A 56,108-nucleotide genomic window follows, 5' to 3' on the forward strand; every position below is an offset into this window, starting at 1 on the left:
ACATCCTGTCCGAATGCGGGGCGCGGGACATCCATGTCCCGCTGCGGAGCAATCCCCAGCCCGTCGAACGACGCTCCAGCAATTCGTTGCACGGTCTTCGGCGGCCCTCACCCCAACCCCTCTCCCGCAAGCGGGAGAGGGGCTAAAGAAACCCGTCATTCCCGCGAAGGCGGGAACCCAGGGACGTCGCTCGACGCGGCCACAAAAAAGGCCGCCCTGAGGCGGCCTTTCGGAATGCGTGTTGTCGCGCGGCTCAGATGCCGTCGAGGCGGCGCGCCTGCATGAACTTGCCGCTCCAGTAGCCGGTGTCCATGCTCGACACCTGGACGTCCTTGCCGCGGCTGGGTGCGTGCACGAAGCGGCCTTCGCCGACGTAGATGCCGACATGGTCGACGCGGCCGCGACGGCCGAAGAACACCAGGTCGCCGGCGCTGAGCTTGGCGCGGTCGGTGACCAGTTCGCCGCTCTTGGCCATTTCGCGCGAGACGCGCGGCAGGTCGATGCCCAAGGCGTTGCGGAACACGTAGCCGACCAGGCCACTGCAATCAAAGCCCTTGTTGGGATCGGTGCCGCCCCAGCGGTACGGGGTGCCGAGCAGGGCCATCGCGCGCTGCAGTACGGTGGCGATCTTGCCCTGTTGTGCCGGCGGCACGGACGCGGCGGCGTCTACGGCACCCGGGGCGAACAGGCGGTTGAGGTCGGTAGCCAGCAGCAGGGCGCGATCGGACAGGCCCATCGCTTCGGGCAGCATGGTGCTGGTGGCGGCGGCCGGCGCGTCGGCCGAATCGGCGGCCAGCGACGACGACGGCATCTGCTGGGCGAACGCCGGCGCGGCCAGTACGGCCAGCATGGCGGCGAGGAAGAATTGCACGCGCGCCCGGAAGGGGCGGCGGTAGGTTACGGCGGCTTGGCCGGGGCGGGGCGGGTTGAGCGTCACGCGGTCATCACGAAGTCGTCGACCCCGGGGATCATGCCTGCCAAACCCGTGGATTGGGTTTATTTTTCGTTAAAAAGTCATTAAGACGGCTGTGGATGGTCACAAATCATGCCACCGCTAAGTCCACGTCCCCGTTCAGGAAAGTTACTGAACTGCCTGGTTCAGCACACGCTTGGCGCCGCTGTAGTGGTCACGCCAGTAGCTGCCGTCCAGGGTGTCCAGGCGGACGGTTCCGCCGGTGCTGGGCGCATGCACGAAGCGGCCTTCGCCTACATATATGCCGACGTGGCTGACGTTGCCGCCCTGGCCAAAGAACACCAGGTCGCCGGCGGCGAGGCGGTCGGGGACGATCCGCGGGCCCTGGAAGCTGGCCAGGTCGCGCGAGGTGCGCGGCAGGCGCAGGTCGAGCATGTCGCGGTAGACATAATTGACCAGTCCGCTGCAGTCGAAGCCGCCTTCGGGCGTGTTGCCGCCGTACCGGTAGGGGGTGCCGACCAGGCTGATCGCCCGCATCAGCACCGCATTGGCGGCGACCGGGTCCTGGGGTTGCACCGCAGGCCACGAACGGGCCGGCGGTCGCGACTGGCGCACGGTCTGGTGGCCGCCACCGCAGGCGGCGAGGGCCAGGCACAGCAGCACGAGGGAAATGGTGCGCGCTCCGCGCAGTGGCGCGGGGGCGGTGTTGCCGGGATAATGCGGCGCTTTCGTCACGGCCATTAGCTTGGCCGTTCATGTTGCCGACGGTCAAGCCGTCGCTGCCCCCTGCTGCCGTGTCGGCGGCACATCATGCCGAGCTCCCTGCAATGAATATCGAGAAAGATCGCGTCGTCCTTTTCCACTACTCCGTTTCCGAGCAGGGCCAGGAGACGCTTGAAAGTTCGGAGGGCCGCGAGCCGCTGGCGATCCTGATCGGCCACGGCAACATCATCCCGGGCCTGGAGAAGGCGATGGAAGGCCATGTCGCCGGCGACAAGTTCGAAGTCGACGTCGCCGCGGTAGATGCCTATGGCGAGCGCCGCGAGGGTCTGACCCAGCGCGTGCCGAAGAAGCATTTCCAGGGTGCGCGCCTGGAGCCGGGCATGCAGGCGGTGCTGCCGACCAACTTCGGTCCGCGCGCTGTCACGATCCAGAAGGTCGGCATGAGCGTGGTCGACGTCGATCTCAACCATCCGATGGCCGGCAAGGATCTGCATTTCGCGATCGAAGTAGTGGAGGTGCGCGAGGCTTCGGCGGAAGAGGTCGAGCACGGTCATGTCCACGGTGAAGGTGGTCATCAGCACTGATCTGCTGAGTTCCCTTCAGCGAGAACCAACGGCCCGCGCAAGCGGGCCGTTTTCGTTTGCCCGTCGTCCCGGCGTACGCCGGGACCCAGGCCCGCACCACATCAGTTCCCGTCACCGTCGTCCCGGCGAACGCCGGGACCCAGGCCCGTACCCCAGCAGACACGTCACCGTCATCCCGGCGAACGCCGGGATCCATTTCGACTTTGCCCTTGCCCACCATGCGCATGCTTTAATCGGCGCTTCTCCTGGGGAGGGGTGCGTCGATGGCGGCAACTGGCTTGCACTGGGCGCGGGTAGTCGCGCTGGCTCTGGCAATGGGCGCAGTCGCGATCGCGAATGCCGCTCCGCCACAAGGCGCCTTGCCTGCCACTACAGCCACGGCCGCCGATGCAGTCGCGCCGCCACCGCCGCGCGCGGTCGATGCCGCCGACCTGTCGGCCTATGTCGATGGCGTCATCGAGGGCTACATGCGCCGCCTCGGCATCGCCGGCGTCACCGTTGCCGTGGTCGACCAGCAGGGGCCGCTGTTGCTGCGTGGCTACGGCATGGCCGCGCAGTCGCCGCATCGCGATGTCGATCCCGCGCGCACGCTGTTCCGCGTCGGGTCGGTATCCAAGACCTTCACCTACCTGGAAGCGCTCAAGCTCATCGACACCGGCAAGCTGTCGCTGGATGCGCCGGTCAACGATTACCTGCCGGCCGACCTGCGCCTGCCCGATGACGGCTATCCGCCGGTGCTGGTGCGCCACCTGCTCACCCACAGCGCCGGCTACGAGGACACCGCGCTCGGTCACCTGTTCGCCAGCGCGCCGGAGCGTTCGCTGAGCCTGCACGACTACCTGCTCAATCACCGCCCGGCGCGGGTGCGGGCGCCGGGCACGCACGCGGTCTACTCGAACTATTCGCTGGCGCTGCTCGGGGCCGTGCTGGCGCGCGTCAACGACGTGCCGTTCGAGACACTGGCCGAGCGCGACCTGTTCGAGCCGATGGGCATGCCGCTGACCACCTTCCGCGAGCCGCTCGGACAGGGCGACGCGCGCAGTGCCGATGCGCGCTTCCAGGGGCTGTGGTCACAGGGTTTCAAACGCGAAGGCGGCGGCTATACCAGCGAGCCGTTCGAGTACATCGCGCAGATCGCGCCGGCCGGCAGCGTCTCCAGCAACGCCGCCGACATGGCGCGCTATCTGACGATGCTGGTCAATCGCGGCCAACTCGACGGCCGTCAGATCGTCCCGGCCGCGGCCTTCGCGCGCCTGGAAGGCGAACCGCTGTTCCGCAACGCACCCGATGCCACCGGCTTCGCCTATGGCTTCTTCCGCAAGCGCTACGGCCAGGTGCAGAGCCTGGAGCACGGCGGGGCGACGTTGTATTTCCACTCCAACCTGGTGGCGGTGCCGGAACTGGGCTTCGGCGTGTTCGTCTCGACCAATACCGACAACGGCGCGCGACTCGCCGCGGAACTGCCGCAGTTGCTGCTGCAGCGCTACTTCCCGCGTGCCCGCGACGCCGAACTTCCGGCGCCGCCGAAGGACTTCGCCACGCGCGGCCTGGTCTACGCCGGCAAGTACCTGGGCGAACGCCGCCCGTTCCTGGGCTTCGAGAAGCTGCTGCTGGCCAGTGCCGCCACCGTCGCGGTCACGGATGACGGTTACCTGACCCTGACCAGCGGTGGCGAAAGCTCGCGCTGGGTCGAAGAGAAGCCGCATGTGTTCCGCGCCCTGCAGGGGCCGGGGCGCCTGGCCTTCCTCGTTGGCCAGGACGGTGCGATCACCGGTTTCGTCAGCCCCGGTGGGCACGACGTCTACGACCGCGCCGGCACGCTGGAGGATTCGCAACTGCTGATCGCACTGATCGTGCTGGCGGCGCTGACCGCGCTGGCGGTCATCACCGGCGCCTGGATGCGGCGCTGGAAGCGCCGCAACGGCGAGGCGATGGCGGCGATGCGCAGCGCGCAATGGCTGTACATCACCGCGGCGGCATGGCTGGTGCTGGCGGTGTTGCTGGCCGTCGCTGCCGTCGGCATCGTCCAGGGGGGCAATGCGTTGATGTTCAGCTACCCGGGCTTGCCGCTGCGGCTGGCGCTGTGGTGGGCGCTGCCGGTCATGCTGCTGACGGCGGTGTGCATCGTGCACCTGTGGCCGGCCTGGCGGGCACGCACCTGGGGCTTCTGGCGGAAGCTGCGGCACACCAGCGCCGTCGCGATCTTCGCCTTCGCCGCGGTGCTGATGTGGTCCTGGAACATGGTCGGCTGGAAACTCTGAGGAGATTGTCCGTGCTGCGTCTGCCCGCCGAGGCGGCTGCGCTGGCGCCAGTCGATGCGCGCCAACGTCTTCACACGCTCGATGTCCTGCGCGGGTTCGCGCTGTTCGGCATCGCGCTGATGAACGTCGAGTACTTCGGCCGGCCGCTGGCCGATGTCGGCACCGGCGTCGATCCGGCGCAGCGCGGAGTCGACTACGCCCTGTCGTGGCTGATCTACGTGTTCGTGCAGGGCAAGTTCTGGATCCTGTTCTCGCTGCTGTTCGGCATGGGCTTCGCGCTGATGGCCACGCGCGCGCAGGCGGCCGGCGGCGGTTTCTCGAAACTGTACGTGCGCCGCAGCCTTGGCCTGCTGGTCATCGGCCTGGTGCATGCGCTGGCGATCTGGGCCGGCGACATCCTCGTCACCTACGCCATCGGCGCGCTGCTGTTGTTGCTGTTCCGCGATGCATCGCCACAGAAGCAGGGGCGCCTGGGAGCGCTGCTGTACGGTGCGCCGGTGCTGGGCCTGCTGTTGATGTCAGCGGTCATGCTGGCCATGCAAGCAGCCGGGTCGAGCGCGGGTGACCACGTCGATGCCGCGCGGGACGCCGCCGAACAGGCCGCGCGTGCGGCGGAGATCGCGGCCTATTCCACCGGCTCGTGGTGGCAGGCGACCGTGGTCCGCGCGCGTTACCTGCTGGCCCACATCCCGGAAATGCTGGTGTTCGAGTGTTTCGCCCTCGGCATCTTCCTGATCGGTGCGTGGCTACTTCGCAGCGGCGCGATCGCCGACCCGGCCGCGCACGCGGTGCTGTACCGCCGCCTGCGTCGCTTCGCCCTTCCGGCCGGACTGGCGCTGGCCTTGCTGAGCGCGACGGTGACGGTGCACCTGGACTGGAAGGAAGACAGCGCGCGCGCGATGCTGGCGATGGCGGTGATGCTGGTCGCCAGTCCGCTGCTGAGCCTGGGTTACCTGGCGCTGGTCGTCGGCGCGCTGCAGACGGCCGTGGGTGCTCGCGTGCTCGGCCTGCTCGCACCCGCCGGCCGGATGGCACTCAGCAACTATCTGCTGCAGTCGCTGGTCGGTACCTGGCTGTTCCATGGCCATGGGCTGGGCCTGTGGGGCAGCGTGCCCCGGCGCTGGCAGGTCGCCGGCGTGGTGGTGGGATTCGCGCTGCAGGTGCTGCTCAGCCGGGCCTGGCTGGCGTACTTCCGTTACGGCCCGGCAGAGTGGCTCTGGCGGGCATGGACGTACGGGCGGTTTCCGCCAATGCGGGCGCGCTGAGCAACGCGCAGGGGCTGCAAACACAACGCGTTCAGAACACAACAATCGAGAAGACCTTCGTCTGATGGCCGAGCCCACCCGAACGACTAAACTTGCCTCCATGGAACAACGCGAAGATGTCCTGATCGTTGGCGCCGGCGTGATCGGCCTGGCCTGCGCCCTGGCCCTGCTGGAAACCGGTCGAAGCGTGCGCGTGATCGACGCCGGTCGCATCGGCGGCGGCAGCTCGCACGGCAATTGCGGCACGATCACGCCCAGTCATGCGCCGCCGCTGGCTGCGCCCGGTGTAGTGCTCAAGGCACTGCGCTGGATGTTGACCCCGGATGCGCCGCTGTACGTCCCGCCGCGCTTCGACCCGCGCCTGTGGTCATGGCTGTTGCGCTTCGCCCTGCGCTGCAACGAGCGCGACTGGCGCGCCAGCGCGGTGGCCAAGTCGGCGATCCTCAACGACTCGCGCGCGCGACTGGCGCAGTGGGTCGAGCAGTATTCGCTGGCGTGCGAGTTCGCCCCGTCCGGCGAGGACTACATCTTCCGCACCCAGGACTATTTCGAGCACACGCTCGAAGAGGTCGGTTTGCTGCGCGAACTGGGCGTCGCCGTCGATATCGTCGACGGCCGTGCCTACGAGGCGATCGAGCCGGCGCTCAAGCCCGGCCTGGCCGGCGCGATCCGCTTCAACGGCGATGCGGTGCTGCGTCCGGACCGCTACGTCGCCGAGCTGGCGCGCGTGGTCCGCGCGCGTGGCGGCAGCATCGTCGAGAACTGCGCATTCGTCGGCGCCGTGGCCGAGCAGGGCGGCGTGCGCGTGACCACCGGGCAGGGCCGGCTGCTGGCAGGCGAGGTGGTCATGGCGCTGGGCGCCTGGTCGGCGAAGCTGGCCGATGCCATCGGCGCGCCGGCACTGAAGCGGACCATGCAACCGGGCAAGGGCTACTCGATCACCTATTCATCGCCCGCTCTGGTGCCCAAACGCCCGCTCGTGCTGCGCGAACGCCAGGTCTGCGTGACGGCGTGGGGCAGCGGATACCGCCTGGGCAGCACCATGGAATTCAGCGGCTTTGACGACAGCCTCAATCCGCGCCGCCTGGCGGCGCTGGAGCGTGGCGCCGGCGAGTACCTGCACGAACCCGTCGGCGCGCAGAAGCAGGAACAGTGGTTCGGCTGGCGCCCGATGAGCTGCGACGACGTACCGATCATCGGCCCGGTGCCGGGGCGTGATCACATCTGGTTGGCGACCGGTCACGGCATGATGGGCGTCAGCATGAGCGCGGCGACCGGCCAACTGGTCGCCGACCTGATCGCCGGGCGTGATCCGGCGATCGATCCTGCGCCCTTCCGCATCGAGCGATTCGAATGAACACCCGGCCGGCCACCAGCGAATTCGACCTCATCGTGATCGGGGGCGGATCCGGTGGCCTGGCAGGCGCCTTCCGCGCCGCCGAACACGGCGCGCGCGTGGCGCTGCTCGAACCGCACCTGCTCGGCGGCACCTGCGTCAATGTCGGCTGCGTGCCGAAGAAGGCGATGTGGCTGGCCGCGGAGATGGCATCGAAGCTCAAGCTCGCGCCGACGCTGGGTTTTCCGGTGCAACCGGCAGCGCTGAACTGGCCCGAGTTCATCGTCCACCGCGAGCGCTACATCGAAGGCATCCACGCCAGCTACCGTCGCCGCCTGGACGCGGCCGGCATCGTGCTGGCGCCGATGCGCGCGCACCTGGTCGATGCGCGCACGGTCGAATGCGAGAACGGGACGCGGCTGCGGGCCCGCCACCTGCTGATCGCCACCGGCGGACGGCCGGAGCGACCGGAGATTCCCGGCGCCGATCTGGGGGTCGTGTCCGACGACTTCTTCCAGTGGCGCGCCGCGCCCGGGCGCGTGGCGATTGTCGGCGGCGGTTACATCGCAGTGGAACTGGCCGGGGTGCTGCAGGCGCTGTGCAGCCGGGTCGAGATGTACGTGCGCGGTTCGCACCTGCTCAGAGGGTTCGATCACGACGTGGTCGAGCAACTCACGGAGGACTATCGCCAGTCCGGCGTGCGCCTGCGCTTCGACCAGCGCCTGGTCGCGGTCGAGGCAGACAGCGGCGGCGTGCGCCTGCGCGGCGCCGATGGCAGCGCCAGCGATCGCTTCGATGCAGTGCTGTTCGCCACCGGGCGCCGTCCCAACAGCGAGCGCATGGGTCTGGAGGCCGTGGGTGTGGCCACCGATGCGGAAGGCTATATCGCAGTCAACGAGCGCCATGAAACGAGTGTCGAAGGCGTGTATGCCGTGGGCGACATCACCGCCAACGCGCAGCTGACACCGGTCGCGATTGCCGCCGCGCGTCGCCTGATGGACCGCGTCTACGGGGGCAGCCAGGCCGTGCTCGACCAGCGCGATATCCCGACCGTGGTGTTCTCGCATCCGCCGTTCGGCCAGGTCGGGTTGACCGAGGCCGATGCGCGCGCCGAGCACGGCAGCGAGGCCGTGCATGTCTATCGCGCCGCGTTCCGGCCGATGCTGTACGCGCTGGCCGACGTGCCGCAGCGCAGCCTGTTCAAGCTGGTCTGCGTGGGCGAGGAGCGCCGCGTGATCGGGATCCATCTGATGGGCGAGGCCGCCGACGAGATCCTGCAGGGCTTCGCCGTCGCCCTCAAGCGTGGCATCACCCTGCAGGACCTGCGCGAGACCGTGGCCATCCACCCGACCAGCGCCGAGGAAGTGGTGCTGATGCGCTGACTGTCGTCCCGAGCGAAGCGAGGGACCTGCTTTGCGCTGTTGAGTGCAGAAGCAGAAGCGGAAGCAGGTTCCTCACTGCGTTCGGAACGACAATTTCCCCGTTCGCAACGACAATGGGAAACGACAACGGGATACCGAGAATGAGCGCCGACATCTACACCCTGCATCGCGGCACCGCCCCGCTGCTGGTCAGCCTCCCGCACGATGGCAGCCATATTCCGCAGCCGCTGGCCGAGCGCATGACCGAGCGCGCACGCGTGGCACCGGACACCGACTGGCACGTGTCGATCCTCTACGATTTCGCCCGCGAACTGGGCGCGTCGGTGATCGTACCGCGGCATTCGCGCTACGTCGTCGACCTCAACCGTCCCCCCGACGACACCTCGCTGTACCCCGGCCAGAACACCACGGGCCTGTGCCCCGCAGTGCAGTTCACCGGCGAGCCGGTGTACCTGGAAGGCCAGGCGCCGTCGCCCGCGGAAATCGCACAGCGCGTGGACACCTACTGGCGCCCGTACCATGAGGCACTGCGCAGCGAGCTCGACCGCATCCACGGCGAGCACGGCCGCGTGGTGCTGTGGGAAGGGCACTCGATCCGTGGCAGCGACCTGCCGTTCCTGTTCGAAGGACGACTGCCCGACCTCAACCTGGGCACCTCCGCCGGCGCCAGCTGTTCGCCGGCGCTGCAGCACCGGCTCGAGTCGGTGCTGGCCGCGCAAGACGAATACGACTTCATCGTCAACGGGCGCTTCAAGGGCGGTTACATCACTCGCCACTATGGCGAGCCGGCGCGCGGCATCGACGCGGTGCAGATGGAGATCAGCCAGCGCAACTACATGGACGAGGACAGCTTTGCCTTTGATGCCGGCAAGGCCGCGCATCTGCGCAAGCTGCTGACGGCCCTGCTGCAGGCAACGCTGAAGCCATGAAGGCGGCGGCGTGACCGGCGCCGTCATGGTGCTGGCGCCGGCGCAGGCGCGCGCGCTGCATCTGGCCGCGCAGGGCCTGGGCGCGCGCCCGCGCGCACGGGCACGCAAGAGCGACCTGCTCGCGGCGATCGCGCGCATGCAGCTGCTGCAGATCGACACCATCCACGTCGTCGCACGCAGCCCGTACCTGGTGCTGTTCTCGCGCGTCGGCGCCTATCGCGCCGATTGGCTCGACGAACTGCTGGCGCAGCGCGCCATCTTCGAGACCTGGGCGCACGAGGCCTGTTTCGCGCCGGTCGGCGACTACACCCTGCTGCGCAGCGCGATCGAGCATCGCGAACATCACTGGGCGATCCGCAGCGCCCGCCGCCGCCACGCCGAGCACGGCGCCGACATCGCGCAGCTGCTCGCGCACGTGCGCGAGCGCGGTGCGGTCAAGGCGGCCGACTTCGAGCGCGAGGCCGGCAGCGGCAACGGCGGCGGCTGGTGGCAGTGGAAGAACGAAAAGCTGTGGCTGGAAGCTGCCTTCGCCCTCGGTGAGCTGATGGTGAGCCGGCGCGAGAACTTCCACCGCGTCTACGACCTCGCCGAGCGCGTCATCGGCCAGGTGCAGCCCGACTGGAACAGCGCCGCGGTGCCCACCGGGCTGGCGCGGCGCGAGCTGCTGCTCAAGTCAGTGCGTGCGCTCGGCATCACCCAGGCGCGCTGGATCGCCGACTACTACCGCCTGCGACCGCGCCTGCGCGACGCCGACCTGGACGATCTGGTGGAGGAGGGCGCGCTGCTGCGCGTCGAGGTGCGCGGTTGGGCGGCGCCGGGCTACGTCCATCCGGAACTGGCGCCGCAACTGGCACGGGCTGCAGCCGGCCGCCTGCGCCCCACCCATGCCACGCTGCTGTCGCCGTTCGACCCGGTGGTCTGGGATCGCGAACGCGCCAGCGAGTTCTTCGGCTTCGACTACACGCTGGAGTGCTACACGCCCGAGCCCAAGCGTCGCTACGGCTACTTCGTGCTGCCGATCCTGGTCGGCAACCGCCTCGTCGGCCGACTGGACGCCAAGGCGCATCGGCGCGAGGGCGTGTTCGAGGTCAAGGCGCTGTACCTGGAGGACGGCATCGTCGCCGACGATGCGCTGGCGCAATCCGTGGCCCGCGCGATCGACGACTGTGCGCGCTGGCACGCGACGCCGCGGGTCACGCTGGGGCGCTGTCGCCCCGCCCCGTTCGCGCGGATGCTGAGGGCGCAGCTCGCCGCGATGCGCTGAAGCGCACCGCGCCGCGCCGAGTCCCGCGCTATTTCGCAGTGGCGGCCGAAGCCGTGCCCGCACCCGGACCGATGTTCTGGTTGAGGAAGGCCTCGATGCGCCGGTATACCTCGGCGCGGTTTTCCGGCTTGTAGAAGCCATGGCCTTCGCCCTTGACCACCATCGTGTCGACCTTGACGCCGGCCTTGCGGAAGCCGGCGACCATCGCGTCGAACTGTTCCATGGGCACGCGCCGGTCGACGGCGCCCTGGAACAGCATGACCGGCACCTTGATCTTGTCGGCATGGCGCGACGGCGAGTTGGCCGCCAGTTCCACCGGATCGGTGCCCAGTGCCTGGTCGAGATAGTCGCGGCCCTGTTCGCTGCTGCGCACGTCGCCGACCTTCTTCATCAGCGCCAGGTCATAGACGCCGATCGAGCCGATCGCGCAGCGGTACAGGTCCGGATAGCGGATCGGATTCATCAGCGCGGCGTAACCGCCGAAGCTGGCGCCGTAGGTGCAGATGCGGTCAGGCTCGGCGAGCTTGCTGTCGATGGCCCAACGCACGCCGTCGGCGATGTCGTCCATCATCGTGCCGCCCCATTGGCGGTAACCGGCGTACTCGAAGGTGTCACCACGGCCACCGGAGCCGCGGAAGTTCACCTGCAGCACGGCATAACCACGGCTGGCGAGGAACTGCACGTCGCTGTCGTAGCTCCACGTGTCATAGGGCCCATGCGGACCGCCGTGCGGCATCACCACCATTGCCTGCGGGCCCTTGCCGCCCGAAGGTGGCGTGTAGAAGCCATGCAGGGTCATGCCGTCGCGCGTCTTGAAGCTGACGGGCGTCACTGACGCCATGCGCTCGGGCTTGATCCACGGCTCGACCTCGTTGACCAGCTGGATCTTGCCGGCCTTGCGATCGAAGACGTAGTAGCCGCCCGGATTGCGGTCGCTGTAGGTCCTGAACAGGACCTTGTCGTTGTCGTGGCTGAAGTCGTACATCGACACCAGCTCGCCCGGGAACGCTTTCATCAGACCGGCGTGCAGGCGCGCCCACTCCGACGACGGATCCAGGTACTGGATCGTCGGCGCCGCAGCGTTGTAGTAGACGCCGAAGGGCGCGCCGCGGTGCCCGGCGTACAGCAGGCCGGCAATGTCGATGTCATCGCGGCCGGCCACGCGCGTGCGGGTTCCGCTGGCCAGGCTGACCCGGTAGAGCTGGGCCGGTTCGCCCTTGTCGGAGATCAGCGCGTAGGCGGTGTCGTCGTCATCGGCCACGTAGGACAGGGACATCGAGCGCCCGGCCAGGCTCGCCGGCACGGCAGTCCATTCCTTGTCGGTCGGTCGCGGTCGATAGAACAGGTCCGGCTTCTGCATGCCGGGCCGGGTCACGATGCGCAGGCGGGCACGCGACCTGCTGTCGAACTGGAAGCTTGCCGCTTCCTCCGAAAACTCCACCTGACGGCGTTCGCCGGTGACGGTGTCGACGCGGAAAATAGTGGTTGGCTGGTACTCGTCGTCATGGCGCGTGCGCCAGGCAGTGAAGTCGACCATGGCGATGCCGGGTTCGCTTTCCACCAGGTCGGCGATCTCGGCCCAGCCCTGGTCCTTGCGCCGTCCACCGACGACGCCGTCGTCGGGGATGTAGGCGAACAGGATTTCCTGGTTCTTGCCATCGATGTCGGTGGCGACCAGCTCGCCCTGGCTGATCGGCCGCGCCCGTAGCGGTTCCATGTTCGCGCGCGACACGACCACACGGGTCGGGCTGGTCCAGATGATGTTGTTGACGTGCTGGCGCTTGCCGAAGCGAAGGGCCTGGGTCTTGCCGCTGCCGTCGAGCGGAACGATCAACAGCTGGGTTTCATTGCCGTCGTCGACCGGCACGGACATCGCGACGTTGCGCCCGTCGGGTGACAACGCCACTTCCTGGACTTCGACGTGGCGCGCGAAGTCCTCCACCGGAACCACTTGCGCCGCTGCCACGACAGGCAGCATCCATACGAAACCGGCGATTAGCCGGCGACTGACTCGGTGCATCCGTTGGCCTCCCCAAGGCCTGGCGATTGCCCAAGCATATCGCCTGCGACGCACCTGTAGGAGCGAGCTTGCTCGCGATATTGCGTCACCTCTGCGGGCACGCCTGGTCGCGAGCAAGCTCGCTCCTACAGCGAGCAGGCCAGCGGGTCAGACCTCCAGCGTCGCCAGGTCGCCCTTGGTTTCCAGCCATTGCTTGCGGTCGCCGGCGCGCTTCTTGGCCAGCAGCATGTCCATCAGCGAGTGGGTTTCGGTGTTGTCGTCGACGGTCAGCTGAACCAGGCGGCGGGTGTCTGGATGGATGGTCGACTCGCGCAACTGCGAGGGATTCATCTCGCCCAGGCCCTTGAAGCGGGTGGTGTTGACCTGGCCGCTGAAGCCCTTCTTGCGGTCGCCCTTCTCGCGCTCGATCTTCTCCAGCAGGATCCGCTTTTCTTCCTCGTCCAGCGCATAGAACACCTGCTTGCCCACGTCGACGCGGAACAGCGGCGGCATCGCCACGAACACATGCCCGGCCGAGACCAGCGACGGGAAATGCTTGAGGAACAGCGCCGTCAGCAGGGTGGCGATGTGCAGGCCGTCGGAGTCGGCGTCGGCGAGGATGATGACCTTGCCGTAGCGCAGGCCCGACAGGTCGTCCTTGCCCGGGTCGCAGCCAATCGCAACGGCCAGGTCGTGCACTTCCTGCGAGGCCAGCACGCTGCCGGAGGCGACTTCCCAGGTGTTGAGGATCTTGCCGCGCAGCGGCAGGATCGCCTGGAAGTCCTTGTCGCGGGCCTGGCGCGCGCTGCCGCCGGCCGAGTCGCCTTCCACCAGGAACAGCTCGGTACGCGACAGGTCCTGGCTGCTGCAGTCGGCCAGCTTGCCGGGCAGGGCGGGGCCCTGGGTGACCTTCTTGCGGACGACCTGCTTCTCGGTCTTCAGGCGCGCGCTGGCGCGTTCGATCGCCAGTTGCGCGATCCGCTCGCCCATCTCGGTGTGCTGGTTGAGCCACAGCGAGAACGCGTCGTGCGCGGCGCCCTCGACGAAGCCGGCGGCCTGGCGCGACGACAGCCGCTCCTTGGTCTGGCCGCTGAACTGCGGGTCGGTCAGCTTGATGCTGAGCACGAAGGCGACGCGATCCCAGACGTCTTCCGGCGCCAGCTTGACGCCGCGCGGCAGCAGGTTGCGGAAGTCGCAGAACTCGCGCAGTGCATCGGTGAAGCCGGTGCGCAGACCGTTGACGTGGGTGCCGTGCTGCGCGGTCGGGATCAGGTTGACGTAGCTCTCCTGCACCAGCTCGCCTTCCGGGACCCACGCCACCGCCCAGTCGGCGGTCTCGGTGTCCTTGCTGAGCTTGCCGACGAACAGGTCCGGAGGCAGCAATTCGCGGTCGCTGAGTTCGCCGCGCAGGTAATCGCGCAGGCCGTCCTCGTAGTACCACTCGTTGCGCTCGTCGCTGGCTTCATCAAACAGGCGGACCGTCAGGCCCGGGCACAGCACGGCCTTGGCGCGCAGCAGGTGGCGCAGCGAGCGCAGGTTGAACTTGGCCGTGTCGAAATACTTCGGGTCGGGCCAGAAGTGCACGCGCGTGCCGGTGTTCTTCTTGCCGACGGTGCCGATCACTTCCAGCGGCGTGGCGCGATCGCCGTCCTTGAAGGTCATGCGGTATTCGTTGCCGTCGCGCTTGATGCGCACGTCGACCAGGGTCGACAGGGCATTGACCACGCTCACGCCGACGCCGTGCAGGCCGCCGGAGAAGGTGTAGTTCTTGTTGCTGAACTTGCCGCCGGCGTGCAGGCGCGTGAGGATCAGTTCCACGCCCGGGATCTTCTCCTCGGGGTGGATGTCCACCGGCATGCCGCGGCCGTCGTCGCCGACCGAGCAGCTGCCGTCGCTGTGCAGGGTGACCTCGATGAAGCGGGCGTGGCCGGCCAGGGCCTCGTCGACCGCGTTGTCGATGACTTCCTGCGCCAGATGGTTCGGGCGCGTGGTGTCGGTGTACATGCCGGGGCGGCGCTTGACCGGATCCAGCCCGGACAGGACTTCGATATCAGCTGCGTTGTAACGGGAACTCATTCGGGGCTACGACAGCGGGGGCAGGAGCGGGGATGGTCTGCGCGTAGCGCCGGAAATTCAACCGCGCTGTCCGGCGCACGGGGTGCGCCCTTGAAGCGTCAGGGTTCCGGCCGCATCTTTGCGAGGCACGGCGACCCTGCCGGGGCAACTTCGCGCAGGCCGTTCAGTCCCGGCTACGGAAGCCGCCGCTAGGGTCGCCCGGTCGTCAACCGCGCGTCCCGTGACGCGTTATGCAATATGGATGGCGCTGTCGCTACTGTTCCCCAGGAGGTCTTACGCATGAATACCCGCAAGCTACTGCTCCCGAGCCTGATCGCCGCGATGCTGGCGTCGCCGCTGGCATTCGCGCAGCAGCAGGACGCCCAGGCCGACGCCAAGGCCAAGGAACAGGCCGCGCAGGCCCAGAAGGCCGACGCAGCGCAGTCCGGCAAGGCCGACAAGGCCGGCAAGAGCCAGAGCGACGCCAACAAGGGCAAGAACGACAAGTCCAAGTCCCGCCCCGAGGTCGAACCCGAGGAAGAGGACGACCGCTGAGTCTTCTGGCTCAACAGGTTTGACCCGCGACGCCCCGGCTTGCCGGGGCGTCGCTGTTTCTGGGCGCGCGCGGCGCATCTGAACGGCCCTGCGGAGCCCGGACGGCTCGCCGGAAACCGGCGCAGCCTGTAGACTATGGCTTTCCAGCGGTAGCAAAACCATGACTCCCCTGATTTTCGTCACCGGCGGCGTGGTGTCCTCGCTTGGCAAGGGCATTGCGGCAGCCTCGCTGGCGGCCATCCTCGAAGCACGCGGCCTGCGCGTGACGATGATGAAGCTAGACCCCTACATCAACGTCGATCCGGGCACGATGAGCCCGTTCCAGCACGGTGAGGTGTACGTCACCGACGACGGCGCCGAGACCGACCTGGACCTGGGCCACTACGAGCGCTACCTGCGCAACCGGCTCAGCCGCAAGAACTCGATCACCACCGGTCGCATCTACGACAACGTGATCCGCAAGGAGCGCCGCGGCGACTACCTGGGCGGCACCGTGCAGGTGATCCCGCACATCACCGACGAGATCAAGCGCTGCATCATCGAGGCCACCGAGGGCTTCGACGTGGCCCTGGTCGAGGTCGGCGGCACGGTCGGCGACATCGAGTCGCTGCCGTTCCTTGAAGCCATCCGCCAGATCCGAAGCGAGCGCGGCTCGGAAGGCGCGTTGTTCATGCACCTGACCCTGGTGCCGTACATCGCCGCCGCCGGCGAGCTCAAGACCAAGCCGACCCAGCATTCGGTCAAGGAACTGCGTTCGATCGGCATCCAGCCCGACGTGCTGCTGTGCCGCAGCGAGCAGCCGCTGCCCGACAGCGAGCGCCGCAAGATCGCGCTGTTCACCAACGTCCCCGAGCGCGCCGTCATTTCGGCCGTCGACCTGGACAACATCTACAAGATGCCGCGCCGCTTCCACGAGGAAGGCCTGGACGCGATCGTGCTCGACCGCCTGCGCATCAAGGCCGGCCCGGCCGACCTGAGCGAATGGGACGAAGTCGTCGATGCCAGCGAGCATCCGGTCGACGAGGTCCGCATCGCCGTGGTCGGCAAGTACATCGATCACCAGGATGCGTACAAGTCGCTGGCCGAGGCGCTCAAGCACGGCGGCCTGCGCCAGCGCACCAAGGTCAAGCTGAAGTGGCTGGAATCGAGCGAGATCGAGGAGCAGGGCGTCGCCTCGCTCAAGGACGTCGACGGCATCCTCGTGCCGGGCGGCTTCGGCGACCGCGGCTTCGAAGGCAAGGTGCTCACCGCCAAGTTCGCGCGCGAGGCCGGCGTGCCGTACTTCGGCATCTGCTACGGCATGCAGGCGGCGGTGGTCGACGTCGCCCGCCACCTGGGCGGCCTGGACGGCGCCAACAGCACCGAGAACGACAAGGCCAGCCCGCATCCGGTGATCGGCCTGATCACCGAGTGGCGCACCGCCACCGGCGAGATCGAGCGCCGCAGCGAGGACAGCGACCTGGGCGGCACCATGCGCCTGGGCCTGCAGGAGCAGCGCCTGAAGCCGGCGACGCTGGCGCGCGAGGTCTACGGCAAGGACGTGGTCGCCGAGCGTCATCGCCACCGCTACGAGTTCAACAACCGCTACCGCACCCAGCTCGAGGACGCCGGCCTGGTGATCTCGGCCAAGTCGATGGACGACCTGCTGGTGGAGATGATCGAGCTGCCGCGCGACAAGCACCCGTGGTTCCTGGCCTGCCAGGCGCACCCGGAGTTCCTGTCGACACCGCGCGACGGGCATCCGTTGTTCATCGGGTTCGTGCGCGCTGCGCGCGAGCACAAGGCGCAGGCCGGCGGCAGGCTGCTGAAGGAAGCCACCGCGTGACGGCTGCGGCCGCACCCAACCCGTCGTCCCGGCGAAAGCCGGGACCCACCTTGACGTTGTCTCCGTTCGTCATTCCCGCGAAGGCGGGAACCCAGTGCCTTCGCCGTAGTGATTCCAAGGCAACCGCAAAATGGGTCCCGGCTTCCGCCGGGATGACGGCAACCAGGAGTGATGCATGAAGCTTTGCGGATTCGAAGCCGGTCTCGACCAGCCTTTCTTCCTGATCGCCGGCCCGTGCGTGATCGAGTCGATGCAACTGCAGCTCGACGTTGCCGGCAAGCTCAAGGAAATCACCTCCGAGCTGGGCATCAACTTCATCTTCAAGTCGAGCTTCGACAAGGCCAACCGCACCTCCGGCACCAGCTTCCGCGGCCCCGGCCTGGAAGAGGGCCTGAAGGTGCTGGCCGAAGTGAAGAAGCAGATCGGCGTGCCCGTGCTGACCGACGTGCACGAGTACACGCCGATGAACGAGGTCGCCAGCGTCGTCGACGTGCTGCAGACCCCGGCGTTCCTGTGCCGCCAGACCGACTTCATCCAGAACGTCGCCCGCACCGGCCTGCCGGTGAACATCAAGAAGGGCCAGTTCCTCTCGCCGTGGGAGATGAAGCACGTCACCAACAAGGCCAAGGCCACCGGCAACGAGCTGATCATGGCCTGCGAGCGCGGCGCCAGCTTCGGCTACAACAACCTGGTCTCGGACATGCGCTCGCTGAGCGTGATGCGCGACACCGGCTGCCCGGTGGTGTTCGACGCGACCCATTCGGTGCAGCTGCCCGGCGGCGCCGACGGCAAGAGCGGCGGCCAGCGCGAGTTCGTGCCGGTGCTGGCGCGCGCGGCGATGGCGGTCGGCATTGCCGGCATCTTCATGGAGACCCATCCGGTGCCGGACGAGGCCCTGTCCGACGGCCCCAACGCCTGGCCGCTGCCGAAGATGCGCGCGCTGCTGGAGACGCTCAAGCAGCTCGACGAGATCACCAAGCGCAACGGTTTCCTGGAATCCGACGCCTGATCATGCCGGGCGCAGCCGTCCCCTGTGACGTCCCCTGCGACCCCGGCCTGGCGCCGCGACCGCGCGGCGCCGCCCCAACTCGGCTATCGTCCCCGGCTGGCGCCATTCCGGCCCCCCATTCCCATTGACCACACCTTCGACGACATGACCACGACCATCGCCAAAGTCCACGCCCGCGAGATCCTCGACAGCCGCGGCAATCCCACGCTCGAAGCCGAGGTCACCCTGGCCGACGGCAGCTTCGGTCGCGCGATGGTGCCGTCCGGCGCCTCCACTGGCACCAAGGAAGCGGTCGAGCTGCGCGACGGCGACAAGACCCGCTACCTGGGCAAGGGCGTGCGCAAGGCGGTCGAGAACGTCAACGGCGCCATTGCCACCGCGCTGGCCGGTTTCGACGGCGCCGACCAGGCTGGCCTCGACCGCCGCCTGATCGACCTCGACGGCACCGAGAACAAGGGCCGCCTGGGCGCCAACGCGCTGCTCGGCGTGTCGCTGGCCAACGCCCATGCCATGGCCGCCTCGAAGAAGCTGCCGCTGTGGAAGTACCTGGCCGGTGGCCGCGAGGCCGTGCTGCCGGTGCCGATGATGAACATCATCAACGGCGGCGCGCATGCCGACAACAACGTCGACCTGCAGGAGTTCATGATCCTGCCGGTGGGCGTGGACAACTTCGCCGAAGCGCTGCGCGCCGGCACCGAGGTGTTCCATGCGCTCAAGTCGGTGCTCAAGGGCCGCGGCCTGAGCACGGCGGTGGGCGACGAGGGCGGTTTCGCTCCGGATCTTCGCAGCAATGAGGAAGCGCTGGAAACCATCCTCGAAGCGATCGGCAAGGCCGGCTACAAGGCCGGCGAAGACATCCTGCTCGGCCTCGACGTCGCCTCCAGCGAGTTCTTCGAGAACGGCAAGTACAACCTCACCGGCGAAGGCAAGCGCCTGACCAGCGAGCAGTTCGTCGACTTCCTCGCCAACTGGGCCGCGCAGTACCCGATTATCACCATCGAAGACGGCATGGCCGAAAACGACTGGGCCGGCTGGAAGCTGCTGACCGAGCGCATCGGCAACAAGGTGCAACTGGTCGGCGACGACCTGTTCGTGACCAACCCGAAGATTTTCCAGGAAGGCATCGACAAGGGCGTGGCCAACGCCATCCTGATCAAGGTCAACCAGATCGGCACGCTGACCGAGACCCTCGAAGCGATCGCGATGGCCGACGCCAACCGCTACGCCTCGATCGTCTCGCACCGCTCGGGCGAAACCGAGGACACCACCATCGCCGACATCTCGGTGGCCACCACCGCGACCCAGATCAAGACCGGCTCGCTGTGCCGCAGCGACCGCGTCGCCAAGTACAACCAGCTGCTGCGCATCGAAGAGCAACTGGGTGCCGCGGCGAAGTACGCCGGCCGCGACGCCTTCATCTCGCTCAAGCGCTGAGTCCGGAGACCGGGCGCATGCGCTGGTTGCGACTGCTGCTGGTGGCATTGGCCGGATTGCTGGTGTTTTTCCAGTACCGGCTGTGGGTGGGCGAGGGCGGCAGCCGTTCGGTCGCCCGCCTGCAGCAGCAGGTGCAGCAGCAGGCACACGAGAACCAGGGCATGCAGCAGCGCAACGACGCCCTCGCCGCCGAAGTCGAGGACCTCAAGTCCGGCGAGGCGGCGGTCGAGGAGCGCGCACGCAGCGAGCTGGGCATGATCAAGCCGGGCGAAACCTTCTACCGCGTGGTCGAGCCGGAAGGCGCGGCGCCGGCGCCGGAAGAAGGCGCCGAGCCGAAGAACGAGTGACGCACCCCACCGTCACCGTCACCGTCATCCCGGCGAACGCCGGGAACCAGTGGAGGAGCCTCAGGCTGTCGTGGGCGGCAAGGTTGAAGGCCTGGGTCCCGGCGTTCGCCGGGACGACGATCGGGTGGGAGTGTCGATGAGGACCGTGACGAAGTGATCTGGGCCGTGATTCCCGCAGCAGGCCGTGGCTCGCGCTTTGGCGGCGAGGTGCCCAAGCAGTACCTCGAGATCGAAGGCCGGCCGCTGATCGCGCATGCGCTCGACGCGTTGCTTGGCCATTCGCAGATTGCCGGTGCGATGGTTGCGCTGTCGCAGGACGACGTCCTGTGGCCCGGCTGGAGCGAAATGCACGGCAAGCCGGTACTGCGCTGTGTCGGCGGTGGCGAGCGCGCCGATTCGGTGCTGGCGGCGTTGCGCGCGCTTCCGTCCGACGTGGACGACGATTCGCTGGTGCTGGTGCACGATGCCGCGCGGCCAAACCTGTGCCGCGACGACCTCGATCATCTGATCGCCATCGCCGGTTCCCGTGCCGACGGTGCGATCCTGGCAGCGCCGGTTCGCGACACGCTCAAGCGCGCCGACGGCGCTGTCCAGATCGCCGCGACCGAGCCGCGAGAGCGCTTGTGGCGTGCGTTCACGCCGCAGGCGTTCCGGCGCGGCGCGCTGACACATGCGCTGGAGCAGGCGAGGGTGGCCGGCATCGTCGTCACCGACGAAGCGATGGCAATGGAGCGCCTCGGCGCCCATCCGGCGCTGGTCGAAGGACGCGAGGACAACCTCAAGGTGACCACGCCGGCGGACCTGGCGTTGGCGCGGTATCTGATTTCCCATCGAGGTTGAGGGCGCGGTTGCCCTCACCCCAACCCGCACCCCGGCCCGAGCGCATAGCGCTCGGGCGTTCGGGGCCACGCGAGCCAATGGCTCGCAAGCAGTGTCCCCTCACCCCGCAAGCGGGAGAGGGGCTTAACGGCAGAACAGCATCCATGAACATCCGCATCGGCCAGGGTTTCGACGTCCACGCTTTCGGCGACGGCGACCACGTCATGCTCGGCGGCGTGCGTGTGCCGCACGAGCGCGGCATCGTCGCCCACTCCGACGGCGACGTGGTCATCCACGCGCTGTGCGACGCGATGCTCGGTGCACTGGCGCTGGGCGACATCGGTCAGCACTTCCCGCCGAGCGATCCGCAGTGGAAAGGCGCCGACAGTCGCGCCTTCCTGCGGCATTGCCAGGCCCTCATCGGCGAGCGCGGCTGGCAACTGGGCAATGCCGACATCACCGTGATCTGCGAACGCCCCAAGGTCGGTCCGCATGCATCGGCGATGCGGCAGCTGCTGGCAGGCGATCTTGGCCTGGCGGAGGACGCGGTCAGCATCAAGGCAACGACCACCGAGAAGCTCGGCTTCACCGGCCGCGGCGAAGGCATCGCGGCGATGGCGGTCTGCCTGCTGGTGCGCGCGTGAGCGCGCAGGAGCCGACGCTGCCGCGTGCGCACGGCCCGTCCGTGCTCAGCGCCAACATGCGCACCACGCTCGAGGACTTCCTGGTCGAGGAGCTCCCGGGCTTCGAGCCCAGCGGCAGCGGCGAGCACCTGCTGCTGACCATCGAAAAGCGCGGCATGAACACCGCCTTCGCCGCCCGCCGCATCGCCGAATGGGCGGGCGTGGGCGAGGTCGCGATCGGCTATGCCGGCCTCAAGGACCGCAGCGCCGTGACCCGGCAGCGTTTCAGCGTCCATCTGCCCAAGCGCGTGGCGCCGGACCTGGCGACCCTGGAAACCGGCGACGACAACGAGCACCTGCGCGTGCTCGAGCACACCTGGCATGCGCGCAAGCTGCCGCGCGGCGCGCTGGCCGGCAACCGCTTCGTGCTGGTCCTGCGCGAAGTGGCCGGCGAGCGCGAGGCGATCGAATCGCGCCTGCAGGCGATTGCCGCGCGTGGTGTGCCCAACTACTTCGGCGAGCAGCGCTTCGGTCGCGATGGCGACAACGTCGCCAATGCCATGGCGATGTTCGGCGGCCGACGCGTGCGCCGCGAACAACGCACGCTGTTGCTGTCGGCGGCGCGCTCGGAGCTGTTCAATCGCGTCCTGGCGGCGCGGGTCGAAGCAGGCAGCTGGGACCGGGCGCTGGACGGCGAGGTATGGATGCTCGATGGCAGCCGCAGCGTGTTCGGCCCTGAGGCCTTCAGCGACGAACTTGCACAGCGTCTGGCCGCGTTCGATATCCATCCCAGCGGACCGTTGTGGGGGCGTGGTGAGCTGCGCAGCCAGGACGCGGCTGCCGAACTGGAACAGCGGGCGTTGTCTGGCGACGATGCGCTGGCGTTGCGCGCCGGGCTCGAGGCCGAAGGTCTCAAGCAGGAGCGCAGGGCGCTGCGCCTGAAACCGGACGACCTGTCGTGGCAGTGGCTCGACGGCGATGCACTGCAGTTGGCTTTCAAGCTGCCACCGGGCACCTATGCCACCGTGGTGCTGGCCGAACTGGGCGACGTGCGAGCACTCGGCCGCAGCGGCTGAACGGGCTTTTCCGACCGTTCGTCGGAAAGCATCTGCTGGCACTGGTGTGGCTGTTGCGCCGGCGTATAAGCCGAAATCGTACAGGGCGTGAAGTCCTGTGCCGTCGTACTCGTCGGGTACGGCGCCTCACGTCATGGAGATGTCGTCATGAACGCATCGCTACGCATGGTCGTGTTGGTATCGGTCTGTGGCCTGGCTGCCTGCGCCGGCATGGAAAGCAAGAGCACCTATGTGCCCGAGCAGAAAGCACCGTCGATCATGGACGACGACGAGGCCTACATCGCCTATGTCGAGCGCGTTGCCCGCCGCCGTGGTCTCGATGTGGTCTGGGTGAACATGCCGCGCAAGACGGCCGAGCAGGTCACGCAGGAAAGCGGACAGTAAAACCACTGCAGCGTCCCGGCTGCCGGGCTCAGGACGAGCGCAGGCGACGGGGCGCCAGCAGCACCAGCACCGCTCCGGTGCCTCCCTGCGCGGGCGGCGCGGAGTGGAATGCCAGGACGTCCGCGCGCTGGCGCAGCATGCGGTCGACCAGGTTCTTCAGCACCGGCATGCCGCTGCTTGCGATCGTGGCGGCGCCGTGCAACCCCTTGCCGTGGACCACGCGCACGCAGCCCACGCCGTGCAGGCGAGCGTCGTGCAGGAATGCGCGCAGCAGCAGTTCGGCCTCGCGCGTGTCCGCGCCATGCAGGTCGAGCTCCTCCTGTACCGAGATCTCGCCGCGCTTGAGCTTGAGCAGCAGCCGCGGCGAGACTTCGTCGCGGCGATAGGACAGGGCGTCGCCGGCATCGAGCAGGCTTTCGTCCAGGGCATGGCGGAACTGCTCGCGAGCCTGGGCTTCATCGCGCTCGGCCATGCGGGCCCGTGGCCGCGGTTTGGGCGTCGCCGGTGGCGGCGCGGTGTCGCGCAGCCGCCTGACCGGACCGATCGCGGCGCGGAACAGCTCGGCGTCGTCGTCTGCGGGGTCGTCAGCCATGGCGACAGTCTAGGACAACCCACGTAGGAGCGAGCTTGCTCGCGATGGCCCGGCCGGTCGCGAGCAAGCTCGCTCCTACGCTGGGCGGCCGGGGGCGAGGGTCTGCAATCCCCATCGGCTATCATGGGTGCCGAAGGGTCCGGCAAGCGCATGCAGCAAGCGCCCGAACCCGTCACAAGCCCACGTTCCAAGGTTCGATCAAGGGAGTTCATGCGAGTTCTGGTCAGCAACGACGACGGCGTCGACGCCCCCGGTATCCGCGTCCTCGCCGAAGGCCTGCGCGCCGCCGGCCATGAGGTGCTGGTGGTCGCCCCTGATCGGGACCGCTCCGGCGCCAGCAATTCGCTCACCCTGGATGCGCCCGTGCGCGTCCAGCGGCTCGACGAGACGACGTGGCGCGTCTACGGCACGCCCACCGACTGCGTGCATGTGGCCATCACCGGCATGCTCGAGGTCGAGCCGGACCTCGTCGTGTCGGGCATCAACAACACCGCCAACCTTGGCGACGACGTGATCTATTCCGGCACGGTCGCCGCGGCCATGGAAGGGCGCTTCCTCGGCCTGCCGGCAGTGGCGATGTCACTGCAGACGGTCGACCACACCGGTCGCCATTACGAAACCGCCGCGCGCGCGGCAGTGGAGATCATCGCGCGCCTGCGCGTGGATCCGCTGCCGGCCGACACCATCCTCAACGTCAACGTTCCCGACCTGCCCTGGGACGAGGTCCGTGGCTTCGAAGTCACCCGCCTGGGCAACCGCCATCGCGCCGAGGCGTGCATCCCGCAGCGCGATCCGCGCGGTCGCGAGTGGTGGTGGATCGGGGCTGCCGGCCAGGAACAGGATGCCGGCCCCGGCACCGACTTCCATGCGCTGCGCACCGGCAACATCTCGATCACGCCGATCCATGTCGACCTGACCCGCTACCAGGCGCTGGACCAGGTCGCCAGCTGGGTCGATGGTCTGGCGGTGTCGCTCGACCGTGGCACCGTTCGCCCAGACACGTTCCCCAGGAACCGGGAGCACAGCGCATGACGTTGCGCATGCGCCTGCAGCCCGAGGCGATCGGTTCGGGCATGACCTCGCAGCGGGTCCGCGACCGCCTGGTCGAGCGCCTGCGCGAGAACGGCATCCGCGACGAACGCGTGCTCAACGCGATCCGCACCGTGCCGCGCCATCTGTTCGTCGACGAGGCGCTGGCCACGCGTGCCTACGAGGACACGGCACTGCCGATCGGCCACGGCCAGACCATCTCGCAGCCGTGGGTGGTGGCGAAGATGACCGAGGCTGTGCTCGAGGCCGAGCCGAAGAAAGTGCTGGAGATCGGCACCGGCTCGGGCTACCAGGCGGCCGTGCTGGCCGCGCTGGGCCTGGAAGTACACACGGTGGAGCGCATCGGCGAGCTGCTGCGCACCGCGCGCAAGCGTTTCCGCCAGCTCGGCATGAACATCCGCAGCAAGCACGACGACGGTCGCATCGGCTGGCCCGAGAACGGCCCGTTCGATTCGATCATCGTCACAGCGGCTGCGCCGGCACTGGTCGAATCCTTGACGGCGCAGCTGGCCCCGGGTGGCACGCTGATCGCGCCGGTCGGCGGCGCGTCGTCGCAATCGCTGTTGAAGTTGCACAAGGACGCCGAAGGCGTCGTCACCCAACACACGCTGGCTCCGGTCGTATTCGTGCCGCTGCTGTCAGGGATGATCGATTGAACACCGCAGGGACCGACACCGCAGTGACATTCTGGAAGGACTGGCGTTGAAGATATTTGGACCGCTGTACGAGCGCACCATCGCCTGGGCGCGCCATCGCCACGCGCCCGCCCTGCTGACCGGCCTGAGTTTTGCCGAGGCGGTGGTGTTCCCGGTGCCGCCGGAAGTGATGCTGGCGCCGATGTGCCTGGCCCAGCGGCGACGTGCGTTCTGGTTCGCCACGCTGAGCCTGGCCGGCTCGATGGTCGGCGCACTGCTGGGCTACGCGCTGGGACACTTCGCCTACGAACTGGTCAAACCGCTGCTGACGTCGCTGGGCTGGATCGACCGCATCGACGCGCAGGTCACGCAGTTGCGCGAGATCGCCGCGAACTCGCCGTGGAAGGCGTTCTGGCTGCTGGTTCTGGCCGGGTTCACGCCGATTCCGTTGAAGATATTCACCTGGGCGTCGGGCATCGTCGGTATACCGGTCTTGCCGTTCATGGCCAGCATGTTCGTTGGCCGCGGCAAGCGCGTGTATCTGATTGCGCTGGCAATCCGCCTGGGCGGCGAGCGCGCGGAAGCGGCGCTGCGCCGTTACATCGAGCCGATCGGCTGGGCTGCCTCGGTCCTGCTGCTGGCGGCACTGGCATGGCTGGTCTGGAAGGCACAGTTCGCAGGATGAGCGCACGCACGACACGAGCACGAATGTCCGCCGCATCGCGCCAGCTCCTGGTGGCGGCGCTGGTCGTGGCCGCGCTGGCCGGATGCGCCAGCACGAAGGTGATCCGCACACCCGGCAGCGGCGCGACCACGGTCAAGCCGTCGGTTCCCAAATACGGCAAGACCGTGGTGGTGCAACGCGGCGACACCATGTACCGCGTGGCCTCCAGCAATGGCATCCGCGCGGTCGACCTGGCGGCATGGAACGGCATTCCGGCGCCTTACACGATCTACCCGGGCCAGCGCTTGCGCCTGTATCCGCCGCAGGCCGGCTCCGGCAGCGCGACCGGCACGGCAGGCGGCACTGTCGCGACCCGGCCGGTGCCTGCAACCAAGCCGCCTGCGACCACGCCGCGTCCGCCGACTGCCACCGCACCGCCGCCCAGCGCGCCACCGGCGGCGCCGGTTGCCAGTGGCTTCAACTGGCGCTGGCCGGCCGATGGCCAGCTGATCGGACGCTACGTCGCCGGCGAGCCGACCAAGCAGGGCATCGACATCGCCGGCAGCAGCGGTGCGCCGGTGCGTGCGGCTGCCGACGGCGTGGTGGTGTACTCGGGTTCGGGCCTGGTCGGTTACGGCGAGCTGATCATCATCAAGCACAACGAGCAGTGGCTGTCGGCCTATGGCCACAACCGCAATCGTCTGGTCAACGAGGGTCAGCTGGTGAAGGCTGGTCAGCAGATCGCGGAGATGGGCCGCAGTGGTGCGCCGCGCGAGATGCTTCACTTCGAGGTGCGCTACAACGGCAAGCCGGTCGACCCGCTGCTGTATCTGCCGAAGAAGTAACGTCGTCCCGGCGAAGGTCGCGCATCCGCTCCCACCGTCGTCCCGGCGAACGCCGGGACCCATTTTGACTTTGCCGTTGCTCCTGATCGTACGGGGCAACATCTACAGCTTCCGCCACTAAAGCGGCGGCTTGCTTCTGCGCAATGCCAAATCCCCCTTCACCGTCATTCCCGCGAAGGCGGGAACCCAGTGACTTCGAGCGACGACAAGCGCAAAAGCGTCATCCCCGCGAAGGCGGGGATCCATGGACGTTGATCTCACTTGGGCCAGGAGCAACAGCAAATGGATCCGGCGTTCGCCGGGATGACGGTGATGGGGTGGGTGCGTTGCGGGCCTGGGTCCCGGCGTTCGCCGGGACGACGTGATGGGTGGGTGCGCTGCGGACTGGATCCGCGTTCGTGTAAAGACTGGACACATGGTTTACAGGTGTGCCAAGACATGGTTTACACCTGCGGCGGTTGACCCTCAGGGCGTCCGTTCGAACACGAATGCCGCGACCACGCGCCGGCCTTCGCCGGCCAGCACGTTGAACGTGCGCGCAGCGGCGGCATTGGTCATGGTTTCCAGGCCGACGCCGCGGCCGAGGCAGGCGGCCAGAACCGCGGCGGTCGGGAATACCTGGGTCGCGCCGCTGCCGAACAGGATCACTTCCGGATCCAGCGCCAGCACCGGTTCCAGGTCCTGTGGCGTGATCGCCTTGGCCTCACGCACCGGCCAGTCTTCGATCAGCTGGTCGGGAGAGAGAACGAAACTGGCGTACAGGCGCCGATCGTTGACCAGCGCCGAGGTGCCGTCGGCGGCACGCAGGTAGAACGACTGGTCGGGGTGTTCGAGGTTGAGCTGCATCGGCTGCTCGTCGACTCAGAGGCTCGGCGGCCGTGTGTCAGGCCCGCGGCAGCACGATCTGGCGACGGTCCTGGCTGGGCTTGTACAGGATCGCGGTATGGCCGATGCGCTGCACCAGGGCCGCCTCGGTGCGCAGGGCGATGTCGTCGATCATGGCGTCGCGGGCGTCGCGATCCTCGGCGGCGACCTTGATCTTGATCAGCTCGTGATGCTCCAGGGCCAGGGCGACCTCGGCGATCAGCGACTCGGTCACGCCCTTGCCGCCAACCTGCAGCATGGCCTTCAGATCATGGGCCTGGCCGCGCAGGAAACGGGTCTGGGCGGCGGTCAGGACGGTCTGCATTGGGGCACGGGGAGCTTGGGGGTGGGTTGCGCAGGGTATCATGACCGCCCCCCACGGGCCCCACGGCCCACTCACGCCCCCGCTTCTTACACGGCAGCCCCCCACGCCCGATGGCGACTCGCAGCAAATCCAGCCAGCGCTGGCTCAAGGAACACTTTTCCGACCCCTTCGTGAAGAAGGCCAAGGCGGAAGGGCTGCGTTCGCGCGCCGCTTACAAGCTCGAAGAGCTGGTCGAGCGTGACCGGCTGCTGAAGCCCGGAATGGTCGTGGTCGACCTCGGCGCTGCTCCGGGCGGGTGGTCGCAGTGGCTGCGCGGCGAGCTCGACCGCCTCGATCCGGCCCGGCCGGGCCGGGTGATCGCCCTGGACATCCTCGAGATGCCCTCGCTGGCCGGGGTCGAGTTCCTTCATGGCGATTTCAGGGAGGATGAGGTCCTGGCGCGGCTGGTGGCCTCGCTGGACGGCCAGCGCGTGGACCTTGTCCTGTCGGATATGGCCCCCAATAAGAGCGGTGTGGATGCGGTCGACATGCCGCGGGCAATGTACCTGTCCGAACTGGCGATGGACTTCGCCGACCAGCACCTGCGTACCGGCGGCAACTTCCTGATCAAGCTGTTCCAGGGAGTGGGCTTCGACGAGTACGTCAAGGAGCTGCGGCGACGCTACGACAAGGTCGTGATCCGCAAGCCGGAGGCGTCGCGCAAGCGCTCGCCCGAGGTGTACGCGCTGGCACAGGGCAAGCGCGCGGTTATGAAGTAAGGTGCGACAACCCCGAGATGTACAGGCGCTCCGGCGCCGCCCCCGCTGTAACCACGCCATGAGGGCGACAGGTAGGAATTGATGAACGACTTGGCCAAGAATCTGCTGCTCTGGGTAATCGTCGCCGTCGTATTGATGGTGGTGTTCCAGGCGTTCGGACCGCGCGCGGCAGGGGCCGAAACCCTGGCCTACGACCAGTTCGTCCAGCAGGTGCAGCAGGACCGGGTGAAGGAGGTCAAGATCGGCGACGATCGGACGACCATCAACGGTGAGCGCAAGGACGGCAGCAAGTTCGTCACCTACAGCCCCGGCGACGAATACCTCATCAACGACCTGATCTCGCACAAGGTCGCCATCGACCAGGCGCCGCCGCAGAGCGGGCCGTCGCTGCTGTACATCATCATCAACGTCCTGCCCTGGCTGCTGTTCATCGGCATCTGGGTGTATTTCATGCGGCAGATGCAGCAGGGCGGCAGCAAGGGCGCGATGAGCTTCGGCCGTTCGCGCGCCAAGCTGCAGGGCGAGGACCAGGTCAAGGTGACCCTGGCCGACGTCGCCGGCTGCGATGAAGCCAAGGAAGAAGTCGGCGAACTCGTCGAGTTCCTGCGTGACCCGTCCAAGTTCCAGAAGCTCGGCGGCAAGATTCCGCGTGGCGTGCTGATGGTCGGCCCGCCGGGCACCGGCAAGACCCTGCTCGCCCGCGCCATCGCCGGCGAAGCGAAGGTGCCGTTCTTCAGCATTTCCGGTTCCGACTTCGTCGAGATGTTCGTCGGCGTCGGCGCCAGCCGCGTGCGCGACATGTTCGAGCAGGCCAAGAAGCATGCGCCCTGCATCATTTTCATCGACGAGATCGACGCGGTCGGCCGCCATCGCGGCGCCGGTCTTGGCGGCGGTCATGACGAGCGCGAGCAGACCCTGAACCAGTTGCTGGTCGAGATGGACGGCTTCGAGGGTGGCGAGGGCGTGATCGTGATCGCCGCGACCAACCGTCCCGACGTGCTCGACCCGGCGCTGCTGCGCCCGGGCCGTTTCGACCGCCAGGTCGTGGTCGGCCTGCCGGACGTGAAGGGCCGCGAGCAGATCCTGCGCGTGCACATGCGCAAGCTGCCGCTGCACGACGACGTCGAGCCGATGACCATCGCCCGCGGCACCCCGGGTTTCTCCGGCGCCGACCTGGCCAACCTCTGCAACGAGGCGGCCCTGTTCGCGGCGCGCGAGAACGCCAAGGACGTGCGCATGGAGCACTTCGACAAGGCGCGCGACAAGATCCTGATGGGCGCCGAGCGCCGCTCGATGGCGATGAGCGAGGACGAGAAGAAGCTGACCGCCTACCACGAGGCCGGCCACGCCATCGTCGGTCGCATGGTTCCCGAGCACGATCCGGTCTACAAGGTCACGATCATCCCGCGCGGTCGCGCGCTGGGCGTGACCATGTACCTGCCCGAGGGCGACAAGTACAGCTACAACCGCACCGCCATCGAGTCGCAGCTGTGCTCGCTGTACGGCGGTCGCGTCGCCGAGGAGCTGATCTTCGGTGTCGACAAGGTCACCACCGGCGCTTCCAACGACATCGAGCGTGCGACCAAGATGGCGCGCAACATGGTCACCAAGTGGGGCCTGTCCGAACTGGGTCCGATCACCTTCGGCGAGGAAGAGGACGAGGTGTTCCTGGGCCGGTCGGTGACGCAGCACAAGAATGTCTCCAACGAGACTGCGCGCAAGATCGACGAGGTCGTGCGCGACATTCTCGACAGGGCCTACGGTCGCACCACGGAAATCCTCAAGGGCAACCTCGACAAGCTGCACGCGATGGCCGATGCGTTGCTGCTGTACGAGACCATCGATGCGCACCAGATCGACGACATCATGGCCGGCCGCGTGCCGGGCCCGCCGGCGGACTGGTCGAAGTCGGGCAAGACCTCGAAGGACGACGGCGAGCGTCCGGGTGCGATCGGCGGGCCTGCGGCGCAGACCTGATCGGATCGGATGACGATGCAATGAGAGGGCCGGGGTGATTCCCGGCCCTTTTCTTTGCTGACGGTTTCCATCTGCGGAACGGCGCCGTCCGCCGGGCCGGGGATTGCTCCGCCCCTTCGTCGGACATCCTGTCCGAAGGCCGGGCGTGGGCCATCCATGGCCCACTGCTGCGCAATCCCCGGCCCGGCGGACGACGCTTCGGCATTTCGTTGCATGGTCTTCGGCGGCCCTCACCCCAACCCCTCTCCCGTAAACGGGAGAGGGGCTAAGGAAGACCGTCATCCCCGCGAAGGCGGGGACCCAGCGTCGTTGCTCTGATGCTCGTCATTCCCGCGAAGGCGGGAACCCATGGACGTTGCTTGAAACCCCGGAGGTTCCGCCAGCACCGCCACCGGGCTACCCTGCGCACGCACATCCCAGGAAGCCCGCGCATGTTCGACACCACCCTCACCCTCGACTGCAACGGCCGTCCGCTGGTGCTCGATCGCCCGCGCGTGATGGGCATCGTCAACGTCACCCCGGACTCGTTCTCCGATGGCGGCGCACACGACACGCTGGATGCGGCGGTCGCACACGGCTTGCGGCTGGCGGAAGAGGGCGCCGACCTCCTCGACATCGGCGGCGAATCAACCCGTCCCGGTTCCGATGGCGTCTCGCTGGAGGAAGAACTGCGTCGCACGATTCCGGTAATCGAGCGACTGGTCCGCGAAACGACGTTGCCGATCAGCATCGACACCTCCAAGCCCGAGGTGATGCGCGCGGCCGTGCAGGCCGGTGCCGGCATGATCAACGACGTCTACGCGCTGCGCCGCGAAGGCGCGCTCGACGCTGCAGCGAGCCTGCGCGTACCGGTGGTGCTGATGCACATGCAGGGCGAGCCGCGTTCGATGCAGCAGTCGCCGCAGTACGACGACGTCGTCGCGCAAGTGCATCGCTTCCTCGCCGAGCGCATATTCGCAGCCGAGATGGCCGGCATCCCGAAGAAGAACATCGTCGTCGATCCGGGTTTCGGATTCGGCAAGGACACGCAGCACAACCTGGCGTTGCTCGCGCAACTCGAGCGCTTCGCCGAACTCGGCGTGCCGGTCCTCGCCGGGTTCTCGCGCAAGAAGACCATCGGCGAGATCACCGGACGTGCGCAGCCGGGCGAGCGCGTGCACGGTTCGGTGGCTGCGCACCTCATCGCCGCGCAGCGTGGTGCCAAGCTGGTGCGCGTGCACGATGTCGCCGCGACCGTGGATGCACTGAAAGTGTGGAGCGCGCTGTCGGCGCAGAAGCTGCCGAGGGCGAAAGCCACGCCATCGATGCCGAAGTGGCCTGACGACGAGTAGCCGCGCGACGCGCACAAGTCAACGTTTTTCGCTGGTCAATTCTTCGCCATGCCGGTTGCGTCCCTTGCGCCGCAAGGCCCACGGCATTCGCTCCACACTACTGTCCGCAGGCTTGTCCACAGGCGATGTGGATAGAAGCACGAGCGACTGCCGCCGACGCCGAACCGGCCCTGCAAGTCAACCTTTTTCGCTGGTCAATTGTTCGCCACCCCTCTTGCATTGCTTGTGCGGCAAGGCGCGCAGCGTTGTCTCCACACAACTGTCCGCAGGCTTGTCCACAGGGTTTGTGGATAGAGTGCGTGGCCTTGCGGGAAGGGCTTGCGCGCTGACGAATTTGTCGGGACGTATCGAGGCTGAAGCCGCTCCCGCACATTCTCGAGCGCATGCCGAATTCGTGCGCCAAGTCAACAAATTTCGCCGGTCAATTTTTCGCCAAGCTGGCGCAGGCCCCGTTGCAGCAGCCTGTCCGCCATCTGCACACATCGCTGTCCGCAGGCTTGTCCACAGGGCTTGTGGACAGCGCGACAGGGCTGGCGAAAAAATCGACAAGCACCCGGGAAGCGTTGCGGGCAAAGGCGTGGAGCACGTTATCAACAGCCTTGCCCCAGTGCTTGCCCACAGCAACTGTGGAGGGCCGCACCGATGCTGCGTCGCGACACGGTTGCAGCGGTGACGGTTCCGCCGGGCCGGTGCCTGTGCGAGGCTACGCCTCCGCTACATCCGTGCCGTGCCATGCCTGCTGATCCGCGTCCGATTGCGATTGCCCTGATGGGCCCGACCGCTTCGGGCAAGACCGCGCTTGCACTGGAATGGGCGCAGCGCCACGGCGGCGAGATCGTCAGTGTCGATTCCGCCCTGGTCTATCGTCGGCTCGACATCGGCGCGGCCAAGCCCAGCGCCGACGAACTGGCCCGCGTGCCGCACCACCTGGTCGATCTGCGCGAACCCTGGCAGCCGTACTCGGCCGCCGAGTTCGCCGCGGACGCACGGCGGGCCCTGGACGACATCGTCGCCCGGGGGCGGTTGCCGATCCTCGCCGGTGGCACCGGTCTGTATTTCCATGCGCTGCTGCAGGGCCTGTCGCCGATGCCGGAGGCCGACGCGGCCACGCGTGCGCAACTGGAGGCCGAGGCCGGCGAGCGGGGGTGGGCGGCACTGCACGCCGATCTGGCCGCGATCGATCCGGTTGCCGCGGCCCGCATCCATGCCACCGATGCCCAGCGGATCCAGCGTGCGCTGGAGGTCTACAGATTGTCCGGCCGCAGCATCAGCGACTGGCGGCGCGACCGCGCGCAGGTACCGCGCCTGCCCCTGAGGGTGCTCAAGCTGGTGCTGGCACCGGACGACCGCGCGCTGCTGCATGCGCGCATCGAGCGCCGCTTCGACCAGATGCTGGCCGATGGCTTCCTTGACGAAGTCAGGGCCCTGCGCGCGTTGCCGGAACTGATCGCCCAGCCGCGGCCCCTGGAGCTGCCGGCCCTGCGCGCGGTCGGGTACCGCCAGGCCTGGGAGCACCTGGACGGTGCCAGTCCGGCGGCGCGGATGCGCGAGCTGGGCGTCTTCGCCACCCGCCAGCTGGCCAAGCGCCAGCTGACCTGGCTGCGCGGCGAGCTGGATGCGCAGTGGTTCGACCCGCAACGGCAGCGCCCCGCGCTGGAGCAGGCCAGGGCGATGTTCATGGACGGCGCGACCGGGGTTTGACTCGGGCAAAGGGTGCAGCAGGTGCGGGTGCGCCCGGGGGGTTTGCGCTACCATCGAACCCGGTCGCCGCTGTGGGGACAGGTTCCGGCGACTGCGGCCGGCTTAGCCACGCCGCCCTTATAACTAGAACGAGTTGGGGAACTACACCATGTCCAAGGGACAATCTTTGCAGGATCCTTTCCTGAATGCGTTGCGCCGCGAACGCGTGCCGGTTTCGGTTTACCTCGTCAACGGCATCAAGCTGCAGGGCACCATTGAGTCGTTCGACCAGTTCGTGGTGCTGTTGCGCAACACCGTGAGCCAGATGGTCTACAAGCACGCGATCTCCACCGTCGTGCCGGCGCGCAATGTCCGCGTCGGGCCGGGCGGCGGCTATGTGCAATCCTCCGAGGGCGAAGGCGAAGGCCCCGCCGACGAGACCGAGTAAGCCTGGTGGGAGGGGCTTCAGCCCCGATCGGTCAGCCACCTCAAGCCTGGATCCCTGCCAATGTCGGCGGGGACTGGTTCATTGCCCCCGCGGAGCCCTTGTTTGCCGGGCCCGTCATGCCCATCTTGTGATCCAGTCCCCCGCTCAGGCATGACCCCGCTTGTTTGAAAGATCCCGCAAAGGCGAACACGCGCTATTGATCCAGCCCCATGCCGGCGGTCCGCCGGACGAGGGTCTGCTGGAGGAGTTCGCCGACCTGGCCCGCTCGGCCGGTGCCACGGTGGCGGCGGTGCTGACCGCGCGCATCGACCGGCCGAACGCGGCGATGCTGATCGGCAGCGGCAAGCTGGAAGAGGTCAGGGCCGCGGCCGAAGCCACCGGCGCCGACCTGATCCTGATCAACCATCCGCTCTCGCCCGGCCAGGAGCGCAATCTCGAACGCGAACTCAAGCGCCGGGTGGTCGACCGCACCGGTTTGATCCTCGACATCTTCGCCCAGCGTGCGCACAGCCACGACGGCAAGCTGCAGGTCGAGCTGGCGCAGCTCAAGCACATGGCGACCCGGCTGGTTCGCGGCTGGACCCATCTGGAGCGACAGCGCGGTGGTTCGATCGGCCTGCGCGGTCCGGGTGAAACCCAGCTGGAAACCGACCGCCGCCTGCTGCAGAAGCGCATGGAGCAGTTGCAGAAGCGCCTGGAAAAGGTCGAAGTGCAGCGCACCCAGATGCGCCGTGCACGCATGCGCAGCGAGATGCCGCGCGTGGCCCTGGTCGGCTATACCAATGCCGGCAAGTCGACGTTGTTCAATGCCATGACCGGAGCGGAGGCCTACGCCGCCGACCAGTTGTTCGCCACGCTCGATCCGACCGTGCGTCGCATCGAGTTGTCGGGCGGCAACGTGGTGCTGGCCGATACCGTCGGCTTCGTCCGCGACCTGCCGCACGAACTGGTGGCCGCGTTCCGCTCGACCTTGTCGGAAGCGCGCGAGGCCGACCTGCTGATCCATGTGGTTGACGCTGCGGACCCGTTGCGCGACGAGCGCATCGCCCAGGTCGACGCCGTGCTCAAGGACATCGGCGCCGGCGACCTGCCGCAGCTGCTGGTGTTCAACAAGATCGACAAGCTCGGCAACGGCGACGAGCCGGTGCAGCCGCGCCTGGATCGCCCGGCCGAAGGGCGCATGCGGGTGTGGCTGTCGGCGCGCGACGGTCGCGGCTTGGAATTGTTGCGCGAAGGCCTGGCCGAAGCGCTGGAACTGCGCCACGTCAGCGGTGAGCTGCGCCTGCCGCCGCAGGCGGCGCGCCTGCGTGCACGCCTGCACGAGTTGGGCGCGGTCCGCGGCGAGGATCACGACGAACACGGCTGGGTGATCAATGTCGACCTGGCACTGGCCGACGCCCAGCGTCTGTTCGTACAGGCTCACGGCGAGGTCCTCAGGCCCCTTTTGCCGGCCGAAGAGAGCGATGATGCCGCCTGAGCGGGCCGTCGCCTTGCTTGAGCCCCGTCGCACCCCCACCTAGAATCGACCCACGCCCGCATTGCTGAACGCGGTTGCGGACGTATCCCCTTCTTGGAGCAGGCATGGCCTGGAACACACCTGGCAGTGACAATTCCGGCGGTTCGAATGGTCGAACCCCGCGGCGCAGACCCAACGGCCGCGGCCTGGATGCCTTGCTCGATCCCTTGCGCGGCCTCTTTGGCGGTGGCGCGGGAGGTGGCGGCAACATCCTGCGCTGGGTCGGCATAGTCGTTGGCCTGTGGCTGGTGTTCAACTGCTTCGTACTGGTGACCGAGCAGGAGCGCGGCGTGGTCCTGCGCTTCGGCCAGTTCTCGCGCGTGCTGCAGCCGGGCCCGCACTTCAAGGCGCCGTGGCCGATCGAACGCGTGACCAAGGTCAACGCCACGCAGAGCAACGCCTACAGCGATACCGTGCCGGTGTTCACCCGTGACGCCAACATGGTCAACGTCGAGATCAACGTGCAGTACCGCATCGGCGATGCGCAGATGTACCTGTTCGGTTCGCGCGATGCCGACCGGGTGCTCAAGGAAGCGGCGCAGAGTGCGGTGCGCGAACAGGTCGGCCGTTCCGATCTGGACACCGTCCTCAACGCGCGCTCGGAGCTGACCGTCACCGTGCGCCAGCGCTTGCAGGCGTCCTTGCAGGACTACCGTACCGGCCTGGTCGTGACCGAGCTGAACCTGCCCAACGCGCGTCCGCCGGACGAGGTCAAGGACGCGTTCGACGAAGTCCAGCGCGCCGCCGCCGACAAGACCACCGCGATCAACCAGGCCCAGGCCTACGCCAAGCAGGTCGTGCCGGAAGCGCGCGGTGAGGCGTCGCGCGTGCGCACCGCGGCCGAAGGTTACAAGACCTCCTCGGTCGCCCGCGCCGAAGGCGACGCCAACCGCTTCTCGTTGCTGGTCGATCAGTACAAGGCCGCGCCGGACGTCACCCGCAAGCGCCTGTGGCTGGACACGTTGCAGGATGTACTGAGCGACAACCGCAAGATCATCGGCGGCGACTCGCGCCAGCTGATCTACGTGCCGATGCCCGACAAGCGCAGCGGTTCGGCCACGACGGGTACTCCGTTGCTGACGCCGGACCTGTTGCCCCCGACCATTACCACCGAGCCCGGCGACAGCGGTCGCGGCGCACGACCGACCCGGCCGACCGGTCGCGATGAGGTGACGCGATGAGATTCTCTCTGTGGATTGCCGCGGTGGTTGCAGCGCTGTTCGCGTTGCTCGGCTCGATGTTCGTGGTCACCGAGGGTCGTACCGCGATCGTGCTCAACCTCGGTCGCGTGGTGCGCACCGACATTGGTCCGGGCCTGCACTTCAAGTGGCCGCTGGTCGAGACGGCGCGCGTGTTCGACCGTCGCCTGCAGGTGCTCGATGCCGAGCCCGAGCGCTACCTGACCGCCGACAAGCAGAACGTCAGCGTCGACTTCTTCGCGCTGGGCCGTATCGAGAATTCGCGCGCTTTCTACCGCGCCACCGGTGGTGACGAGGTCACCGCGGTCGATCGTCTGGCGCCGATCATCAAGGATTCGCTGCGCAACGAGATCAATGCGCGCACGCTGCAGCAGGTCGTTTCCGGCGATCGCACGTCGGTGATCGGCAAGCAGCTCGATGCGATCAACGTCGGTGCTGCCACGCTCGGCGTGAAGATCGTCGACATCCGCATCAAGCGCATCGAACTGCCGCAGGACAGCAACGTGCTCGGTTCGGTCTACAACCAGATGCGCAGCCAGCGTCTGCAGGTGGCCAGCCAGCTGCGCGCCGAAGGCGTCGAGCAGGCCCAGGCGATCCGCGCCCAGGCCGATCGCGAGAAGCTGGTGATCGTGGCCGAGGCCGAGCGCGATGCGCAGAAGCTGCGCGGCGAGGGCGATGCCGAGGCCACGCGTCTGTATGCGCAGGCGGCCAACCGGGATCCGTCCTTCTATGCGTTCCAGCGCAGTCTGGAGGCGTACCGCAAGGCGTTCGCCGATGGCGAGGGCGTGATCGTGCTCGACCGCGACGATCCGTTCCTGCAGTACCTCAAGTCGGACCGCTGATCGGGCGCGCCTGAACCATGCTGCTGGAGCTGTTGTCGGCGGTGTGCCTGGTGGCGGTGCTGGAGGGGTTGTTCCTCTTCGTCGCCCCGCGCGGGTGGAAGCGCGCCGCCGAGCAGCTGCACGCGTTGCCGGACCGGCATCTGCGGGTGGTCGGGGCGGTCGTGGTGGGGTTGGGGCTGCTGTCCTTGTGGCTGGTGCGGCTGTAGTTCACTAGGCGTCGATGCGCGTAGATGCGAAAAGCGTCGGCTGCGGATGGGCGTCGTCCGCTGGGCCGGGGATTGCTCCGCCCCTCAGGACGCCATCCTGGCTTTATTCGGGGCGCGGGCCATCCATGGCCCGCTGCTCCGCAATCCCCGACCCAGCGGACGACGCTCTGCCAAGTCGTCGCCCGGTCTTCGTCATTGGGTGTTAAGCCCCTCTCCCGCGCGCGGGAGAGGGGTTGGGGTGAGGGCAGCCGCGAGGCAGGCGTGAGGGCGGCGCGAAGACCCCCACCCAATCTGTCCAATCCCGCTTCCGGGGTGGCCCCCGTCCCCTAAAACCCGGATAATGCACAAAAGCCGGACGGGGCCCTGTGCCCCGCCGGCTTTCTTGCTGTTTGCGCGTCCCTCCCGATGAGGCGTCCGCGGCAGCCCGGCCTTGGGCCGGTTCTCAATGCAACGCAGTCAGGAGCTTGGCAATGGGTCAGTCAGTCGTCGTTCTCGGTGCCCAATGGGGCGATGAAGGCAAGGGCAAGATCGTCGATCTGCTCACCAAGGAGATCGGCGCCGTCGTGCGCTTCCAGGGTGGCCACAATGCCGGTCACACCCTCGTCATCGGCGGCAAGAAGACCGTCCTGCATCTGATTCCGTCCGGCATCCTGCGCCCCGACGCGCTGTGCCTGATCGGCAACGGCGTGGTGCTGTCACCGGCGGCGCTGCAGAAGGAAATCGGCGAGCTCGAAAGCAACGGCGTGGAAGTGCGTTCGCGCCTGAAGATCAGCCCGGCCACGCCGCTGATCATGCCGTACCACATCGCCCTGGATCAGGCCCGCGAGAAGGCCGCCGGCGGCAAGGCCATCGGTACCACCGGTCGCGGCATCGGTCCGGCCTATGAGGACAAGGTGGCGCGTCGCGGTATCCGCATTGCCGACCTGCATTACCCGCAGCAGCTCGCCGAGAAGCTGCGCAGCACGATGGATTACCACAACTTCGTCCTGACCAAGTACCTGGGCGTGGACGCGGTCGACTTCCAGCAGACGCTCGACGAGGCGCTGGCCTTCGGCGAGTACGTGGAGCCGATGAAGTCTGATGTCGCCGGCATCCTTCACGAGCTGCGCAAGCAGGGTAAGCGCGTGCTGTTCGAAGGCGCGCAGGGTTCGCTGCTCGACATCGACCATGGCACCTATCCGTACGTGACTTCGTCCAACACCACGGTCGGCGGCGCGTATGCCGGTACCGGCGTGGGCGCGGACGCGATCGACTACGTGCTCGGCATCGCCAAGGCCTACGCCACGCGCGTGGGTGGTGGTCCGTTCCCGACCGAGCTCGACGACGACGTCGGTCAGGGTCTGCGTGATCGCGGCGCCGAGTACGGTGCCACCACCGGCCGTCCGCGTCGCTGCGGCTGGATGGATATCGTCGCGCTGCGTCGTGCGGTCGCGGTCAATGGCATCACCGGTCTGTGCATCACCAAGCTCGACGTGCTCGACGGCATGGAGAAGTTGAAGATCTGCATCGCCTATGAGTACCGCGGCAAGCGCACCGAGTACGCACCGCTCGATGCGGCCGGTTGGGAAGAGTGCACGCCGGTGTACCTGGAGTTCCCGGGCTGGGAAGAGAACACCCACAACGTCACCGAGTGGGACAAGCTGCCGGCCGCTGCGCGTGCTTACCTGCGCGCGCTGGAAGAGCTGGCGGGCTGCCCGCTGGCGATCGTCTCGACCGGTCCGGACCGCGACGCCAACATCGTGCTGCAGGATCCGTTCGCCTGATCGGTTGCGCGGCGTGGAAAAAGCCCCGCGAAATGCGGGGTTTTTTTTGGTTCTTCCCTTTGCGTGAAGCTTGGCGTTGCTTGTCGTCCCGAACGCAGTGAGGGACCTGCTGTTCTTGTTGCTGTTGCGTGCTGGGCTTGCGTCTGCGGCGGACGACGCTTCGGCATTTCGTTGCATGGTCTTCGGCGGCCCTCACCCCAACCCCTCTCCCGCAAGCGGGAGAGGGGCTTTGCGACGTTCGCCCGGTCGGCGCAGTCAGTGCTTCGGATACAGCAGCGTGAAAACAAACCGCAGGCCCCACTCGGCGCCGCTGTCGGGTGCTTCGGCGTAATAGCGCACGCCGCCGGCATAGCTGACCAGTTGACTGCCGATCTTGCCCACCTTGCTATAGCTGAAGTTGATCGGCACCGTCCACTGCTCCGCCTTCCAGTCGTAGGTCGATTCCAGGTTGGCGCTCAGCGTGCGGCCTTGGCCCAGCCCTCTCGACAGGAACGGTTGCAGGAAGGTGCTGCTGATGTCGGTGCGATCGTCGTCGCCGGCGAATGACCACACATGATTGACCAGTGCGCCGTAAGTCCAGCCGGCTTCGGTCTGCTTGAGTACCACCGCGGTCGGGCCTGCGCCCCACTTGTCGGCGCCGAGCAGATCGTCGCTGGCGGTGGGCAGGTAGAGCACGGGTCCGACGCCCCAGATCCATCCGGAACCTGTCGGCGCCTTGGGCGAGAAAAAGAACGATTGCAACACATCGCCGGTTCCGAACTGGCTACCGGCGCCGGGAAAGATGTCGTCCTGGTACACGATCGGAAGGATCGTGCGAGAGATCAGGTTCCAGTCCTCACCGATCGAGATCGGGACCACCGGCTGCACGTTGAGGTAGGTCTTGCTGCCGTCATCGTCGGGGCCGATGCCATCGTCCCAGTTCAACTGCAAAGGCACGCTGATCAGGCTGGCGACGGGATTGGACAGCTGCTTGGCCAGTTCGTCCGCGTCCTGCGCATGCACCGCTGGACAAGGCCATGCCGCGAACAACGCGAGAGAGGTGGCCGCAGCAATCGCCTTCATCGTGACTTCCCTGGTCGACTGGGCGAAGCGTGCCCGGCGCACCCGCTGGTGCGCCTTCCAGAAGAATCACGGCGCTTTGCTTCAGCGCGGCGGCTGTCCTGTCAGGCCCTGCTCGACGATGCGCAGCACGTCGGCCAGGCTGACGCCGAACGAGCCGGCCCTGCCGGCATCGAACGCCTGTTTCCATTCGGCATAGCCCTTGAGGTAGGCCGGGTAGGGCGGCTGCTCGCCCTCGTAGCTGATCGCGCTGGCTTCCAGCGTCGCCCGCGTCACCGGCAGGTGCGGCAGTTCGGTCAGCATTCCCGACGGCAGGCCCGGGTGACGGATCTTCACGTTGCGGACGGTGACGTGGAAGATCTCGCCGCCGAGCGGATGCAGGTCGACGCGGTTGATCAGCAGCGTCGGTGTCTCGGCCAGCGTGCGGCCGGTGCAGCGCCAGAGCTGGCCTGCGGCGAAGTCGGGGGTGGTGCTCATGCGGAAGTCCAGGCGGATCGTGATCGGGAATGATGCCCCGACCCGCCACGGCGGCGCGATGCCGAAACGGGCCGAATGCCGGGATCGCCTGCGCTGCCGCGGAGCTGAATGGGATGCGGCGCGGCCTGAGCTACTCGACGATGGCGAGGGGCCCGTTCTCTCGCTGTCGTTGAGGCTTTTCTTATGGACACAGCGATCACTTTCGTGAGCTCCTCCAAGCCATTGAGGCCCCGCGCACTGCTCGGTTCTGATCGCACCACCGGTATCGACTGAATGGAATGGAATTGACATGAAAGCTTGGATTCGTATTTCGGCGCTGACACTCGCTCTGGGCACGAGCACTGTGGCTGCCAACCAGCCGACTGCCTCGCCTGCTTCCGGGCCTGTAAGGACCTTGGGCACCATGGTGGTCGGCGCGAATCAATCAGGTCCCGCCATTTGGGAGTTCACCCGAGGCGGCAAGCGGGTCTGGGTACTCGGGACGTTTCCGCTCTTGCCCGATGGACTGAAATTCAATGCGTCTGGAATTGAAGCCAGGATCGCGAAATCTGGCGTGGTTCTCGGATCGCCCGGGCTGGTTGTCGGGGCAAACATCGGCCTCTTTCGCGGCTTGACACTTTGGCCGTCGATACATCGTGCAAAATTCAATCCTGACAATCGATCATTGCAGGACGTCCTTTCACCGGCCACATACGCCAAGTGGAAAGCCGCACGATCCATGCTTCTTGGAGACCGCGAAGATACCGATCGTCTCCGGCCGATGTACGCCGCATACGAGCTATTCAAAGCCGCTGTTGAGCAGACACACACGTCGATGGCCAGCGCTGCTGGCGCCGTCATCGAGCGAACTGCAAAGAAGCAGAATGTGCCGCGTGCCGATGCTCGTTTTCGTCTGGCCATTCAGGAGCCGAAGGATGCCGTCACGCAGTTCAACGTGTCCGGCACCGATGACATTCAATGTCTTGAGGAAACTCTGGACAGAATTCAGCCGTTCATGCGGACGTCCTCAATTCGTGGGGATGCGTGGGCCAGCGGTGACATCCCGCGCCTTTCCGAAATCTCGGAAAGTGGCAGCGAGTTGAGCTTCTGTTGGGCTCGCCTTACCAATCAAGCCATCGGCGTCCAGCAGGGTTTTGCGGACATTGATCGTCAAGTGGATGCAAGGTGGCTCGAGGAACTGCGGACCGCCCTTGCAAGTCACGACACTGTGTTCACCGCGTTGGCGGTGAAGGAGTTGATTGGCTCCACCGGACTGGCCGCTGCCCTCCAGCGCGACGGTTTCCAGATGACAGCTCCTGATATCGCCAGCCACTTGACTGCCAATCCGTGAGGTTCTCGGATACCGCCGCTATGGCTCGCGAAGCGACCTCAGTCCCCTGATGGCTCCCGGTTGCCGGCCCGCGCAGCCAGCGGTGACGGCACACCTTCCCAGTGCGCCCGCTCGACCACCTTCGGCTGCTCGGGGTCGGCTTCGTAGTTGGGCGACATGATCTGCACGCCGGCCTCGTTGAACGCGTCCTGGATGTTGGCGTGCAGTTCGGTCAGCACGAACGGACGCAGCACCGGTTCCAGGATGCGCGCGCGCAGCTTGTACTCGACGTAGAAGTCCGACAGCGCGGTCTGCAGGACATACGGCGCCGGCGTCGCCTGGATCTTCGCGGTTTTCGCCGCGGCATCGAGCAGCAGGCGGTGCACCTGGCGCCAGGGCGAGTCGTAGCCGATGGTCACGCCGGTCTCCAGCCACAGGCCCGGGCCGTCCGGGTTGCGCGAGTAGTTGTGCAGCTGGCCGCCGAGCACGACGTTGTTGGGGATGCTGATCTCCACGCCCATCAGGTTGCGCAGGCGGGTGGTGAAGAGTCCGATCTGCAGGACCACGCCGTCGACCTCGCCGATCCGGACCAGGTCGCCGACCGCCATCGTGCGCGCATAGAGCAGCGTGAACCCGCCGGCGGCCTGGCCGACGATGCTCGACGCGCCCAGCGAGATCATCAGGCCGACCAGCACGCTCAGGCCCTTGAACGCGTCGGTCTGCGCGCCGGGCAGGTAGGGATAGGCCATCGCCACGGCGAACAGCCAGATCACCGCCACCAGCAGCTTGCGGGTGGGTTCGGCCAGCTGGTCATCGATGCCGAACAACTGGAAGCGACCGCTCTGCACGGCGCGAAAGGTCATGCTCAGGGTCTGGGTGAGGACGCGGGCGAGGAACAGGATCACGAATGCCGCAACCAGGCCGGGGACCGCGCCGGCAATCGCCTGGCCCCAGCCCGACAGCAGGTCGACGATCCAGCCGGTCATGCGTTGCGACCACGGCTGGGTGAAGCCGAACTGGCCGAGTACGAAGCGCAGCCACTCCTCCAGCACCAGCAGCGCGATCAGCCACAGCACCAGGCGTTTGAACCAGTTGACGAAGCTGCGCAGGCTGGTCACGACGTGGCGCGTGGACTCCTGGCGCAGCGTCTGCACGCGGATCTCGATCCAGCGCTGGAATCGCGATTCGATCTGCCGACGCAGCCAAAGCAGCACGAGCATCGCCAGCACGGCGACCCCGGTCGCCAGCAATGACATGAGCACGCCGTTGAGCAGTTGCCGCGGCGCGCGGTCGCGTTCGGCCGCCTGCACCGCTTCGCTCAGGTTGCGCGCGATCTCGGCGCGGGCCTGGGCCATGGTCTGGTGGTTCAGTGCGTCCAGGTCGGCGGGCGTGAACATCGCCACCAGTTGCCCGCCCAGCAGCACCAGCGAGCCCTGCGGGATATTCTCGAATGCCACCGCGGGCGTGCCCGGCCGCTGCACCACCTGCTCGATATTGGCTTCGGCGGTGCGCGCACGCAGCTCGGGCGGGCGGCCGAGCAGGGTGCTGCGCAAGGTCATGATGTCGCGGTTGAAGAATTTGACCGTCGCCTCGGTGGCAGGCGGCGGCGTCGGCGTTGCAGCGTCCGTCGTGGCGGTGATGCCGGTCTGCGCAGGGGGAGGGGCCGCGGTCGCTGCCGGCGCCAGGCCCGCCAGCACGGCGGCGAGGATCAGCGCACGCATGCGGCGGCCAGGTCCAGGTCGCGCGACAAGATCGTTTCCTGTGCTCACCCAACGTCCTGGCATTGGAATCCCCGGCGGCGCGTGGCCGCGGTCACGTACCGCGACTGCACGTCCTGTTTACAGCACGCCCTGTTTACCGCACAACGACGTCAAGGGCGCGTGGCGACGGCCAGGCGGGGCTCAGTCGATCCGGTACACCCGCGCCTTGGGCATGTCCTCGTCGACCTGCAGGAACCAGCGTCCGGCCAGGCCGGGGACCACCACGATCTCGGGCGCGTCCAGGGGCTTGCGCAGTTTCATGCTGCCCTTGAGCACCTTCCACTGCTGGCCGTTCTCCAGCTCGAACACGGTGCCGGGCTCCCAGCCATCGACCGATCCCTTGAGCCGGCTGCGGATCGGTTGGCTGCCGAGATCGGCCGATTCGTGCTGCGTCGCAGTCTCCTCGCGCGCGGCGGCGGGCGCCGGAGCCGGTGCCTGGGCGGCGGCGGTCTCCTGCGCCGGGGCCTCGCGCAGCAGCCGGTTCAGCGTTTCCAGCTGGGCGGGCGACAGGCCCACCTCGCGCAATTGCGCGGGCGTGAGGCGCTGCTCGATCGGAACGTAGGCCTGCTGTGCCGCCGCTGCCCATGGCGCCAGCAATGCCAGGGTCAAAACCGCCATCGCCTTGAAGCGCATCGCCTGGGACTGCATGGGGCCTCCACCGTTCGGGACCGCCCGATGATGCCAGCAGCGGGCGACACGTGCATGGCGCCTGTGGGAGCGAGCTTGCTCGCGAACTGGCCTCCGGTCGCCTGACAGGCTGATCGCGAGCAAGCTCGCTCCTACGGCGGTGCCCGGGCATGACTTCCGGTGCTGGTCTTTCGGGTCGATTTGCGCTCAGCTGCCAACGGGCAGGATCGGCACAGCCGCTCTGGGGCAAGTTGCCGAGTGGGGACGCAGCCGTCGTCGCCCCGACCCAATACAGGCTCCTTAAGGGCCGATCACACCGTAGATCATTCAGGGGAAAGTTGATGCGTCGTTTTCTGGTTACCGCTATCGCGCTGGCACTGGCCGGCAACTGCGTCACCGCCATGGCAGCTGCACCCGCACCCGTATCCGAAACCGCTGCCGAGCAGGCCACCACCACGCAGCTCCCGCGCAACGTGCGTCCGACCCATTACGACGTCGCGATCGTTCCGCACGCGCAGACGCTGACGTTCGATGGCCAGGTGACGATCACGCTGGACGTACTGGAACCGACCGCCACCATCACCCTGCAGGCCGTGGACATGACCTTCGCTTCGGCGAAGCTGTCGCCCGCCACCGGCAAGGGCAAGGCCGTCGCGGCCAAGGTCGGCGTCGACGCCGATGCGCAGACCGCCACCTTCACCTTCGACAAGCCGCTGGCGGTGGGCAGCTACCGCCTGGCGATGGACTACACCGGCAAGATCGGCACCCAGGCCAACGGCCTGTTCGCGATCGACTACGACACCCAGGCCGGCAAGAAGCGCGCACTGTTCACGCAGTTCGAGAACTCCGATGCGCGCCGCATGATCCCGTCCTGGGACGAGCCGTCGCACAAGGCCACCTTCACCCTCGAAGCCACCGTGCCGAGCGGCGAGATGGCGGTCAGCAACATGCCGGCTACGGCGACCAGCGACCTGGGCAACGGCCTGACCCGCGTGCGCTTCGCGCAGTCTCCGAAGATGTCGACCTACCTGCTGTTCTTCAGCCAGGGCGAGTTTGACCGCGCCACCGCCAAGCTGGGCGAGACCGAAGTCGGCGTGATCACCCAGAAGGGCGTGGTCGACCAAGCTCGTTTCGCACTCGATTCGTCGGTGGATGTGCTGCGCGAATACAACGACTACTTCGGCACGCCGTATCCGTTGCCCAAGCTCGACAACGTGGCCTCGCCCGGCGCCAGCCAATTCTTCAGTGCCATGGAAAACTGGGGCGCGATCTTCACCTTCGAGCACACCCTGCTGCTCGACCCGGCCTTCTCGACGCAGTCCGACAAGCAGCGCGTGTTCTCGGTCGCCGCGCACGAGATCGCCCACCAGTGGTTCGGTGACCTGGTGACGATGAGCTGGTGGGACGACCTGTGGCTCAACGAAGGCTTCGCCACCTGGATGGCCTCGCGCACGACGCAGAAGCTGCATCCGGAATGGAACACCCAGCTGTACGCCGTATCCGGCCGCGAGGGCGCGATGAGCCGCGATGCCGTGGCCACTACGCATCCGGTGGTGCAGCACGTGGAAACCGTCGAGCAGGCCAGCCAGGCCTTCGATGCCATCACCTACCAGAAGGGCGGGGCAGTGATCCGCATGCTCGAAGGCTATGTCGGCGAAGACGCATGGCGCGAGGGCGTGCGCAACTACATGAAGGCGCACGCTTACGGCAATACCGTGTCGGACGACCTGTGGAAGCAGGTGCAGGCCGCCGCCGGCAAGCCGATCCTCGACATCGCCCACGACTTCACCCTGCAGCCGGGCATCCCGATGATCACGGTGCAGTCGGCGACCTGCAGCAATGGCAAGACCACGCTCAAGCTGAGCCAGGGCGAGTTCACCAAGGACCGTCCCGACAAGCAGCCGCTGTCGTGGCGCGTGCCGGTGATCGCGCAGGCGGTTGGTGGCGAGCCGGTGCGCACGATCGTCGAAGGCGGCGCCGGTTCGCTCGACGTGCCCGGTTGCGGCCCGGTCGTGGTCAACGCCGGCCAGAGCGGTTACTACCGCACGCTGTATTCGCCGGAGCAGTTCGCCTCGATCCGCACCGGCTTCGCCAAGCTGCCGCCGATCGACCAGCTCGGCCTGATGAGCGACACCTGGGCGCTGGGCCTGGCCGGCCTGCAGTCGCCGGCGACCTACCTCGACCTGGTCAAGGCCACGCCGGCCGGTTCCGATCCGCAGATCTGGGGTGACATCGCCGGCAAGCTCGACAGCCTCAACGATTACTACCAGGGCGACGTCGCGCGCCAGGCCCGCTTCCGCAAGTTCGCCATCGCACAGCTGGCGCCGGTGTTCGCACGCGTCGGCTGGGACGAGAAGCAGGGCGAGGCCGATCCGGTCAAGATCCTGCGTACGCGTCTGATCTCCACGCTCAGCGCGCTGGGTGACGACAAGGTGGTCGCCGAGGCGCGTCGTCGTTACGCGGCGCAGGATACGGATCCGGCCGCTGTGCCGGCCGCGTTGCGCAAGACCATCCTCGCGGTGGTCGCACGCCACGCCGATGCTGCGACCTGGGACCAGCTGCACGCCGCCGCGCAGGCGGAGAAGACGCCGTTGATGAAGGACGAGCTGTATCAGATGCTGTCTTCGAGTGAGGACAAGGCGCTGGCGCAGCGTGCGCTCGAGCTTGCCCTCACCGATGAACCGGGTGCGACCAACAGCGCCGGAATGATCCGCGCTGTCGCTTCGCAGCATCCGGAGCTGGCGTTCGACTTCGCCATGGATCACATGAGCGACGTCGACAAGCGCGTCGATTCGTCCTCGCGCAGCCGCTACTACCCGGGCCTGGCCAACGCGTCGCTGGATCCGGCGATGGTAGGCAAGATCCAGTCGTATGCGGAACAACACCTCGCCGCCGGTTCGCGCCGCGACGCCAACACCGCGGTCGCCAACGTGATCTACCGGTTGAAGGTGCGCAACGAGCGGTTGCCGGCAGTGGATGCGTGGTTGAAGAAGTACGGCGGCTGACCGGTCCAAGCATGAAGAAGGGCCCCGCATTGCGGGGCCTTTTTTCTTGATCCCGTCCGCGTCATGGACGGCAATCCAATGGGCGCGCAGAGCCACGATCATCAGTCGAACTTGACCAGGTCCTTGAAGATCAGTTGACCCCAGCTATTTCCGCGCGCCTGCACAAGCATTCCACCTTCCGAAAGCCCGCCAAGTTTGACCGGCGCGAAACCGAGATTCTCCGCAAGCGCGCCGATCTCCGCTGCTGCGCCGTCATCGTCGCTCGCCAGGAATACGACTCTCCTGCCACCATGTACGGCCGGATCCTGGTCAAGGACGGCAGCGACCAGATGGTTGAAGCCCTTGACCAGTCTTCCACCAGTGAAGGCCTGCGCGACGACCTTGGAAGAAGGCTGTCCTCCCAGTTCCTCGGGGGATACGCCGTAGGCATTGGTCACATCGATGATGGTCTTTCCCTTCCAGGTCGGCAGCGCCTTTGCGACATCCCGGTGCGACTCGAAACGGACAGCCAAAAAGATGATGTCCGCCTTGACGGCTTGCGCCAGTGTTTTGGGAATGATCGTGGGTCCGATCGCGGCCGCGGCGGATGCAAAGCTCTCCGGGTCGCGAGTGGTTGCAACGGAAACTTCGATGCCGCTTCGGGCAAAAGCCTTGGCTAGAGCCTGGCCGATCTTGCCGAAGCCGATAATTGCGTAGCTCATATATTCTCCTTGGGTTTACCGCGCCCTATCGGCTCCGAATATCGAATGGAGTGACCGGCCGGGCGTAGCACGTCAGAGTTGGGCCAGGCCGCCGTCGACGGCGACCTCGCTGGCGGTCATGAAGCTGCTGTCCGGCGACGCGAGAAAGGCGGCCACCGCTCCGATTTCCGCCGGATCGGCCATGCGCTGGAGCGGAGTCATCGAGGCGAAGACCTCCTGGCCCTCCTCGCCTAGCGCTTCCTTCGCCAGTTCGGTCGCAGTCGGCCCGGGCGACAGCACGTTTACCCGGATGCCGGTGCCCTTCAGGTCCGCCGCCCAGGTCCGCGCGAGGTTGCGCACTGCCGCCTTGCTCGCGCTGTAGGCGCTGAAAGCCGGGGCGCCCGTGGTGCCGGCGCTCGATCCGGTCAGGATGATCGAGCCGCCCTGGCCCATCAGCGGCAGCGCCTTCTGGACCGTGAAGATCGAGCCCTTCACGTTGGTATCGAAGATTTCGTCAATGTGCTCGGCGGTGATCTCGCCGAGCGGAAGCTGGCTTCCCGCCCCGGCATTGGCGAAGACGATGTCGAGGGTTCCGCGCTCGGCCTTCACCGCCGCGTAGAGTCGGTCGAGGTCGGCCACATCGGAGACCGAGCCCTTCACCGCGCGGGCATTGGGCCCGAGGTCGGCCACAGCGGCGTCGAGCGCTTTCTGCCGGCGGCCGAAGATGAAGACGAAGGCACCCTCCTCGATGAAGCGCTTTGCTGCGGCGAGGCCGATGCCGGTAGCGCCGCCGGTGATCACGGCGGTCTTTCCATTCAGTCTGTTCATGTCACGCATCCTTCGTTGGGGTTGTAGGGCAGCAGGGAGCTGCCTACTTGAGGCCAACTATGGAGTTCTGGTAACTTAAGGACAAGTATGCACTTTTTGGTAAGTATCATGACAACGCCTTCTCAGAGCTGCGATACCGGCTGCGGGCTCAACGCCACGCTCCGCATCATCTCGGGCAAGTGGAAACCGCTGATCCTGTTTTTCCTGCGCGAAGGCCCGAAGCGCTACGGCGAGCTCAAGCGCTTGACCCAGGGAGTCAGCGACAAAGTGCTGATCCAGCAATTGAAGGATCTGGAGGCCGATCGCGTGCTGGCGCGGACCGACTACAAGGAGGTGCCGCCGCGCGTGGACTACACGCTGACCCCGCTCGGTCGCAGCCTGGCCGACGCGATCGTCCCGCTGTGCACTTGGGGAACCGAGAATGCGGCGGAAATGGCAAGCATCTTCGCCAAGCGCGACGCTTTGCCCTAGCAGGATGCTGAAGAACCGCTGGGTCGGACGACCCTCCGCATTCGTGGGAGCTCTGCGGGAGAGGGTGAGGGCGAGTCTTGCTACGTCGCCATGGACGGCAGGATCGTCGACAGTTCGCGCGCCAGTTGCGCGTGGTCGATGGGCTTGCGCAGGACTGTCCGCAACATGTTTGCCGGCAGCGTCTGCTCGCTGACGCGGTCGGCCAGGCCGGTGTAGAGCAGCACCGGCAGCTGCGGTGCGACCGCCTGCAGCGACTGCGCCAGTTGGATGCCGGTGATCGTCGGCATCGAGTGGTCGGTGATCAGCAACTGGTAGTGCGCGGGTGCGTTTCGGATGCGTTCCAGCGCCTGCGCCGGCGCGGCGACGAAGTCCGCCTCCAGGCCCCAGCTCGACAACAGTTCGCACATGAACTCGCCGACACTGCGCTCGTCGTCGACCACGAGCACGCGGCCGTGCAGTCGCGGGTTTGTCGTCGGGGTGCTCGCGCGCTGCTGGCGCACGACTTCGTCGGCGTCGGCCTGGCAGATCGGCAACAGCACCCGGAAACAGGTGCCCCGGCCCAGCTCGGATTCGACGACAAGATGTCCGCCATGTTCGTGGACGATGCCGTGCACGGTCGCCAGGCCCATGCCGGCGCCCTTGCCCGGTGGCTTGGTCGAGAAGAACGGATCGAAGATGCGCTCCAGCACAGCCGGCTCGATGCCGGGACCAGAGTCGCCAATGGCGATTTCGACGAACGTGCCCGACACGGGCTGCTGGCAAGCGCTGCACAACCGACCGTCTTCGTTGGCTTCATGCAGCCCGATCTCGAGTCGGCCCCGGCCCTGCATCGCATCGCAGGCATTCAGGCACAGATTGAGCATGACCTGGCCGAACTGCACCGGATCGAAGCAGATGGCGCCGACACCGGCGACGGTATCGACCGCCACGTCCACGTCGCAGGGAATGCTCGGGCGCAGCACTGCGAGGTTCTGCTCGATGCACTGTGCCGGGTCGAGCAGGCGCGGCTCGCCCTTCTGGCCGCGGCTGAACATCAGCATCTGCTGGATCAGGTCGCGCGCGCGCTCGCAGGACTGCAGTGCGTGGCCCAGGTAGCTTTCCAGGCGCGCGTCGCCGCCACCGGCACTGCGCTCGCTGGCCATGGCTACATAGCCCATGATGCTGGCCAGCAGATTGTTGAAGTCGTGGGCGATGCCGCCAGTCAGATGGCCCAGCGCTTCCATCTTCTTGGCCTGCAGCAGCTGCGCCTCGAGCCGCGACCGGCGCTGTTCGGCCTCGATGCGTTCGGTGATGTCGCGCAGGTAGCCGATGAAGATGCGTCCCGACGGGCTCTCGTCGACGCCGATGGCCAGTTCCGCCGGGAACTCGCTGCCGTCCGCGCGCAGCGCGGTCACTTCCAGGCGACGCTGCAGGTACGGGCCAGGGCCGCCGGAGAGGAAGCGCTGCATTCCCTGGCGATGGCGTTCGCGGTAGCGCTCGGGGATGATCAGCTCGGCCAGCGACTGGCCGAGGGCTTCGCGCTCGCGATAGCCGAAGCAGGTTTCGGCAGCCGGGTTGAACTTGATGATCGTGCCGTGCTCGTCCATGGCGATGATGCAGTCGAGTGCCGCGCTGACGGTGGCGCGCAGATGCTCGGCGTTGCGCTGCGCGGCTTCCTCGGCGAGTTTGCGCTCGGTGATGTCGCGGGTGAAGGCGAGGATCCGCGGCTCGCCGCCGATGCTGGCGGACTTGAGGAACACCTCGTCCGAGGCTGCCGTCCTTGTTGCGGCGGCGCCATTCGAAACGTGCCGAGCCGTGTTGTTGGGCCTGTTGCAGGTGGCTGGCCGCGTCGGCGCCGGTGTAGGGCGCCTCGCCCGAGCCGAGGTGGTCGACGGCAATGTGCAGCAGTTCATCGTGGCTGTAGCCGGAAGTCGTGCAGGCCTTCGGGTTGACGTCGACGATGCGGTCGGTGGCCGGGTCGTAGACGACGATCGCATCCTCGCTGGCCTCGAAGATCTGCCGATAACTGACCTGCGAGGCCAGCAACGCCGCATCGGCGCGCTGGCGCTCGATCTCGGCCGAAGCGCGCACGGCGAAGATCTTCATCACCGACTCGATGAATTCGGCCTGCTCCAGCGGGCGCCGAGAAACGATCGAGATCAATCCCAGCGGACGGCCCTGGGTGTCGGTGAGCGGGTAGCCGGCATAGCCTTCGGCGCCGAGTTCGATGAAGTCGTCATCCAGCGGGAACAGGCGGCCAAGACCGGCGGGGTAGATGCGGAAACCGTGGCCGACGACGGTGTCGCAGGCGGTGTTGGCCAGTGCGTAGTCGAAGTTCTCGCGCGGCGCGCTGTCGGCAACGAAGGCGAGCACGCGCATCATGCCCGGGTCCTCTTCACGCATCTCGGCAATGAAGGCTACATCGACGTCGAGGATTGCACCGAGGTAGCGCGACAGCTCGACGAACAGATCGCGCCCGCGCGCGTTCGACACCGCCAGCGCCGAACTGGTCAGCGCGGTTTCGATCTGCTTGCGGCGGGTAATGTCGGTGGCGATGCCGCAGACGGCGTAGGGCGCGCCATCGCAATCGAGCAGCGGGAACTTGGCCGAGAGGTAGGTGCGCTGCTCGCCGGCGAACACGCCGCTTTCCTCGAACTCCATCGCCCGTGCCTCCAGCAGCACGCGCATGTCGTTGCGGCGCAGGCCGGCGGCCTGCTCGGCGGGGAAGATGTCGCGGTCGGATCGACCGATCAGCGCTGCGGCGCTGTGTCCGGTCAGGCGCTCGAACTCGCGGTTGACGAACAGGTAGCGGCCGCTGCGATCCTTGGCGAACACCGCCGCGGAGGTGTTGTCGAGCACCTGCTGCAGGCGCAGTTCGCTGTCGCGCAGTGCGCGCTCGCGGTCGTCGGCGAGAACGTTGCTGGACAGTTCGCCGGACTTCATGGCGTGGCTCCGCTGCAGGCGTGGACCGAGTATAGGAGCGCGCAACACGGGCGCGGGCCGCTGTTACGCGGCAGAAACAATTCCGCCAGCGGCAGTTACGCAGACGGCACGAACATGTAGCCGACGCCGCGGACGGTGCGGATCGCGCGCGGGTTGTCCGGGTCGACTTCCACCTTGCGCCGCAGGCGGGCGATGCGGATGTCGATCGAGCGGTCGAACGGCTCCCATTCACGATTGTGGGTAAGGGTCAGGATCTGGTCGCGCGAGAGCGCCCTGCCGGCGTGTTCGTACAGCACGCGCAGCAGGTCGAACTCCATGTGCGTGACCATGACTTCGGTGCCATCGGCGCCGAAGACCTGGTGTGCGTCCAGGTCGAGCGTGCAGCGGCCGAACGCGACGCGGCGGCCGACGCCACTGGCCACGGGCGCTTCCGGCCTCGCCTGGATGCGGCGCAGCACGCTCTTGATGCGCGCCATCAGCTCGCGCGGGTCGAATGGCTTGGCGACGTAGTCGTCGGCGCCGATCTCCAGGCCGACGATGCGGTCGATCACGTCGCCCGAGCCGGTGACCATGATGATGCCGACGTCGTAACGCTCGCGCAGGAAGCGTGCCAGGCTCAGGCCATCCTCGCCCGGCAGGCGGATGTCGAGCAGGACGATGTCGGGCGCCTCGCGCTCGAGCTCGCTGCGCATGGCGGCACCGTCGCCGGCCTGCAGGGCACGGAAATCATGGGTGCTCAGCGCCTCCACGAGCATCTCGCGGGTCGCCTGGTCGTCATCGACCACCAGAACACAGGGCGTATGCGCCATCACCTGCTCCTGCTTCCATTGCCGCCGCGACAGTATCGGCCGTCGTTACCGGCTGTTACAAACCTGCCGCGCTCAGACATCCGATCGATACGCGCGCTTTCTAGATTGGCCCCCATGCCGCCGCATACGACGAAGGCAAATCCAGGGAGGCCGTCATGGGCCGTTGTCCGCTCACGATCGACAGCAATCGGCTGAACCAGCAGGTCCGCGTCGTCTACGAGCGCGTCGCCCGCGATCCGGCCAGCGGCTTTCATTTTCATACCGGCGCGGCCTATGCGGTGCAACGGCTTGGCTATGACGCAGCCGCGCTGGCAGTGCTGCCGGCGCTGTGCACCGATCGCTTCTCCGGTGTTGGCAATCCGCTGCGGATTGGCACGATCCCTGCCGGCGGCGTGGTGCTCGACCATGCCTGCGGTTCGGGCATGGACCTGCTGCTGGCGGCGCGCGCGGTCGGCCCGCGCGGGCGGGTGATCGGCATCGACCTGACCGCGGCCATGCGCGCCTGCGCGATGGCGGCCGCGGCGCAGGCCGGATTGCTGGATCGTCTGGAACTGCATGAAGGCACCTTCGAGGACCTGCCGGTTGCCGACACCAGCGTCGACATCGTGATCTCAAACGGCGTCATCAACCTGGCACCGGACAAGCCCCGGCTGATGGCCGAGGTCGTGCGCGTGCTGCGGCCCGGCGGGGCGCTGTACCTGGGCGCCGTCGCGCTCGACCGCGAACTGGCAGCCGTTGCCCATGGCAACGCCGACCTGTGGGCGGCCTGCATCGGAGGCGCATCCACCGAGGCTTCACTGCTGCAGCTGATCGGCGACAGCGGCCTGGAGCAGGCACGCGTCTGCGCACGCTTCGAGTCCTTCGTCGGCACCGGCGTCGACCGCAAGTTCCGCAACCGGCTGCACGCCTATGGCGTGAACGTGCATGCCGTCAAGCCGCACGCCATCGCTTCGCAGGACACGTCGGCCTGAGGCCGGCACCAGCACAACCGGAGAACCACCATGCTCAGGAAGTACGTCATCGAAAGAAACATCAACGGCATCGGCAAGGAGCCTTACGAGGCACTGTGCGATGTCGCCCAGCGCTCCAACGAGGTGCTCGACCAGCTCGGCACCGGCGTGCAGTGGCTGCATTCGTATGTCGCTAACGACAAGACGTACTGCGTCTACCTGGCGAGCGACGAAGGGCTGATCCGCGAACACGCACAGCGTGCTGGATTCCCCGCCGACGCCGTCGTCGAAGTGCAGTCGGTGCTCGATCCGACCATGGCGCCTGGCTGAACGATCCACCCTTCAACGCTTCACCGCTTCAATGCATGGCCATCTCGGCCCCCGGCCCAGGGAAAGCGGGCAGGGCATCGCCGTTCGGCCACGAATAAAGGAATTTCACCATGAACGTGATGACCCTGGTTTCCGCACTGGCAATGATCGCTGCCACTCATTCGATCGCGACCCGCGTGGTTGCACAGCCCGTGGGAGATGGGCCGGTCCAGACCATGCAGATACACGACCTGCCTGGCGTGCGCGTGATCGCCACGCTCGAGCCGGAGCTGACGCCTCTTCCGCCGATCAAGACGGTGGCGTCGGCAGAACCAGAACCCGAACGCGTGTTCGATCTTCCGACCGTACGCGTGTATCCCAGCCATGACCAGGTCATGCAGTTCCGCATGGCACGCTCGCGCACCGCACTGGCGGTGCCTGCTGCGCGGACACGTCGCGGTGCGTCGCCTCAGCGCACGCCGGCCAGCCAGTCGAGCAGCGTGTACGCCAGCGCTGAACGCAGTGGCCGCTGGCAGGCAGTGGCCTGCATCGCCCGCATGCGACTGTCGCGGGCGTGGCCGGTGTCGCGTTGCGATATCGCCGACAACGCGCGGGCCGCGGCGCGTATCGGGATGGCCCTGGTCAGCAACCAACCGGTGCCGGTCCGGCGACCATGAGCCCTGGCAGGTCGCTCAAACAACGAGGCCCCGCAGTGCGGGGCCTCGTCGCGTTGCGATCAGGGGCGCGTAACGCTTACGCCTCGACCACCTCGTCCTTGTACGCATCCACCGGGATGCACGCGCACATGACGTTTTTGTCGCCGTACACGTTGTCGACGCGGGCGACCGGTGGCCAGTACTTCTGCAGCTTGAGGCTCGGCAGCGGGAACGCCGCCAGCTCGCGCGGATACGCGTGGGTCCACTCGCTGGCCGTGACCGCCGTGGCGGTGTGCGGCGCGTGCTTGAGCGGGTTGTCCTCGCGGTCGAGCTTGCCGTCCTCGATCGCGCGGATCTCGTCGCGGATCTGGATCATCGCGTCGATGAAACGGTCGAGCTCGTGCTGCGACTCCGACTCGGTCGGTTCGACCATCAGCGTGCCGGCGACCGGGAAGCTCAGGGTCGGGGCGTGGAAGCCGAAGTCGATCAGGCGCTTGGCGACGTCCTCGGCCGACACGCCGGTGGCGTCCTTGAGCGGGCGCAGGTCGAGGATGCACTCGTGCGCGACCAGACCATTGCGGCCGGTGTAGAGCGTCTCGTAGTGCGGTGCCAGGCGGGTGGCGATGTAGTTGGCATTGAGCAGGGCGACCTGGGTCGCCTTGCGCAGGCCGGCCGCGCCCATCAGCGTCACGTACATCCAGCTGATCGGCAGGATCGAGGCCGAACCGAAGCTTGCCGCCGAGACCATGCCGACATCGCCCTCACCAC

The 56,108-nt window shown here is 67.2% G+C and carries 52 protein-coding genes and 1 pseudogene (1 of these 53 running past the window's edge); 36 read left to right on the plus strand and 17 right to left on the minus strand.

What is annotated here, in order from left to right; translation table 11 throughout:
• Positions 1-253: 253 nt before the first annotated feature.
• The gene (locus AC3A3X_RS15075; RefSeq protein ID WP_487583840.1) at positions 254-850 is read right to left on the minus strand and encodes a C40 family peptidase; all 597 of its coding nucleotides are present in this window, start codon (positions 848-850) and stop codon (positions 254-256) included.
• A gap of 231 nt (positions 851-1,081) precedes the next feature.
• A complete protein-coding gene (locus AC3A3X_RS15080) occupies positions 1,082-1,654 on the minus strand; it encodes a C40 family peptidase (protein WP_487583841.1) in 573 nt (190 codons plus the stop codon).
• 86 nt (positions 1,655-1,740) lie between these two features.
• Between AC3A3X_RS15080 and AC3A3X_RS15085 the strand changes: the two genes are divergently transcribed.
• The 7 genes from AC3A3X_RS15085 (at position 1,741) to AC3A3X_RS15115 (ending at position 10,657) form a co-directional block, all read left to right on the plus strand.
• The gene (locus AC3A3X_RS15085) at positions 1,741-2,220 is read left to right on the plus strand and encodes an FKBP-type peptidyl-prolyl cis-trans isomerase (protein ID WP_487583842.1); all 480 of its coding nucleotides are present in this window, start codon (positions 1,741-1,743) and stop codon (positions 2,218-2,220) included.
• Positions 2,221-2,483: 263 nt separating this feature from the next.
• Positions 2,484-4,481 carry a serine hydrolase domain-containing protein gene (locus AC3A3X_RS15090; RefSeq protein ID WP_487583843.1) on the plus strand — a complete coding sequence of 666 codons (1,998 nt, stop codon included), beginning with the start codon at positions 2,484-2,486 and terminating at the stop codon, positions 4,479-4,481.
• A 20-nt stretch (positions 4,482-4,501) separates the two neighbouring features.
• A complete protein-coding gene (locus AC3A3X_RS15095; RefSeq protein ID WP_487583888.1) occupies positions 4,502-5,746 on the plus strand; it encodes a DUF418 domain-containing protein in 1,245 nt (414 codons plus the stop codon).
• A 100-nt stretch (positions 5,747-5,846) separates the two neighbouring features.
• A complete protein-coding gene (locus AC3A3X_RS15100) occupies positions 5,847-7,103 on the plus strand; it encodes an NAD(P)/FAD-dependent oxidoreductase (RefSeq protein ID WP_487583844.1) in 1,257 nt (418 codons plus the stop codon).
• Entirely contained in the window at positions 7,100-8,464 is a 1,365-nt protein-coding gene (gorA, locus tag AC3A3X_RS15105; protein ID WP_487583845.1) for a glutathione-disulfide reductase, read from the plus strand. The genes AC3A3X_RS15100 and gorA overlap by 4 nt, the downstream gene beginning before the upstream one ends.
• Before the next feature lie 140 nt (positions 8,465-8,604).
• Positions 8,605-9,393 (plus strand): N-formylglutamate deformylase, encoded by a 789-nt coding sequence (gene hutG, locus AC3A3X_RS15110; RefSeq protein WP_487583846.1) that lies wholly within the window; start codon positions 8,605-8,607, stop codon positions 9,391-9,393.
• Positions 9,394-9,403: 10 nt separating this feature from the next.
• Positions 9,404-10,657, plus strand: coding sequence for a winged helix-turn-helix domain-containing protein (locus tag AC3A3X_RS15115; protein ID WP_487583847.1), 1,254 nt, complete (start codon positions 9,404-9,406; stop codon positions 10,655-10,657).
• Positions 10,658-10,685: 28 nt separating this feature from the next.
• On the opposite strand, the gene AC3A3X_RS15120 is transcribed toward AC3A3X_RS15115, so the two are convergent.
• Together AC3A3X_RS15120 and parE are read right to left on the minus strand one after the other, a co-directional pair.
• Entirely contained in the window at positions 10,686-12,677 is a 1,992-nt protein-coding gene (locus AC3A3X_RS15120) for an alpha/beta hydrolase family protein (protein ID WP_487583848.1), read from the minus strand.
• Between the two features lie 147 nt (positions 12,678-12,824).
• Complete coding sequence (gene parE / locus AC3A3X_RS15125; RefSeq protein ID WP_487583849.1) at positions 12,825-14,732, minus strand: DNA topoisomerase IV subunit B; 1,908 nt, start codon at positions 14,730-14,732, stop codon at positions 12,825-12,827.
• 279 nt (positions 14,733-15,011) lie between these two features.
• Here parE and AC3A3X_RS15130 point away from each other — a divergent pair, with 279 nt between their 5' ends.
• The 9 genes from AC3A3X_RS15130 to AC3A3X_RS15170 all read left to right on the plus strand — a co-directional run bounded on the left by AC3A3X_RS15130 (position 15,012) and on the right by AC3A3X_RS15170 (position 22,783).
• Positions 15,012-15,266 carry a hypothetical protein gene (locus tag AC3A3X_RS15130; protein ID WP_487583850.1) on the plus strand — a complete coding sequence of 85 codons (255 nt, stop codon included), beginning with the start codon at positions 15,012-15,014 and terminating at the stop codon, positions 15,264-15,266.
• 160 nt (positions 15,267-15,426) lie between these two features.
• Positions 15,427-17,091, plus strand: coding sequence for a CTP synthase (gene pyrG, locus AC3A3X_RS15135; RefSeq protein WP_487583851.1), 1,665 nt, complete (start codon positions 15,427-15,429; stop codon positions 17,089-17,091).
• A 175-nt stretch (positions 17,092-17,266) separates the two neighbouring features.
• On the plus strand, positions 17,267-18,100 hold the full coding sequence (kdsA, locus tag AC3A3X_RS15140; protein WP_241918813.1) for a 3-deoxy-8-phosphooctulonate synthase: 834 nt from the start codon (positions 17,267-17,269) through the stop codon (positions 18,098-18,100).
• 144 nt (positions 18,101-18,244) lie between these two features.
• On the plus strand, positions 18,245-19,534 hold the full coding sequence (gene eno, locus AC3A3X_RS15145) for a phosphopyruvate hydratase (RefSeq protein WP_487583852.1): 1,290 nt from the start codon (positions 18,245-18,247) through the stop codon (positions 19,532-19,534).
• A gap of 17 nt (positions 19,535-19,551) precedes the next feature.
• Positions 19,552-19,881, plus strand: coding sequence for a cell division protein FtsB (ftsB, locus tag AC3A3X_RS15150; RefSeq protein WP_487583853.1), 330 nt, complete (start codon positions 19,552-19,554; stop codon positions 19,879-19,881).
• Between the two features lie 153 nt (positions 19,882-20,034).
• Positions 20,035-20,721 carry a 2-C-methyl-D-erythritol 4-phosphate cytidylyltransferase gene (ispD, locus tag AC3A3X_RS15155; RefSeq protein ID WP_487583854.1) on the plus strand — a complete coding sequence of 229 codons (687 nt, stop codon included), beginning with the start codon at positions 20,035-20,037 and terminating at the stop codon, positions 20,719-20,721.
• A gap of 143 nt (positions 20,722-20,864) precedes the next feature.
• On the plus strand, positions 20,865-21,344 hold the full coding sequence (gene ispF / locus AC3A3X_RS15160) for a 2-C-methyl-D-erythritol 2,4-cyclodiphosphate synthase (protein WP_487583855.1): 480 nt from the start codon (positions 20,865-20,867) through the stop codon (positions 21,342-21,344).
• Positions 21,341-22,399, plus strand: coding sequence for a tRNA pseudouridine(13) synthase TruD (truD, locus tag AC3A3X_RS15165; RefSeq protein WP_487583856.1), 1,059 nt, complete (start codon positions 21,341-21,343; stop codon positions 22,397-22,399). Before ispF ends, truD begins: the two co-directional genes overlap by 4 nt.
• Before the next feature lie 147 nt (positions 22,400-22,546).
• Positions 22,547-22,783 (plus strand): hypothetical protein, encoded by a 237-nt coding sequence (locus AC3A3X_RS15170; RefSeq protein WP_487583857.1) that lies wholly within the window; start codon positions 22,547-22,549, stop codon positions 22,781-22,783.
• 28 nt (positions 22,784-22,811) lie between these two features.
• On the opposite strand, the gene AC3A3X_RS15175 is transcribed toward AC3A3X_RS15170, so the two are convergent.
• On the minus strand, positions 22,812-23,375 hold the full coding sequence (locus tag AC3A3X_RS15175; RefSeq protein WP_487583858.1) for a Smr/MutS family protein: 564 nt from the start codon (positions 23,373-23,375) through the stop codon (positions 22,812-22,814).
• A 210-nt stretch (positions 23,376-23,585) separates the two neighbouring features.
• Between AC3A3X_RS15175 and surE the strand changes: the two genes are divergently transcribed.
• Genes surE through AC3A3X_RS15195 form a run of 4 tightly spaced genes read left to right on the plus strand, consistent with a single transcriptional unit; the run spans position 23,586 to position 26,569 of the window.
• Positions 23,586-24,407, plus strand: coding sequence for a 5'/3'-nucleotidase SurE (surE, locus tag AC3A3X_RS15180; RefSeq protein ID WP_487583859.1), 822 nt, complete (start codon positions 23,586-23,588; stop codon positions 24,405-24,407).
• The gene (locus tag AC3A3X_RS15185; protein WP_487583860.1) at positions 24,404-25,081 is read left to right on the plus strand and encodes a protein-L-isoaspartate(D-aspartate) O-methyltransferase; all 678 of its coding nucleotides are present in this window, start codon (positions 24,404-24,406) and stop codon (positions 25,079-25,081) included. Before surE ends, AC3A3X_RS15185 begins: the two co-directional genes overlap by 4 nt.
• A gap of 46 nt (positions 25,082-25,127) precedes the next feature.
• Positions 25,128-25,745: a YqaA family protein gene (locus AC3A3X_RS15190; RefSeq protein WP_487583861.1), complete on the plus strand. Its 618-nt coding sequence runs from the start codon at positions 25,128-25,130 to the stop codon at positions 25,743-25,745.
• Positions 25,742-26,569 carry a peptidoglycan DD-metalloendopeptidase family protein gene (locus tag AC3A3X_RS15195; RefSeq protein WP_487583862.1) on the plus strand — a complete coding sequence of 276 codons (828 nt, stop codon included), beginning with the start codon at positions 25,742-25,744 and terminating at the stop codon, positions 26,567-26,569. The genes AC3A3X_RS15190 and AC3A3X_RS15195 overlap by 4 nt, the downstream gene beginning before the upstream one ends.
• 465 nt (positions 26,570-27,034) lie before the next feature.
• Here AC3A3X_RS15195 and AC3A3X_RS15200 read toward each other — a convergent pair whose 3' ends face one another.
• Both AC3A3X_RS15200 and yhbY read right to left on the minus strand, forming a co-directional pair.
• Positions 27,035-27,415 (minus strand): Mth938-like domain-containing protein, encoded by a 381-nt coding sequence (locus tag AC3A3X_RS15200; RefSeq protein ID WP_487583863.1) that lies wholly within the window; start codon positions 27,413-27,415, stop codon positions 27,035-27,037.
• Between the two features lie 37 nt (positions 27,416-27,452).
• Positions 27,453-27,758: a ribosome assembly RNA-binding protein YhbY gene (gene yhbY, locus AC3A3X_RS15205; RefSeq protein ID WP_200609392.1), complete on the minus strand. Its 306-nt coding sequence runs from the start codon at positions 27,756-27,758 to the stop codon at positions 27,453-27,455.
• Positions 27,759-27,868: 110 nt separating this feature from the next.
• On the opposite strand from yhbY, the gene rlmE reads away from it, so the two are divergent.
• The 10 genes from rlmE (at position 27,869) to AC3A3X_RS15255 (ending at position 39,478) form a co-directional block, all read left to right on the plus strand.
• Complete coding sequence (gene rlmE / locus AC3A3X_RS15210) at positions 27,869-28,516, plus strand: 23S rRNA (uridine(2552)-2'-O)-methyltransferase RlmE (RefSeq protein WP_487583864.1); 648 nt, start codon at positions 27,869-27,871, stop codon at positions 28,514-28,516.
• A gap of 81 nt (positions 28,517-28,597) precedes the next feature.
• Entirely contained in the window at positions 28,598-30,493 is a 1,896-nt protein-coding gene (gene ftsH, locus AC3A3X_RS15215) for an ATP-dependent zinc metalloprotease FtsH (protein WP_487583865.1), read from the plus strand.
• A 431-nt stretch (positions 30,494-30,924) separates the two neighbouring features.
• Entirely contained in the window at positions 30,925-31,824 is a 900-nt protein-coding gene (gene folP / locus AC3A3X_RS15220) for a dihydropteroate synthase (protein WP_487583866.1), read from the plus strand.
• Between the two features lie 732 nt (positions 31,825-32,556).
• A complete protein-coding gene (miaA, locus tag AC3A3X_RS15225; protein ID WP_487583867.1) occupies positions 32,557-33,525 on the plus strand; it encodes a tRNA (adenosine(37)-N6)-dimethylallyltransferase MiaA in 969 nt (322 codons plus the stop codon).
• Between the two features lie 148 nt (positions 33,526-33,673).
• Positions 33,674-33,952 carry an RNA chaperone Hfq gene (gene hfq, locus AC3A3X_RS15230; protein WP_487583868.1) on the plus strand — a complete coding sequence of 93 codons (279 nt, stop codon included), beginning with the start codon at positions 33,674-33,676 and terminating at the stop codon, positions 33,950-33,952.
• Between the two features lie 160 nt (positions 33,953-34,112).
• Positions 34,113-35,429, plus strand: coding sequence for a ribosome rescue GTPase HflX (hflX, locus tag AC3A3X_RS15235; RefSeq protein ID WP_487583869.1), 1,317 nt, complete (start codon positions 34,113-34,115; stop codon positions 35,427-35,429).
• Between the two features lie 104 nt (positions 35,430-35,533).
• Entirely contained in the window at positions 35,534-36,649 is a 1,116-nt protein-coding gene (gene hflK, locus AC3A3X_RS15240; protein ID WP_487583870.1) for an FtsH protease activity modulator HflK, read from the plus strand.
• The gene (gene hflC, locus AC3A3X_RS15245; RefSeq protein WP_386700714.1) at positions 36,646-37,509 is read left to right on the plus strand and encodes a protease modulator HflC; all 864 of its coding nucleotides are present in this window, start codon (positions 36,646-36,648) and stop codon (positions 37,507-37,509) included. Before hflK ends, hflC begins: the two co-directional genes overlap by 4 nt.
• 17 nt (positions 37,510-37,526) lie before the next feature.
• Positions 37,527-37,715 (plus strand): DUF2065 domain-containing protein, encoded by a 189-nt coding sequence (locus AC3A3X_RS15250; protein WP_158731711.1) that lies wholly within the window; start codon positions 37,527-37,529, stop codon positions 37,713-37,715.
• 470 nt (positions 37,716-38,185) lie between these two features.
• On the plus strand, positions 38,186-39,478 hold the full coding sequence (locus AC3A3X_RS15255; RefSeq protein WP_487583871.1) for an adenylosuccinate synthase: 1,293 nt from the start codon (positions 38,186-38,188) through the stop codon (positions 39,476-39,478).
• Between the two features lie 255 nt (positions 39,479-39,733).
• On the opposite strand, the gene AC3A3X_RS15260 is transcribed toward AC3A3X_RS15255, so the two are convergent.
• Both AC3A3X_RS15260 and AC3A3X_RS15265 read right to left on the minus strand, forming a co-directional pair.
• Positions 39,734-40,540: a transporter family protein gene (locus AC3A3X_RS15260; protein ID WP_487583872.1), complete on the minus strand. Its 807-nt coding sequence runs from the start codon at positions 40,538-40,540 to the stop codon at positions 39,734-39,736.
• An 81-nt stretch (positions 40,541-40,621) separates the two neighbouring features.
• Positions 40,622-41,014 (minus strand): hypothetical protein, encoded by a 393-nt coding sequence (locus AC3A3X_RS15265; protein ID WP_487583873.1) that lies wholly within the window; start codon positions 41,012-41,014, stop codon positions 40,622-40,624.
• Positions 41,015-41,303: 289 nt separating this feature from the next.
• On the opposite strand from AC3A3X_RS15265, the gene AC3A3X_RS15270 reads away from it, so the two are divergent.
• Positions 41,304-42,344, plus strand: a complete 1,041-nt coding sequence (locus AC3A3X_RS15270) for a TraB/GumN family protein (protein WP_487583874.1) — start codon at positions 41,304-41,306, stop codon at positions 42,342-42,344.
• A gap of 38 nt (positions 42,345-42,382) precedes the next feature.
• On the opposite strand, the gene AC3A3X_RS15275 is transcribed toward AC3A3X_RS15270, so the two are convergent.
• Together AC3A3X_RS15275 and AC3A3X_RS15280 are read right to left on the minus strand one after the other, a co-directional pair.
• Positions 42,383-44,044: a mechanosensitive ion channel family protein gene (locus AC3A3X_RS15275; RefSeq protein ID WP_487583875.1), complete on the minus strand. Its 1,662-nt coding sequence runs from the start codon at positions 44,042-44,044 to the stop codon at positions 42,383-42,385.
• A gap of 180 nt (positions 44,045-44,224) precedes the next feature.
• Positions 44,225-44,731 (minus strand): hypothetical protein, encoded by a 507-nt coding sequence (locus AC3A3X_RS15280; RefSeq protein WP_487583876.1) that lies wholly within the window; start codon positions 44,729-44,731, stop codon positions 44,225-44,227.
• 320 nt (positions 44,732-45,051) lie between these two features.
• Between AC3A3X_RS15280 and AC3A3X_RS15285 the strand changes: the two genes are divergently transcribed.
• On the plus strand, positions 45,052-47,715 hold the full coding sequence (locus AC3A3X_RS15285; protein WP_487583877.1) for a M1 family metallopeptidase: 2,664 nt from the start codon (positions 45,052-45,054) through the stop codon (positions 47,713-47,715).
• A gap of 101 nt (positions 47,716-47,816) precedes the next feature.
• On the opposite strand, the gene AC3A3X_RS15290 is transcribed toward AC3A3X_RS15285, so the two are convergent.
• Both AC3A3X_RS15290 and AC3A3X_RS15295 read right to left on the minus strand, forming a co-directional pair.
• Positions 47,817-48,416, minus strand: a complete 600-nt coding sequence (locus AC3A3X_RS15290) for an NADPH-dependent F420 reductase (RefSeq protein ID WP_487583878.1) — start codon at positions 48,414-48,416, stop codon at positions 47,817-47,819.
• Between the two features lie 72 nt (positions 48,417-48,488).
• Positions 48,489-49,223 carry an SDR family NAD(P)-dependent oxidoreductase gene (locus AC3A3X_RS15295; protein WP_487583879.1) on the minus strand — a complete coding sequence of 245 codons (735 nt, stop codon included), beginning with the start codon at positions 49,221-49,223 and terminating at the stop codon, positions 48,489-48,491.
• A gap of 108 nt (positions 49,224-49,331) precedes the next feature.
• Here AC3A3X_RS15295 and AC3A3X_RS15300 point away from each other — a divergent pair, with 108 nt between their 5' ends.
• Positions 49,332-49,694 (plus strand): winged helix-turn-helix transcriptional regulator, encoded by a 363-nt coding sequence (locus tag AC3A3X_RS15300; protein ID WP_487583880.1) that lies wholly within the window; start codon positions 49,332-49,334, stop codon positions 49,692-49,694.
• 80 nt (positions 49,695-49,774) lie between these two features.
• Here AC3A3X_RS15300 and AC3A3X_RS15305 read toward each other — a convergent pair whose 3' ends face one another.
• The 3 genes and pseudogenes from AC3A3X_RS15305 to AC3A3X_RS15315 form a co-directional block, all read right to left on the minus strand.
• A complete protein-coding gene (locus tag AC3A3X_RS15305) occupies positions 49,775-51,433 on the minus strand; it encodes a hybrid sensor histidine kinase/response regulator (protein WP_487583881.1) in 1,659 nt (552 codons plus the stop codon).
• Positions 51,411-52,616, minus strand: a pseudogene (locus AC3A3X_RS15310) (PAS domain-containing protein); the annotation flags it as partial. The gene AC3A3X_RS15305 and the pseudogene AC3A3X_RS15310, both read right to left, overlap by 23 nt.
• A 95-nt stretch (positions 52,617-52,711) precedes the next feature.
• The gene (locus AC3A3X_RS15315) at positions 52,712-53,425 is read right to left on the minus strand and encodes a response regulator (protein ID WP_487583882.1); all 714 of its coding nucleotides are present in this window, start codon (positions 53,423-53,425) and stop codon (positions 52,712-52,714) included.
• Positions 53,426-53,580: 155 nt separating this feature from the next.
• Between AC3A3X_RS15315 and AC3A3X_RS15320 the strand changes: the two genes are divergently transcribed.
• From AC3A3X_RS15320 to AC3A3X_RS15330, 3 genes are all read left to right on the plus strand, one after another.
• Positions 53,581-54,396, plus strand: coding sequence for a methyltransferase domain-containing protein (locus AC3A3X_RS15320; RefSeq protein ID WP_487583883.1), 816 nt, complete (start codon positions 53,581-53,583; stop codon positions 54,394-54,396).
• A gap of 30 nt (positions 54,397-54,426) precedes the next feature.
• Positions 54,427-54,705 carry a DUF4242 domain-containing protein gene (locus tag AC3A3X_RS15325; RefSeq protein ID WP_487583884.1) on the plus strand — a complete coding sequence of 93 codons (279 nt, stop codon included), beginning with the start codon at positions 54,427-54,429 and terminating at the stop codon, positions 54,703-54,705.
• Positions 54,706-54,815: 110 nt separating this feature from the next.
• The gene (locus AC3A3X_RS15330) at positions 54,816-55,361 is read left to right on the plus strand and encodes a hypothetical protein (RefSeq protein WP_487583885.1); all 546 of its coding nucleotides are present in this window, start codon (positions 54,816-54,818) and stop codon (positions 55,359-55,361) included.
• A 76-nt stretch (positions 55,362-55,437) separates the two neighbouring features.
• Here AC3A3X_RS15330 and gcvP read toward each other — a convergent pair whose 3' ends face one another.
• A protein-coding gene (gene gcvP, locus AC3A3X_RS15335) for an aminomethyl-transferring glycine dehydrogenase (protein WP_487583886.1) crosses the window boundary here: on the minus strand, positions 55,438-56,108 show its 3' end. 2,203 nt of this gene lie beyond the right edge of the window; 671 of the gene's 2,874 nt are visible here — the last part of the coding sequence; its start codon lies off the right edge, out of view; its stop codon occupies positions 55,438-55,440.

This window comes from Lysobacter sp. Soil_N_23, from assembly GCF_057656135.1.

Bases quoted from the DNA above. Each gene is read 5' to 3' on its own strand.
- kdsA (WP_241918813.1), top strand. From the start codon at position 17,267: ATGAAGCTTTGCGGATTCGAAGCCGGTCTCGACCAGCCTTTCTTCCTG.
- rlmE (WP_487583864.1), top strand. From the start codon at position 27,869: ATGGCGACTCGCAGCAAATCCAGCCAGCGCTGGCTCAAGGAACACTTT.
- hflC (WP_386700714.1), top strand. From the start codon at position 36,646: ATGAGATTCTCTCTGTGGATTGCCGCGGTGGTTGCAGCGCTGTTCGCG.
- AC3A3X_RS15315 (WP_487583882.1), bottom strand. From the start codon at position 53,425: ATGGCGCATACGCCCTGTGTTCTGGTGGTCGATGACGACCAGGCGACC.
- eno (WP_487583852.1), top strand. From the start codon at position 18,245: ATGACCACGACCATCGCCAAAGTCCACGCCCGCGAGATCCTCGACAGC.
- AC3A3X_RS15325 (WP_487583884.1), top strand. From the start codon at position 54,427: ATGCTCAGGAAGTACGTCATCGAAAGAAACATCAACGGCATCGGCAAG.
- ispF (WP_487583855.1), top strand. From the start codon at position 20,865: ATGAACATCCGCATCGGCCAGGGTTTCGACGTCCACGCTTTCGGCGAC.
- folP (WP_487583866.1), top strand. From the start codon at position 30,925: ATGTTCGACACCACCCTCACCCTCGACTGCAACGGCCGTCCGCTGGTG.
- hutG (WP_487583846.1), top strand. From the start codon at position 8,605: ATGAGCGCCGACATCTACACCCTGCATCGCGGCACCGCCCCGCTGCTG.
- hflK (WP_487583870.1), top strand. From the start codon at position 35,534: ATGGCCTGGAACACACCTGGCAGTGACAATTCCGGCGGTTCGAATGGT.
- AC3A3X_RS15290 (WP_487583878.1), bottom strand. From the start codon at position 48,416: ATGAGCTACGCAATTATCGGCTTCGGCAAGATCGGCCAGGCTCTAGCC.
- AC3A3X_RS15090 (WP_487583843.1), top strand. From the start codon at position 2,484: ATGGCGGCAACTGGCTTGCACTGGGCGCGGGTAGTCGCGCTGGCTCTG.
- AC3A3X_RS15260 (WP_487583872.1), bottom strand. From the start codon at position 40,540: ATGAAGGCGATTGCTGCGGCCACCTCTCTCGCGTTGTTCGCGGCATGG.
- AC3A3X_RS15265 (WP_487583873.1), bottom strand. From the start codon at position 41,014: ATGAGCACCACCCCCGACTTCGCCGCAGGCCAGCTCTGGCGCTGCACC.
- ftsH (WP_487583865.1), top strand. From the start codon at position 28,598: ATGAACGACTTGGCCAAGAATCTGCTGCTCTGGGTAATCGTCGCCGTC.
- gorA (WP_487583845.1), top strand. From the start codon at position 7,100: ATGAACACCCGGCCGGCCACCAGCGAATTCGACCTCATCGTGATCGGG.
- AC3A3X_RS15270 (WP_487583874.1), top strand. From the start codon at position 41,304: ATGAAAGCTTGGATTCGTATTTCGGCGCTGACACTCGCTCTGGGCACG.
- yhbY (WP_200609392.1), bottom strand. From the start codon at position 27,758: ATGCAGACCGTCCTGACCGCCGCCCAGACCCGTTTCCTGCGCGGCCAG.
- AC3A3X_RS15195 (WP_487583862.1), top strand. From the start codon at position 25,742: ATGAGCGCACGCACGACACGAGCACGAATGTCCGCCGCATCGCGCCAG.
- AC3A3X_RS15080 (WP_487583841.1), bottom strand. From the start codon at position 1,654: ATGGCCGTGACGAAAGCGCCGCATTATCCCGGCAACACCGCCCCCGCG.
- AC3A3X_RS15250 (WP_158731711.1), top strand. From the start codon at position 37,527: ATGCTGCTGGAGCTGTTGTCGGCGGTGTGCCTGGTGGCGGTGCTGGAG.
- AC3A3X_RS15085 (WP_487583842.1), top strand. From the start codon at position 1,741: ATGAATATCGAGAAAGATCGCGTCGTCCTTTTCCACTACTCCGTTTCC.
- AC3A3X_RS15275 (WP_487583875.1), bottom strand. From the start codon at position 44,044: ATGCGTGCGCTGATCCTCGCCGCCGTGCTGGCGGGCCTGGCGCCGGCA.
- hfq (WP_487583868.1), top strand. From the start codon at position 33,674: ATGTCCAAGGGACAATCTTTGCAGGATCCTTTCCTGAATGCGTTGCGC.
- parE (WP_487583849.1), bottom strand. From the start codon at position 14,732: ATGAGTTCCCGTTACAACGCAGCTGATATCGAAGTCCTGTCCGGGCTG.
- AC3A3X_RS15175 (WP_487583858.1), bottom strand. From the start codon at position 23,375: ATGGCTGACGACCCCGCAGACGACGACGCCGAGCTGTTCCGCGCCGCG.
- AC3A3X_RS15185 (WP_487583860.1), top strand. From the start codon at position 24,404: ATGACGTTGCGCATGCGCCTGCAGCCCGAGGCGATCGGTTCGGGCATG.
- AC3A3X_RS15320 (WP_487583883.1), top strand. From the start codon at position 53,581: ATGGGCCGTTGTCCGCTCACGATCGACAGCAATCGGCTGAACCAGCAG.
- AC3A3X_RS15300 (WP_487583880.1), top strand. From the start codon at position 49,332: ATGACAACGCCTTCTCAGAGCTGCGATACCGGCTGCGGGCTCAACGCC.
- AC3A3X_RS15130 (WP_487583850.1), top strand. From the start codon at position 15,012: ATGAATACCCGCAAGCTACTGCTCCCGAGCCTGATCGCCGCGATGCTG.
- AC3A3X_RS15295 (WP_487583879.1), bottom strand. From the start codon at position 49,223: ATGAACAGACTGAATGGAAAGACCGCCGTGATCACCGGCGGCGCTACC.
- AC3A3X_RS15100 (WP_487583844.1), top strand. From the start codon at position 5,847: ATGGAACAACGCGAAGATGTCCTGATCGTTGGCGCCGGCGTGATCGGC.
- AC3A3X_RS15330 (WP_487583885.1), top strand. From the start codon at position 54,816: ATGAACGTGATGACCCTGGTTTCCGCACTGGCAATGATCGCTGCCACT.
- surE (WP_487583859.1), top strand. From the start codon at position 23,586: ATGCGAGTTCTGGTCAGCAACGACGACGGCGTCGACGCCCCCGGTATC.
- AC3A3X_RS15255 (WP_487583871.1), top strand. From the start codon at position 38,186: ATGGGTCAGTCAGTCGTCGTTCTCGGTGCCCAATGGGGCGATGAAGGC.
- pyrG (WP_487583851.1), top strand. From the start codon at position 15,427: ATGACTCCCCTGATTTTCGTCACCGGCGGCGTGGTGTCCTCGCTTGGC.
- AC3A3X_RS15200 (WP_487583863.1), bottom strand. From the start codon at position 27,415: ATGCAGCTCAACCTCGAACACCCCGACCAGTCGTTCTACCTGCGTGCC.
- AC3A3X_RS15285 (WP_487583877.1), top strand. From the start codon at position 45,052: ATGCGTCGTTTTCTGGTTACCGCTATCGCGCTGGCACTGGCCGGCAAC.
- miaA (WP_487583867.1), top strand. From the start codon at position 32,557: ATGCCTGCTGATCCGCGTCCGATTGCGATTGCCCTGATGGGCCCGACC.
- AC3A3X_RS15120 (WP_487583848.1), bottom strand. From the start codon at position 12,677: ATGCACCGAGTCAGTCGCCGGCTAATCGCCGGTTTCGTATGGATGCTG.
- ftsB (WP_487583853.1), top strand. From the start codon at position 19,552: ATGCGCTGGTTGCGACTGCTGCTGGTGGCATTGGCCGGATTGCTGGTG.
- AC3A3X_RS15170 (WP_487583857.1), top strand. From the start codon at position 22,547: ATGAACGCATCGCTACGCATGGTCGTGTTGGTATCGGTCTGTGGCCTG.
- AC3A3X_RS15280 (WP_487583876.1), bottom strand. From the start codon at position 44,731: ATGCAGTCCCAGGCGATGCGCTTCAAGGCGATGGCGGTTTTGACCCTG.
- AC3A3X_RS15075 (WP_487583840.1), bottom strand. From the start codon at position 850: ATGCTGGCCGTACTGGCCGCGCCGGCGTTCGCCCAGCAGATGCCGTCG.